The 57,318-nt window shown below is 71.2% G+C and carries 48 protein-coding genes, 3 pseudogenes and 1 riboswitch (1 of these 52 only partly in view); of the genes and pseudogenes, 34 read left to right on the top strand and 17 right to left on the bottom strand.

Going from position 1 to position 57,318, the window contains the following annotated elements; all coding sequences use genetic code 11:
• Positions 1-78, top strand: the 3' portion of a protein-coding gene (gene mqnC / locus ACFV6E_RS29380) for a cyclic dehypoxanthinyl futalosine synthase (protein ID WP_385160452.1). The gene continues 1,122 nt to the left of window position 1, outside the view; only the last 78 of its 1,200 coding nucleotides appear in the window; its start codon lies beyond the left edge, outside the window; its stop codon occupies positions 76-78.
• An 11-nt stretch (positions 79-89) separates the two neighbouring features.
• The gene (locus tag ACFV6E_RS29375; protein WP_385160454.1) at positions 90-542 is read left to right on the top strand and encodes a hypothetical protein; all 453 of its coding nucleotides are present in this window, start codon (positions 90-92) and stop codon (positions 540-542) included.
• A 127-nt stretch (positions 543-669) separates the two neighbouring features.
• On the opposite strand, the gene ACFV6E_RS29370 is transcribed toward ACFV6E_RS29375, so the two are convergent.
• Together ACFV6E_RS29370 and ACFV6E_RS29365 are read right to left on the bottom strand one after the other, a co-directional pair.
• Positions 670-2,220 carry an alpha/beta hydrolase domain-containing protein gene (locus ACFV6E_RS29370; RefSeq protein ID WP_385465672.1) on the bottom strand — a complete coding sequence of 517 codons (1,551 nt, stop codon included), beginning with the start codon at positions 2,218-2,220 and terminating at the stop codon, positions 670-672.
• Positions 2,221-2,386: 166 nt separating this feature from the next.
• The gene (locus tag ACFV6E_RS29365) at positions 2,387-3,418 is read right to left on the bottom strand and encodes a chitinase (RefSeq protein WP_385465669.1); all 1,032 of its coding nucleotides are present in this window, start codon (positions 3,416-3,418) and stop codon (positions 2,387-2,389) included.
• Positions 3,419-3,726: 308 nt separating this feature from the next.
• Here ACFV6E_RS29365 and ACFV6E_RS29360 point away from each other — a divergent pair, with 308 nt between their 5' ends.
• The 6 genes and pseudogenes from ACFV6E_RS29360 to ACFV6E_RS29335 all read left to right on the top strand — a co-directional run bounded on the left by ACFV6E_RS29360 (position 3,727) and on the right by ACFV6E_RS29335 (position 11,482).
• Positions 3,727-4,104 carry a hypothetical protein gene (locus ACFV6E_RS29360; protein WP_385160460.1) on the top strand — a complete coding sequence of 126 codons (378 nt, stop codon included), beginning with the start codon at positions 3,727-3,729 and terminating at the stop codon, positions 4,102-4,104.
• Between the two features lie 19 nt (positions 4,105-4,123).
• Positions 4,124-6,529, top strand: coding sequence for a glycosyltransferase (locus tag ACFV6E_RS29355; RefSeq protein WP_385465666.1), 2,406 nt, complete (start codon positions 4,124-4,126; stop codon positions 6,527-6,529).
• Positions 6,529-7,896, top strand: a complete 1,368-nt coding sequence (locus ACFV6E_RS29350; RefSeq protein WP_385465663.1) for an acyltransferase — start codon at positions 6,529-6,531, stop codon at positions 7,894-7,896. The genes ACFV6E_RS29355 and ACFV6E_RS29350 overlap by 1 nt, the downstream gene beginning before the upstream one ends.
• A gap of 120 nt (positions 7,897-8,016) precedes the next feature.
• Positions 8,017-8,712: a demethylmenaquinone methyltransferase gene (locus ACFV6E_RS29345; protein ID WP_385160466.1), complete on the top strand. Its 696-nt coding sequence runs from the start codon at positions 8,017-8,019 to the stop codon at positions 8,710-8,712.
• Between the two features lie 178 nt (positions 8,713-8,890).
• A pseudogene (locus tag ACFV6E_RS29340) lies at positions 8,891-8,959 on the top strand (zinc-ribbon domain-containing protein); the annotation flags it as partial.
• Between the two features lie 342 nt (positions 8,960-9,301).
• A complete protein-coding gene (locus ACFV6E_RS29335; protein WP_385465723.1) occupies positions 9,302-11,482 on the top strand; it encodes a hypothetical protein in 2,181 nt (726 codons plus the stop codon).
• 48 nt (positions 11,483-11,530) lie between these two features.
• On the opposite strand, the gene ACFV6E_RS29330 is transcribed toward ACFV6E_RS29335, so the two are convergent.
• Positions 11,531-11,947: a PASTA domain-containing protein gene (locus ACFV6E_RS29330; protein ID WP_385160468.1), complete on the bottom strand. Its 417-nt coding sequence runs from the start codon at positions 11,945-11,947 to the stop codon at positions 11,531-11,533.
• Positions 11,948-11,993: 46 nt separating this feature from the next.
• Complete coding sequence (locus tag ACFV6E_RS29325; protein WP_385160470.1) at positions 11,994-12,503, bottom strand: GNAT family N-acetyltransferase; 510 nt, start codon at positions 12,501-12,503, stop codon at positions 11,994-11,996.
• Between the two features lie 99 nt (positions 12,504-12,602).
• Between ACFV6E_RS29325 and ACFV6E_RS29320 the strand changes: the two genes are divergently transcribed.
• Positions 12,603-13,895: a geranylgeranyl reductase family protein gene (locus ACFV6E_RS29320; RefSeq protein ID WP_385160472.1), complete on the top strand. Its 1,293-nt coding sequence runs from the start codon at positions 12,603-12,605 to the stop codon at positions 13,893-13,895.
• A 91-nt stretch (positions 13,896-13,986) separates the two neighbouring features.
• On the opposite strand, the gene ACFV6E_RS29315 is transcribed toward ACFV6E_RS29320, so the two are convergent.
• Positions 13,987-14,823, bottom strand: a complete 837-nt coding sequence (locus tag ACFV6E_RS29315) for a C40 family peptidase (protein ID WP_385465660.1) — start codon at positions 14,821-14,823, stop codon at positions 13,987-13,989.
• Positions 14,824-15,536: 713 nt separating this feature from the next.
• Here ACFV6E_RS29315 and ACFV6E_RS29310 point away from each other — a divergent pair.
• The 14 genes from ACFV6E_RS29310 (at position 15,537) to nuoN (ending at position 31,784) form a co-directional block, all read left to right on the top strand.
• On the top strand, positions 15,537-15,896 hold the full coding sequence (locus tag ACFV6E_RS29310) for an NADH-quinone oxidoreductase subunit A (protein ID WP_306321116.1): 360 nt from the start codon (positions 15,537-15,539) through the stop codon (positions 15,894-15,896).
• 14 nt (positions 15,897-15,910) lie between these two features.
• Complete coding sequence (locus tag ACFV6E_RS29305; RefSeq protein ID WP_003998928.1) at positions 15,911-16,465, top strand: NADH-quinone oxidoreductase subunit B family protein; 555 nt, start codon at positions 15,911-15,913, stop codon at positions 16,463-16,465.
• A gap of 112 nt (positions 16,466-16,577) precedes the next feature.
• Complete coding sequence (locus ACFV6E_RS29300) at positions 16,578-17,324, top strand: NADH-quinone oxidoreductase subunit C (RefSeq protein ID WP_385160477.1); 747 nt, start codon at positions 16,578-16,580, stop codon at positions 17,322-17,324.
• A complete protein-coding gene (locus ACFV6E_RS29295; protein ID WP_385160479.1) occupies positions 17,321-18,655 on the top strand; it encodes an NADH-quinone oxidoreductase subunit D in 1,335 nt (444 codons plus the stop codon). The genes ACFV6E_RS29300 and ACFV6E_RS29295 overlap by 4 nt, the downstream gene beginning before the upstream one ends.
• Positions 18,652-19,539, top strand: a complete 888-nt coding sequence (nuoE, locus tag ACFV6E_RS29290; RefSeq protein WP_385160481.1) for an NADH-quinone oxidoreductase subunit NuoE — start codon at positions 18,652-18,654, stop codon at positions 19,537-19,539. The genes ACFV6E_RS29295 and nuoE overlap by 4 nt, the downstream gene beginning before the upstream one ends.
• The gene (gene nuoF / locus ACFV6E_RS29285; RefSeq protein ID WP_385160483.1) at positions 19,539-20,912 is read left to right on the top strand and encodes an NADH-quinone oxidoreductase subunit NuoF; all 1,374 of its coding nucleotides are present in this window, start codon (positions 19,539-19,541) and stop codon (positions 20,910-20,912) included. The genes nuoE and nuoF overlap by 1 nt, the downstream gene beginning before the upstream one ends.
• A complete protein-coding gene (locus tag ACFV6E_RS29280; protein WP_385465657.1) occupies positions 20,909-23,413 on the top strand; it encodes an NADH-quinone oxidoreductase subunit G in 2,505 nt (834 codons plus the stop codon). Before nuoF ends, ACFV6E_RS29280 begins: the two co-directional genes overlap by 4 nt.
• Positions 23,410-24,795: an NADH-quinone oxidoreductase subunit NuoH gene (nuoH, locus tag ACFV6E_RS29275; protein ID WP_385160487.1), complete on the top strand. Its 1,386-nt coding sequence runs from the start codon at positions 23,410-23,412 to the stop codon at positions 24,793-24,795. The genes ACFV6E_RS29280 and nuoH overlap by 4 nt, the downstream gene beginning before the upstream one ends.
• Positions 24,788-25,438 carry an NADH-quinone oxidoreductase subunit NuoI gene (gene nuoI / locus ACFV6E_RS29270; protein WP_385160489.1) on the top strand — a complete coding sequence of 217 codons (651 nt, stop codon included), beginning with the start codon at positions 24,788-24,790 and terminating at the stop codon, positions 25,436-25,438. The genes nuoH and nuoI overlap by 8 nt, the downstream gene beginning before the upstream one ends.
• Entirely contained in the window at positions 25,435-26,277 is an 843-nt protein-coding gene (locus ACFV6E_RS29265; protein ID WP_385160490.1) for an NADH-quinone oxidoreductase subunit J, read from the top strand. The genes nuoI and ACFV6E_RS29265 overlap by 4 nt, the downstream gene beginning before the upstream one ends.
• Positions 26,274-26,573 (top strand): NADH-quinone oxidoreductase subunit NuoK, encoded by a 300-nt coding sequence (gene nuoK / locus ACFV6E_RS29260; RefSeq protein WP_006133113.1) that lies wholly within the window; start codon positions 26,274-26,276, stop codon positions 26,571-26,573. The genes ACFV6E_RS29265 and nuoK overlap by 4 nt, the downstream gene beginning before the upstream one ends.
• Before the next feature lie 14 nt (positions 26,574-26,587).
• Entirely contained in the window at positions 26,588-28,561 is a 1,974-nt protein-coding gene (gene nuoL, locus ACFV6E_RS29255; protein ID WP_385160492.1) for an NADH-quinone oxidoreductase subunit L, read from the top strand.
• 5 nt (positions 28,562-28,566) lie between these two features.
• Positions 28,567-30,138, top strand: coding sequence for an NADH-quinone oxidoreductase subunit M (locus ACFV6E_RS29250; protein ID WP_385465654.1), 1,572 nt, complete (start codon positions 28,567-28,569; stop codon positions 30,136-30,138).
• A complete protein-coding gene (gene nuoN / locus ACFV6E_RS29245) occupies positions 30,135-31,784 on the top strand; it encodes an NADH-quinone oxidoreductase subunit NuoN (RefSeq protein WP_385465651.1) in 1,650 nt (549 codons plus the stop codon). The genes ACFV6E_RS29250 and nuoN overlap by 4 nt, the downstream gene beginning before the upstream one ends.
• 72 nt (positions 31,785-31,856) lie before the next feature.
• Here the strand turns inward: nuoN and ACFV6E_RS29240 are convergent, their stop codons facing one another.
• Positions 31,857-32,471, bottom strand: a complete 615-nt coding sequence (locus tag ACFV6E_RS29240; RefSeq protein ID WP_385465648.1) for a Uma2 family endonuclease — start codon at positions 32,469-32,471, stop codon at positions 31,857-31,859.
• A gap of 209 nt (positions 32,472-32,680) precedes the next feature.
• Here ACFV6E_RS29240 and recQ point away from each other — a divergent pair, with 209 nt between their 5' ends.
• Positions 32,681-34,714, top strand: coding sequence for a DNA helicase RecQ (gene recQ / locus ACFV6E_RS29235; protein WP_385465714.1), 2,034 nt, complete (start codon positions 32,681-32,683; stop codon positions 34,712-34,714).
• Between the two features lie 64 nt (positions 34,715-34,778).
• Here the strand turns inward: recQ and ACFV6E_RS29230 are convergent, their stop codons facing one another.
• The 3 genes and pseudogenes from ACFV6E_RS29230 to fahA form a co-directional block, all read right to left on the bottom strand.
• Positions 34,779-35,111, bottom strand: a complete 333-nt coding sequence (locus tag ACFV6E_RS29230; RefSeq protein ID WP_385465645.1) for a HEAT repeat domain-containing protein — start codon at positions 35,109-35,111, stop codon at positions 34,779-34,781.
• 60 nt (positions 35,112-35,171) lie between these two features.
• Positions 35,172-35,950: pseudogene (locus ACFV6E_RS29225) on the bottom strand (GntR family transcriptional regulator).
• Between the two features lie 234 nt (positions 35,951-36,184).
• Positions 36,185-37,456, bottom strand: a complete 1,272-nt coding sequence (gene fahA, locus ACFV6E_RS29220; RefSeq protein WP_385465642.1) for a fumarylacetoacetase — start codon at positions 37,454-37,456, stop codon at positions 36,185-36,187.
• A 430-nt stretch (positions 37,457-37,886) separates the two neighbouring features.
• On the opposite strand from fahA, the gene ACFV6E_RS29215 reads away from it, so the two are divergent.
• The 3 genes from ACFV6E_RS29215 to ACFV6E_RS29205 all read left to right on the top strand — a co-directional run bounded on the left by ACFV6E_RS29215 (position 37,887) and on the right by ACFV6E_RS29205 (position 41,905).
• Positions 37,887-39,143 (top strand): ATP-grasp domain-containing protein, encoded by a 1,257-nt coding sequence (locus ACFV6E_RS29215; RefSeq protein ID WP_385465711.1) that lies wholly within the window; start codon positions 37,887-37,889, stop codon positions 39,141-39,143.
• Positions 39,144-39,245: 102 nt separating this feature from the next.
• The gene (locus tag ACFV6E_RS29210) at positions 39,246-40,469 is read left to right on the top strand and encodes an FAD-dependent oxidoreductase (protein WP_385465639.1); all 1,224 of its coding nucleotides are present in this window, start codon (positions 39,246-39,248) and stop codon (positions 40,467-40,469) included.
• Positions 40,470-41,077: 608 nt separating this feature from the next.
• Complete coding sequence (locus ACFV6E_RS29205) at positions 41,078-41,905, top strand: HAD family hydrolase (RefSeq protein ID WP_385160506.1); 828 nt, start codon at positions 41,078-41,080, stop codon at positions 41,903-41,905.
• Between the two features lie 22 nt (positions 41,906-41,927).
• Here the strand turns inward: ACFV6E_RS29205 and ACFV6E_RS29200 are convergent, their stop codons facing one another.
• Positions 41,928-42,650 (bottom strand): transglycosylase SLT domain-containing protein, encoded by a 723-nt coding sequence (locus ACFV6E_RS29200; protein ID WP_385160508.1) that lies wholly within the window; start codon positions 42,648-42,650, stop codon positions 41,928-41,930.
• A gap of 4 nt (positions 42,651-42,654) precedes the next feature.
• A riboswitch (cyclic di-AMP (ydaO/yuaA leader) is annotated at positions 42,655-42,807 on the bottom strand.
• A gap of 765 nt (positions 42,808-43,572) precedes the next feature.
• Between ACFV6E_RS29200 and ACFV6E_RS29195 the strand changes: the two genes are divergently transcribed.
• Positions 43,573-44,583, top strand: coding sequence for a polyprenyl synthetase family protein (locus ACFV6E_RS29195; protein WP_385465636.1), 1,011 nt, complete (start codon positions 43,573-43,575; stop codon positions 44,581-44,583).
• A 177-nt stretch (positions 44,584-44,760) separates the two neighbouring features.
• Here ACFV6E_RS29195 and ACFV6E_RS29190 read toward each other — a convergent pair whose 3' ends face one another.
• Entirely contained in the window at positions 44,761-44,889 is a 129-nt protein-coding gene (locus ACFV6E_RS29190; protein ID WP_385160512.1) for a hypothetical protein, read from the bottom strand.
• Positions 44,890-44,955: 66 nt separating this feature from the next.
• Here ACFV6E_RS29190 and ACFV6E_RS29185 point away from each other — a divergent pair, with 66 nt between their 5' ends.
• The 4 genes from ACFV6E_RS29185 (at position 44,956) to ACFV6E_RS29170 (ending at position 49,248) form a co-directional block, all read left to right on the top strand.
• Positions 44,956-45,777: a CHRD domain-containing protein gene (locus ACFV6E_RS29185; RefSeq protein ID WP_385465632.1), complete on the top strand. Its 822-nt coding sequence runs from the start codon at positions 44,956-44,958 to the stop codon at positions 45,775-45,777.
• A gap of 222 nt (positions 45,778-45,999) precedes the next feature.
• Positions 46,000-47,280 carry an outer membrane lipoprotein carrier protein LolA gene (locus ACFV6E_RS29180; RefSeq protein ID WP_385160516.1) on the top strand — a complete coding sequence of 427 codons (1,281 nt, stop codon included), beginning with the start codon at positions 46,000-46,002 and terminating at the stop codon, positions 47,278-47,280.
• A 59-nt stretch (positions 47,281-47,339) separates the two neighbouring features.
• The gene (locus ACFV6E_RS29175; protein WP_385160518.1) at positions 47,340-48,305 is read left to right on the top strand and encodes an ATP-binding cassette domain-containing protein; all 966 of its coding nucleotides are present in this window, start codon (positions 47,340-47,342) and stop codon (positions 48,303-48,305) included.
• Complete coding sequence (locus ACFV6E_RS29170; RefSeq protein WP_385465629.1) at positions 48,292-49,248, top strand: ABC transporter permease; 957 nt, start codon at positions 48,292-48,294, stop codon at positions 49,246-49,248. Before ACFV6E_RS29175 ends, ACFV6E_RS29170 begins: the two co-directional genes overlap by 14 nt.
• Here ACFV6E_RS29170 and ACFV6E_RS29165 read toward each other — a convergent pair.
• Entirely contained in the window at positions 49,238-49,870 is a 633-nt protein-coding gene (locus ACFV6E_RS29165; protein WP_385465626.1) for a flavodoxin family protein, read from the bottom strand. The genes ACFV6E_RS29170 and ACFV6E_RS29165 overlap by 11 nt on opposite strands.
• A 203-nt stretch (positions 49,871-50,073) precedes the next feature.
• Positions 50,074-50,625: a DUF6668 family protein gene (locus tag ACFV6E_RS29160; protein ID WP_385160524.1), complete on the bottom strand. Its 552-nt coding sequence runs from the start codon at positions 50,623-50,625 to the stop codon at positions 50,074-50,076.
• Positions 50,626-51,027: 402 nt separating this feature from the next.
• Between ACFV6E_RS29160 and ACFV6E_RS29155 the strand changes: the two genes are divergently transcribed.
• Entirely contained in the window at positions 51,028-53,289 is a 2,262-nt protein-coding gene (locus ACFV6E_RS29155) for a hypothetical protein (RefSeq protein WP_385465623.1), read from the top strand.
• Positions 53,290-53,366: 77 nt separating this feature from the next.
• Here the strand turns inward: ACFV6E_RS29155 and ACFV6E_RS29150 are convergent, their stop codons facing one another.
• The 3 genes from ACFV6E_RS29150 to ACFV6E_RS29140 all read right to left on the bottom strand — a co-directional run bounded on the left by ACFV6E_RS29150 (position 53,367) and on the right by ACFV6E_RS29140 (position 56,531).
• Complete coding sequence (locus ACFV6E_RS29150) at positions 53,367-54,317, bottom strand: M28 family metallopeptidase (protein ID WP_385160528.1); 951 nt, start codon at positions 54,315-54,317, stop codon at positions 53,367-53,369.
• Positions 54,318-54,468: 151 nt separating this feature from the next.
• On the bottom strand, positions 54,469-55,479 hold the full coding sequence (gene rarD, locus ACFV6E_RS29145; RefSeq protein ID WP_385160530.1) for an EamA family transporter RarD: 1,011 nt from the start codon (positions 55,477-55,479) through the stop codon (positions 54,469-54,471).
• A gap of 194 nt (positions 55,480-55,673) precedes the next feature.
• Positions 55,674-56,531 carry an SDR family oxidoreductase gene (locus tag ACFV6E_RS29140; RefSeq protein WP_385465620.1) on the bottom strand — a complete coding sequence of 286 codons (858 nt, stop codon included), beginning with the start codon at positions 56,529-56,531 and terminating at the stop codon, positions 55,674-55,676.
• A gap of 157 nt (positions 56,532-56,688) precedes the next feature.
• Between ACFV6E_RS29140 and ACFV6E_RS29135 the strand changes: the two genes are divergently transcribed.
• Positions 56,689-57,054: a winged helix-turn-helix transcriptional regulator gene (locus tag ACFV6E_RS29135; RefSeq protein WP_385160552.1), complete on the top strand. Its 366-nt coding sequence runs from the start codon at positions 56,689-56,691 to the stop codon at positions 57,052-57,054.
• 136 nt (positions 57,055-57,190) lie between these two features.
• Here ACFV6E_RS29135 and ACFV6E_RS29130 read toward each other — a convergent pair.
• Positions 57,191-57,318: pseudogene (locus tag ACFV6E_RS29130) on the bottom strand (2-oxoacid:ferredoxin oxidoreductase subunit beta); the annotation flags it as partial.

Below are 57,318 nucleotides of genomic sequence, written 5' to 3'. Positions count from 1 at the left end.
GTCGTCTCGCACATCTCGTCGACGGCGATCGAGGGCGGCACGGCGCACCCCGAGCTGAAGCTGCTCGCCTCCAACTGACCGGCGCCGCAGTGCTCACCCTTCACACCGCCGACCGGCTGCGCACCACGTGGGACGCGGAACCGGTCGAGGGCGGCGCGGTCGCGGTAGAGGGCGGCAGAGTGGCCGCCGTCGGACGGCTGACGGACCTTCAGGAACGTTACCCGGGCGCCCGCGTGCGCCGCTGGCCCGGCGACCTCGGACCCGGACGCGTCCACGAGGGTCCGCTGCCGGACGCGCCGAGTCCGCGCGAGCGGGTCCACGAGGTGCTGAAGCGGGGCGCCACGGCGGTGCTGGCGGAGCACGCCGGTGCCCCCGGACTCCGGGCAGCCGCCGGGCGCAACGATGTCGCCGTACTGACCGGGCCGCGCCTGCCCGCGCCCGTCCTCGTAGCCGATGGCCGCGCGGACCTCGCCGTCTTCGAGGACGGCGGGGCCTGCGTGGCGACGGTGTGCGCGGGGCGGCTGGTGCATCGGCGCCGGTGAGCTCGGCTCCACCGGCGCCCGTGATAAAGCTGTGCTTTTTCGTCCGCGGGCCCGTCGTGGCTGGTCGCGCCCGCGCGGCGGAGCCGCACATGGATACAGCCCCGCGCCCCCACGGGGCGCGGGTGGGTCAGCCGCCGATGTCCGATTCCCGCGCCGAGCTGACGATCGACGTAGCGTCCTCCACCAGCAGGTAGCCAGCGTCGACAGACGCCTGCGCCGCCGCGCGGACCTTGCTCACGTAGTCCGCGTGCGTCGGGTACAGGCGGGCGAGGTCCGGTTCCGCGGTGGTCGGGAAGGACGGGTCGGACGGGTCGGCGGCGTCGTGGGTGTCCCAGGCGTCGGCGTCCCCGTTCCACGGGTCGCCGGCCCCGTACAGCCCGCAGAAGACGCCGCTGCCGGTGGTGTCGCGCGAGCCGGAGAGCGTACGGGTGGGCACCGTGACGTCGGGCAGCCGGACGCCGCCGACGGCGAGCCCGGTGGCCGGATCGCGCAGGGCCGTGGTGAGGACCGTACTGAGGGCAGGCGCGCTCGGCGGCCGGGAACCGCCCCGAGCCCAGCCGTCCAGGTGCCGCAGCGCCGCGTTCATCGCCCAGTGCCCGGGACCGTCGTTGAACGGGGCCGAACCGGCGGCGCAGTCGGGGGAGGGCGCGGCGGCCCCGGCCGACTTCCGCACCGTCGGGTTGCCGAGGTCGTAGGCCCACTGGTCGCCGTGCGCGGTCCCGGCCAGCTCCCAGTGCACGACGCTGTCCGTGTCCGGCTGCCGGGCGATCGCCGCGCCCGGCACGTCCGTCTCGGTGAGCACGACGAACGTCGGCTGCGCGAGATCGGTCCTGATCCGGGACGGGTTCGGCATCAGCAGGGTGTCGGCGAGCCTGCCGCTGATCGGCGCGCCGACCGCGCTGTTGCTGTGGACCATGAAGCCGTCGTAGACCTTCGCCACCGGCTGGACGGCGTTGACGTACGTGGTCATGAAGCCGGCCGACTGGGACTCGCCGTCGGCGAGCACCGTCTCGGCGTCGAGCCCGCCGAGCGGGTCGGGCCCGTCCGGGCTGCGCAGCGCCTGACCGGCCTGGGAGAAGATGTCGTACGCGAAGGCGTCACCGGGGTGGACCAGGCTGCCGTACCGCTCGGGGTCCCAGCCCTTGAGGCCCTGGATCTCGCCGAGTCCGCCGTTGACGCCGACGGCCTGCGCGGAGACGCCGACCCAGGCGTAGCCCCGGCGCAGCAGCTCGTCGCGCTGGAACCAGTAGTCAGGGGAGAGGTCGAGCTGGCCGCTGACGTTGAGCCACTCCACGACGACGGTGCCGTTGAAGTCGGCCGGGTCGGCGGGGCGGCGGACGAGCAGGCGGCTCTTGTAGGCGGCGGTGCCGGAGGCGCGGACGTCCCAGCGGCCGTCCGAGGTCCACAGCCCCGACTTGGCGTACGAGGTGGCGGTGCCGGAGAAGAAGTACTCGCTCTCGGTGTAGCCGAAGGAGCCGAGGTCCTCGGCCGCGGCGAGGAAGGGGAAGCCGTGGCTTCCGGCGGGCGGGACGGTGACCGCCGGACTGTCGGCGGCGGTGACCGCCGTGGTAGCGGCCGCCGGGACGGTGAGGGACGTGCCGAAGAGGACGCCGCAGAGCAGCGCCCCCAAGGCGGTGGCGGTGACGGACCGCCGGCGTAACCGGTCGGGTATGCGCACGGGTTGCCTCCGTGAAGCCGTGTCCGACCGTGTCAGAGGGGACGGCCGGGTGGGGGATGAGGTCGGTCGAGAACGCAGTCTCGACCGACCCCACCGGACTGCCATCGGCGAATCCACCGGCGCCCGGGAACCGGCGCGCCCCTCAGCCCGGGAACCGGCGCGCCCCTCAGCCCGAGAACGCCTCCGCGAACGCCCCGTCGCTCTGCTCCACACCGCTGCAATCCGTCGCCGCGTCGTCCGAGCCGGACGAGTCCGTGCACGCCTGGTCCCGGAACGTCGACCACATCGACACCCAGGCGATCTCCTTCTCCTCGGCGAACGTCCGCACCTGCGCCGCGTCGGAGAGCGTGAACGTCTCGCCGTCCACGTCGTTGACGCCGATCATCGAGGTGAGCGCCATGCCCCGCCAGGCGTTCGCGTCGGAGAGCCCGAAGACGTCCATGAGCTGGGTGTGCGCGGCCTTGGCCGAGGTGAGCGCGTAGTCGCCCATGTCGTCGGTGTAGGACTCGCCGTAGTTCATCGTCATGATGTTGACGGTGGAGACCTTCACGGCGTTGTCGTTGGCCGACTCCAGGAGCGCCAGGCTGTCGTCGTCCAGACCCGAGGGCATGACCGGGAGCGTGAACGAGACCGTCAGGTCGCTGCGCTCCTCCTGGAGCAGTGCGATCGCCTTCGAGCGCAGCGCGATCGAGTCCGAGTCGGTGAGCTGGTCGCCCTCGATGTCGAAGTCGGCCTGGGTGGCGCCCGCCGCGTCCAGCGCCTCGCCGTAGGCCTCCGCGAGGGCGGAGGCGCTGTCGCAGGTCGAGGCCAGCTCCTTGCCGGAGGCGCCGCCGAAGGAGACGCGCACGCTCGCGCCCGAGTCCGTGAGCGCCGAGATCCGGGACGTCACCGTCGAGTCGTCGATGTCGCTGGTCCCGTTCCACTTCGGCGTGCAGTCGCTGCCGTCGGAGATGACGAACGCGAGGTTGTACGTCGACGGTGACCCGCCCGAGTCCAGGTCGGTCGCGCCGGTGGCGCTGACGTACGGCTCGTAAGCCGTGGACGACGTCTGCGACTGCCCGCTCGACGCGCTCGCGGAGGGCGAACTCGTCGTGGAGGGTGCGGCGTCGGACGAACCGTCCCCGTCCGAGGAGCATCCGGCGCAGGCCAGGCCCACCAGGCAGACGAGCCCGGCGGCCGCCTTCAGGAAACTCCGCATTGCCTATGCACCCGCTCTCGTGATTTCTGTCTCAGGACGGAAACAGTAGTGAGTTTCCAGGAAAGAAAGGTGGCACATCCGCCCGTGATTCCGAAATACAGGGGATGCATAGATATCCCTGCACACCTGGCCCACAAATCGGTTATATCGGGCTTGTAGGTGGGATATATGGTGCATAACGGCAGGTCCTGAGTGGCGCATACGAACACCGATTCTCTCAGGGGAATGACAGGTTGGGTCAGATCTCATGGGCGCCTCACATGCGGTGCAGAGATTGAGCCACATAAAGGAGCCCTAATATCCGGGGAATGCAATCCGAGTCAGCCATCGAAAACCGCGCCACCGCGCGCGGCCGCCGCCGCAAACGCGGCAGCGGGCCCGCAGAGGGCCCCGTGTTCGTTGACAACTCCGGGCGCAGAGCACGTCTGCTGCGCAGGATCGGCATGCTCCTCGGCATCGCCTGTATCGGGTACGCGGCCGTGCTCGGCATGGCCTTCATGGGCTGGGGCACCTCGCTGACCCCGTCCTCGCTGCTCCCCTTCGGCGGCGACGCCGCCGCTCCGGGCAACATGCAGCCGCAGGGCGGCATCGCCCCCGGCGGCGCCCGCCCCTCCGGCCTGCCGACCGGGGCCGCGCCCTCCGCGACCCCGTCCGCGTCCGCCTCCGCGTCCGCCTCCGCCAACTGACCGGAACGCATCCACTCCTATGACTACGACGACCTCGCGCGGTCGCCGGCGCGCCCCCTCCAAGATGGAGCGGGCGCGCGGCCGGGCCGCGGCGCTCCAGCGCCCCCGCGTGATCCTCGCGCTGCTGCTCCTGCTGGGGCTCACCAGCGTGATGCTGCTCGACGGCTATCTGCGCTCGGAGATCGGTAACGACTCCCGGGTGCGCGACGGAGCCGCCTACGACAAGGTGCCCGAGAAGATCCTCGAGGGCGGCCCGCTGCTGACCTTCGACAACGGCACCGCGAAGACCGAGTCGGTGCCGGACAAGACGATCGTGCTGACCTTCGACGACGGTCCCACCCCCGAGTGGACCCCGAAGGTCCTGGAGGTGCTCGAGAAGAACGACGTCGACGCCACGTTCTTCATGGTCGGCTCGATGGTCTCCCGCTACCCGGGCACCGTGAAGAAGCTGGTCGAGCAGGGCAACGAGGTCGGCATCCACACCTTCACGCACGTCGACCTCTCGTACCAGGACACCGCGCGGCTGAAGCGTGAGCTGAGCCAGACCCAGCTCGCCCTGGCCGGTGCGGCGGGTGTCACCACCACGCTGTTCCGGGCCCCGTACTCCTCCGAGATCAACGCCGTCGACAACTACAGCTGGCCCGTCTACCAGGAGATCGGCGACCTCGGCTACACCTCCGTCTTCGTCGACACCGACAGTGACGACTGGAAGAAGCCGGGCGTCTCGAAGATCGTCAAGTGGGCCACGCCCGAGGACGACAAGGGCGCCGTCGTGCTCATGCACGACGCGGGCGGCGACCGCAGCCAGACGATCACGGCGCTCGACAAGTACATCAAGAAGATGAAGAAGAAGGGTTACACCTTCACCACGGTCAGCGGCGCCCAGGCCGCGCTGGCCAAGGCGCAGCAGCCGGGCGGCGACGACCAGGCGACCGGCGGGGCGACCGACCAGCCGACCGGCCAGGCCACGGACGCGGCCACCGACCAGCCCACCGACCAGCCCACGGGCGCGGCGGCCGGGCAGGCGGCGGGCGGCGCGAACGGGCAGGCGAACGGCGGGCAGCCGGGCGGCCAGGGCAACGGCCGGCAGCCCGGCCAGGGCGCGGCAGGCGGCGGCACGGTCAACGTCGAGCAGGCCGCCCACCGCGAGGCCACCGGCACCACCCTCTGGGAGGGCAGAGCCCTGGTGGCGGCGGTCGCGGTCGCCGAATGGGTGGTCCCCTCGCTGTCGTACTTCCTGGTCGTGGTCGGCGTCGCCGTCATGGGCCGGTTCGGGATGATGCTGATCCTCGCCCGCCGGCACTACAGACAGCGCAACAAGCGCCGGTTCAGCTGGGGCCCTACGGTCACCCAGCCGGTGAGCGTGATCGTGCCCGCGTACAACGAGAAGGAGTGCATCGCCAACACGATCAACTCCCTGACGCAGTCCACGCACCCCATCGAGATCATCGTCGTCGACGACGGCTCGACGGACGGCACCTCGGAGATCGTCGAGGCGATGGGCATCCCGAACGTCCGCGTCATCCGCCAGGAGAACGCGGGCAAGCCGGCCGCGCTCAACAACGGTGTGCGCAACGCCCGTTACGACATCGTCGTGATGATGGACGGCGACACCGTCTTCGAGCCGGACACCGTGCGGCAGCTCGTGCAGCCGTTCGCGGACCCGGAGGTCGGCGCGGTCGCGGGCAACGCCAAGGTCGGCAACCGCAACACGATCATCGGCGCCTGGCAGCACATCGAGTACGTGATGGGCTTCAACCTCGACCGCCGCATGTACGACCTGCTGCGCTGCATGCCGACGATCCCCGGCGCGATCGGCGCGTTCCGCCGCGAGGCGGTCCTTCAGGTCGGCGGCATGAGCGAGGACACCCTCGCCGAGGACACCGACATCACCATCGCCATGCACCGCGCGGGCTGGCGGGTCGTCTACCAGGAGCACGCCAAGGCGTGGACCGAGGCGCCCGGTTCGCTCAAACAGCTCTGGTCCCAGCGCTACCGCTGGTCGTACGGGACGATGCAGGCGCTGTGGAAGCACCGCAAGTCCCTCACGGACAAGGGGCCCTCGGGCCGCTTCGGCCGGGTCGGCATGCCGCTGGTGGTCATCTTCCAGATCATCACGCCCGTCTTCGCCCCGCTCATCGACGTGTTCACCATCTACTCGATGATCTTCGTCGACTTCTGGGCGTCCCTGGCGGCGTGGATCGCGGTCCTCGTCATCCAGCTCATCTGCGCCGCGTACGCCTTCCGGCTCGACCGGGAGAAGTACCGGTACCTGCTGATGCTGCCGCTCCAGCAGCTCGCCTACCGGCAGATGATGTACCTCGTGCTGATCCACTCCTGCGTCACCGCCCTCACCGGCGGCCGGCTGCGCTGGCAGAAGCTCAAGCGCACGGGCGAGGTCGGCACCCCGGCCGGAGCGAGCTGATGAGCTGGGGCCCGGAGCAACAACAGGGTCACGGATACGGCTACGGGCAGGGGCAGAGCCACGGCTACGGGCAGGGGCACGGCTACGGACAGCCGCAGCCCTACGCCCAGCCGCAGGCCCAGCCGTACGGCCAGCCGCAGCCGTACCCGCAGCAGTACGGCCAGGGCTATGTCCAGCCGTACGAGGAGCCCTGGCAGTACGCCCCGGAGGAAGCGGAACCGGGACCGGAACCGGCGGACGTCGAGACCACGGCCCGGATGGACCCCGTACGGGCCGCGCCGGTCTCGCCCGTCCCGCCGGCCCCGCCGGAGGAACCCGCACCCAAGCCGAAGGGCGGCGGGCGCGACCGGTACTTCGACGCGCTGCGCGCCGTCGCGCTGGTCCGCGTCGTGACGTACCACACCTTCGGCTGGGCCTGGGCGGGCATGGTCTTCCCGTCCATGGGCGTGATGTTCGCGCTCGCCGGCACGCTGATGGCCAAGTCGCTGGAGCGGCCCGCGCTGAAGGTGATCAAGAGCCGGATCCGGCGGCTGCTGCCGCCGTTCTGGTTCTGGGGGATCTTCGTCGTGATCGCGATGCTGATCCACGACTGGATGCCGGGCTGGCAGATCGTCTACTGGGTGGTTCCGCTCGGCGACCCGCCGGGCAACGCCTGGGGCGAACAGGCCTGGGAGATCCTCTGGTACCTGCGTACGTACCTGTGGTTCGTGCTGCTCTCCCCGGTGCTGCTCAAGGTGTTCCGCAAGGCGCCGATTCCGGTGCTGCTGCTGTCGCTGGTGCCGATCCTGGTCTTCCAGTACGCGTGGCAGCCGCCGGACGACCGGTTCGGCAGCGCGCTGACGGACCTGGCCATCTTCCTGTTCTGCTGGCTGGTCGGCTTCGCGCACCGCGAGGGCGTCCTCCAGCGGCTGCGCCCGGCCGTCGTCGTCCTGCTGTCGCTCGCGGCGCTGGCCTACGGCGGCTGGTACGCCCTGGCGCACCAGGCCGAGTTCGGCACGTACGACCTGGACGACGTCCCCGTGGCGCAGACCTTCTGGTCGGCCGGGTTCGTGACGCTGCTGATGTACTTCAAGGCGTACTACGAGGTCGACTTCGCCTGGCTGGCCCGCTTCAAGAAGCTCGACCGGATTGTGACGATCTTCAACGGGCGGGCGGTGACGATCTACCTCTGGCACGAGATCGCGCTGATCCTCGCGGTGCCGGTGGTCGACCAGTTCTGGAAGGTGCCCGCGTTCGAGAAGTACCTGCCGCTGGAGAGCCAGTGGTTCATGTTCGGCATCGGCTGGATCCTGATCTGGATCGCGATCCCGCTCTTCGGCTGGGTCGAGGACGTCGCGGCCAGGAAGCGGCCGAGGCTGCTGCCCTGAGGGTCCCGTCTCCATGGGGCCCCGGCACGGGCCCGGCACGGGTTCCGGCAGGGGGGAGACGGACCGGCGTACGGGCCGGGCGCTGGAGAGTCGCCCGGCCCGTACTGCCACAATGGACACGTGACCCGCGCATCCCTGAACAAGCAGCCGCACGAAGTCGCCTCGATGTTCGACGACGTCGCGGAACGCTACGACCTGACGAACGACGTGCTGTCGCTCGGCCAGGACCGGCTGTGGCGCAGGGAGGTCGCGAAGGCGGTCGACGCCCGGCCCGCGCAGAAGGTCCTCGACCTCGCCGCCGGGACCGCCACCTCCTCGCTGCCCTTCGCCCGCACCGGCGCGTACGTCGTCCCCTGCGACTTCTCCCTCGGGATGCTCAGGGTCGGCAAGAGGAACCACCCCTGGCTGCCGCTGACGGCGGGCGACGCCACGAAGCTCCCGTTCAAGGACGACACCTTCGACGCGGTGACGATCTCCTTCGGGCTGCGCAACGTGCAGGACACGGACGCGGCGCTGCGCGAGCTGTACCGGGTGACCCGGCCCGGCGGGCGCGTGGTGATCTGCGAGTTCTCGCACCCGACGTGGACGCCGTTCCGCACCGTCTACACCGAGTACCTGATGCGCGCCCTGCCGCCGGTGGCCCGCGCGGTGTCGTCCAACCCCGACGCGTACGTCTACCTCGCCGAGTCCATCCGCGCGTGGCCCGACCAGCCGGGGCTGGCCGAGCGCCTGGGCAAGGCGGGCTGGTCGAAGGTCGCCTGGCGGAACCTGACCGGCGGGATCGTCGCCCTGCACCGGGGCTACAAGCAGGTCTGAACCGGGCCCTGGCGGCTCCGTACCCGGGACAACACGCGGGGGCGAATCGGGCGTTGACCCGGTTCGTCCGCACAAAAGGGCGTGTTGAAGGGAACCGGTCAATGGGAAACTCATGTCCGTTGATTACGCCTGACCACTCACGGCCACGGCGCGAGTTCCCCGATGACGGAGCGTTTCCATGGCGTCGTACTGCCCGCACTGCGGGGCCGCGGTCCCGGACGAGGCCCGCTTCTGCATGAAGTGCGGCCGCGAGCGCCCGACGCCGCCCGCCGACGCGCCTCCGACACCGGCGGCACCCGCCGCGCCGCCCGCACCGCCGGCCACCGCATCCGCGCCTCCGGGTGCCGCACCCGTGACCCCGGCTTCCGTGCCCGCGCCTCCGGGTGCCGCACCCGTGACCCCAACTTCCGTGCCCGCGCCTCCGGCTGCCGCACCTGCAACCCCGGCTTCCGTGCCCGAGCCCCCTTCCGTCGCTCCGTCCGTCGCGCCCGCACCCCCGTCCGTCGCACCCGCCGCCGCGGCTCCGGCCGTGGCTCCGACTGTGGTGGCTCCGGGGAGTCCGCCGCCGCTCGGGCCGCCGCCTCCACCGGTGTACGCGCCCGGGCCCGCCGCGCCCTCCCCGCTCGGCGCGTTCCTCGGGCGGACCTTCCGCGGCGACTGGGCCGGGGCGGCCCGCGCCGCGCTGTGGCCCGTCGGCCTGCTGCTGATCTCGGCCGTGGCGCTGGCCATCCCCTCGTACGGGCAGGACGACGACGTCGTCATCGGGTTCGGCGACCGGATGCAGATCGCGCTCGCCGTGCTGCTCCAGGCGCTCGGCGGCGGGTTCGAGGCGAAGACGGCCACCGGTTCGCGGTACGCGGACGGGGGTTGGTCGGACTTCGGCACCGAACTCGGCGGCGTCGGACAGCTCTCGCTGATCCCGCTGACGGTCACCGCGCTGTGGATCGTCGCGCTGATCGTCGGCGCGCGGCTGATGCGCACCCGCATCGCCGCGCGCGGCCCGCAGAGCCCGACCGCCGGACTCGAAGCGGCCGTCCGCGTCGCCCTCCTGGTGACCGGCGCCGTCCTGCTGACCGGCCTGTTCGCCCGGCCCACCGTCGCCGGGGCGGTCAAGGTCTCCTCGTCGCCGGTACTGGCCGCGCTCGGCGCGCTGCTGCTGGGCCTGGCGGTGGCGGGCGGCGTGCTGCACCGCGACGACCTGGCGCAGTGGCTCGCCGCGCGCCCGGCCGCCCGCGCGGTCGTCCGGGCGACCGGCACCGCCCTGCGCGCCCTCACCGTCGTCCTCGCGCTGTGCTCGGTCGTCGCGTTCGTGTGCGTGGTGCGGTGGGACAACGCCGTCCACGGGTCCGACTACGAGGGCTCGGACGGATCGCTGCTGCTCGTCACCCTGTTCCTGCTGCCCAACCTGGCGGTGATGGCCCTGGGACTGTCCTGGGGCGCGCCCGTCGAGGCGGAGGGCACGGGCAGTTCACCGTTCGGCGGCGGGTACGAGCGCGAGGCCTTCGGGCTCGGTGAACTCGGCGACGTGGTCAACGACTGGGCCGTCGTGGGCGCGCTGGCGCTCGGTCTGGTCAGCGCGCTCGTCGTCGGCGTCATGGCCGCGCGCCGCTCGGCGGACCGGCGCGAGCAGATGACGGCGGCGGGCGTCTTCTTCGTACTCTTCCTGCTGCTGGCCGGGATCGGCGGCTTCAGCGCGGAGGCGGGCGGCGGCACGTCGGACGGCTCCGGCTACGGATCGGACTACGGATCGGACTACGGGTCCGGCTTCGACGGCGGTTACGGCTCCGACTACGGCTCCTCCGGGCTCGGTTCGGGCGGCGACTTCGGCTGGTGGGGGACGAGCGACGGTGTCGCCGGGTCGGTCCAGGTCGGGCTGAGCCTCACGGAGGCGCTGCTCTTCGGCCTGCTGTGGGTCTTCGCCGCGGCCTTCCTCGCGCCGTACCTCATGCGGATGGCGGGGGCCCGGACGCATCTCGTCGCGCCGCCGGTACCGCCGGCGCCGGCGGGCGCGCCCACGGGGCACCTGCCGTTCCGGACCCAGGTTTCGGATCAGACCCGGACGCAGGCTCTGCCCGAGGTTCCGTCGGTCCCGCCCGTCCCCGGGTCCCGCCGCCGCACGCTGGTCTGGGTGGTCACCATCCTCGTCGCGTTCCTGGTCGGGGGCGGGGCCGCGGCCGGGGTGATCGTGTGGCAGGACCACCGCTCCGGGGGCGGTTCGGACAAGGGCGCGGGCCAGCCGCGGTCGGCGCCCACCGCGGACCGGGAGTCCGGATCGAGCAGCCCCGACGCGGAGCCCGGCGACGACATCACCGCCGCCGCCGAGGTCCCCGGCGGCTACCACCGGCTGAACGACCCGCTGGGCTTCTCCTTCGCCGTCCCCGAGGTCTGGACGCGCGAGAACGTCGAGGACGGCACGCAGGTGACGTACGCGGGTCCGACCGGCATGGAGCACATCAAGGTCGGCGTCATCGCGGACGCGGGCTACACCTCGTACGAGAACTTCCTGGCGCTGGAGGAGACCGCCGCGAAGAAGGACGACGACTACCGGCGGGTCGAGCTGGAGGAGAACACCTTCCAGGGGCACGCGGGCGCCGTCTGGGAGTACACGTACACCGACGAGTCGGGCCGGACCGTGCACGCCGCGGACCAGAGTTACGTGGCCGACGACGGGACCGAGTACGCGATCATGATCGTCGGCCGGGACGACATCTGGGAGAGCGGTGTCGCGGACACCTTCCGCGTGGCCCTTGAGACCTGGCAGACCGAGTGAGCGCGCGCGGAGTCCGGGGCCGGGCCCCGGCCCCGGACTTCCAGCGTGTCAGCCGCCCATCCCGGCGCCGCCGACCGGGTCCCCGCTCACCCGGACGCCTTCCGGGAGCGGCCCGTCGGGGCTTGTCCACCTGAGGATGTCGGACGGATCGGCCGGTTCGTCGAGTTCGCGGCGCAGCCCGCCCGGCGGCGGACCGGGCCGGCGCGGCTCCCGCACCCCGGCACCGCCGCCGCCCTCGCCCTCGCCGAGGTCGAACCAGACGGTGACCGCGGCGCCGCGCGGCACCTCGACACCCGGCGGCGGGTACTGGCGCACGACGTAGTCGACGGTGGCGAAGCGGAAGTCGGGCCGGTCCGGCGCGACGAGCAGCAGACCTCTCGCCGCGGCGTTCTCGCGCGCGTCCACGGCCATCAGACCGACGAGCTTCGGAACTCGGACTTCGGGTGTTTCGGGCGTTATGTGCACGGAGCTCACCCCCAGCGGTACCCGCAGGGTAAGCCCCGGCCGGGGTTCAGGCCAGTGACAGTCGGTAGCAGTGTCCCTCGCGCTTGCCCACGGGCGTGGTGAACCGTTCCGCGAGGTCCATGCCGAGCCGCCGTGTCACCGCGATGGAGCGTTCATTGCGCGCGTCGACCATGGCGACGACGCTCCGTACACCCGCCGCGCGCAGCCGCTCCAGGGTCGTGGCCGCGGCGGCGCTGACATACCCGCGGCCCCAGTGCTCGCGGCCGAGCCGCCAGCCGATCTCGATCTCGCCCTTCGGACCCCACTCGTACGGCCAGGGCTGGGCGCCGGTGAAGCCGAGCACCTCGCCCGCGGACCCGGTCATCGTCCAGAAGCAGAAACCGCGCTCGGCGTCGTGCCGGCGCTGGCGGGCCGTCAGCTCCTCGTACACCGACAGTTCGGCCGCCTTGCCCCCGTGGAACTCCATCACCTCCGGGTCGGCGAAGATGCGGTGCCAGGCGAATGCGTCCTCGTCGGTGGGGACGCGCAGCTTCACTGCGGGGAGCGGTCGGTTCACTGGGGCAGCCCTTCAGCCGGGTGATCTGTGCCGCTGCATAGACTGCCCATGTCCTGTGCCCGTCAGCACGCAATTTCCGAACCTTGGGGAGATCCCGCCGTGACCGAGCCCCAACCCCTCTCCGAAAACACCGCGGACGTCATCGTCGTGGGTGCCGGGCCAGCCGGTTCCACCACCGCGTACTACCTGGCGAAGGCCGGGCTCGACGTGCTGCTCCTGGAGAAGACCGCCTTCCCGCGGGAGAAGGTGTGCGGCGACGGTCTGACCCCGCGCGCCACCAAGCAGCTCGTCTCCATGGGCATCGACATCTCGGAAGAGGCCGGCTGGCTGCGGAACAAGGGCCTGCGCATCATCGGCGGCGGCGTCCGGCTCCAGCTCGACTGGCCGGATCTCGCCTCGTACCCGGACTACGGACTGGTGCGCAAGCGCGACGACTTCGACGAGCAGCTGGCCCGCCAGGCGCAGAAGGCGGGCGCCCGGCTGTACGAGCGCTGCAACGTCGGCGCCCCGATCACCGACGAGCGCACCGGCCGTATCACCGGCGTCCACGCCAAGCTCGGCGAGGACAAGCGCGAGGTCACCTTCCACGCGCCGCTGGTCGTCGCGGCCGACGGCAACTCGACCCGGCTCTCGCTGGCGATGGGGCTGCACCGCCGTGAGGACCGCCCGATGGGCGTCGCGGTGCGCACGTACTTCACCTCCCCGCGCCACGAGGACGACTACCTGGAGTCCTGGCTGGAGCTGTGGGACCGCCGCGGCCCCGGCGAGGACCGGCTGCTGCCGGGCTACGGCTGGATCTTCGGCATGGGCGACGGCACGTCCAATGTCGGTCTCGGCGTGCTGAACACCTCCGACTCCTTCAAGGAGCTGGACTGGCGCGAGGTCCTGAAGGCGTGGTGCGCGTCCATGCCGGAGGACTGGGGCTACACCCCCGAGAACATGACGGGCCCGATCCGCGGCGCGGCCCTGCCGATGGCCTTCAACCGCCAGCCGCACTACACCAAGGGCCTGCTGCTCGTCGGCGACGCCGGCGGCCTGGTGAACCCGTTCAACGGCGAGGGCATCGCCTACGCCATGGAGTCGGGCCAGATCGCCGCGGACGTCATCGTCCAGGCGCACGCGCGGGCCACCCCCGGCCAGCGCGAACTGGCCCTCCAGCGCTACCCGCGCGTCCTGAAGGACACCTACGGCGGCTACTACACCCTCGGCCGCGCCTTCGTGAAGCTGATCGGCAACCCGAAGGTCATGAAGATCGCCGCCCAGCGCGGTCTGACCCACCCGCTGCTGATGAAGTTCACGCTCAAGATGCTCGCGAACCTCACGGACCCGACGGGCGGCGACGCGATGGACCGCATCATCAACGGCCTGTCGAAGGTGGCGCCGAAGGCGTAGGGCGGTCCGGCGGCCCGTTCACGGACTTCCGCGCCACGGCTGAGGGGCGTCTCCCGCGGGAGACGCCCCTCAGCCGTTCTCGACCCGTCGGTCAGAGCACCCGCACCGCTCCGGTGGCCGGGTAGCCCGAAAGGTCCTGAATGACCACGCCCTTGGAGGGGTTGGCGGCGTCCAGGTACTGACCGTCCCCGATGTACACACCCACGTGGTACGCCGAGCCCGCCGCACCCCAGTACAGGATGTCCCCGACCTGGATGTTCGACAGGGAGACCGGCGTACCGGCCGTCGACTGGGCCTCCGAGACGCGCGGCAGGTCCACGCCGGCCTGCCGGAAGGCGGCCTGCACGAGGCCCGAGCAGTCCCACGAGTTCGGGCCGGTGCCGCCCATCACGTAGGCGTCGCCGACCTGGGCCTTGAGGAAGGCGATGACGGTGGCGACGCTGCCGCTGGCGGGCGCCGAGACGTCCGCGGAGGCGGAGGCGGTGGTGGCCAGGGTGGTGCGCTCGGTCGAGCGCGAGGCGGCCTTGGCGGCGGCGGCCTTCCGCTCGGCCTCCGCCTTCTTCTTCGCCTCGGCCTTCTTCTCGGCGTCGGCCAGGTCGGCCTTGGCCTGCTTGGCGGCCTTGGCCGCGGCCGCGTCGCGCTCCGCCTGCAGTTCGTAGTTGGCCGCCGCCTGCTGCGTGGCGTCCGCCGACTGGGCGACCTGGGTGGCCAGGTCCGCCGTCAGCGTCGGCAGCTCCAGGGTCTGCGTCACGGGCTCGGCCGCGCTCGCCGAACCGGCCGCCCCGGCCACGGCCAGGGTGCTGAGAACGCCACCGGCAACTCCGGCGCGCATCGCGAGCGTCGAGGACGCGTTGCGGCGGGGTTTCCGGTGGCTGCGTATGTGAGCGGTGTGGGACATGGGTACAACCGGTACCAGGGGCTCCCTCATACCTTCAAGAAACGTGTGGTCCGCCACAGTTGTTCAACAGGAGCCCGAAACTCGCGCGCATCGCCGTCTTCTGACGCCGTAACGGGCATTGCGGACGAAGTTGATCACACCTGTGATCATGGGCTTTCTGTATTACGTCCGAATTGCCCCGCGCTTACCACTGGTTGCAGCCGGTGGCCAAGCCCGGTTTTCCCGGGATGGGTGCCGATGTGGCGCAGGTCACGGAACGGTCACCGCGGGAAGGGCGTCCCGCGCGGGGTCCGACGGGTCGCCGGCGCTCGTGAACGCGCGCACGTGTCCGCATCCGTCCGTATCGCTCCCCCGGGGTGTGAACGGGTGCCTCTATCAAGCGATCCGGTCCAGCGCCAATTTGCTAGTAGCGGCGGCCTCTTGATAATGCAACACCGCCCCGACCAGCGGTGACGCGCGAGAATGTCACCTCTTGGTGATCAGTCGGCTGCTTCGCGTACGAAGATCACCGCTCATCCGACTTCATGATCCTTCGCCGGGTGGTGGAGATCACAAAGTAGTTCGGGACCCCCGTGTCGCAGATCACAGACCGGCAGGCATAAGATGCGGGGCAGTTGGGCTTGTGACCTGCTTCACATGTACGCGATCTTCGTCGGGACGCACGGGGTCTGCGGGACGAGTGGGCTGGGAGTTCGCCCGACGCAACCGCCAGCAGTCAGTGCCGACTGAGAGGAGCGAGGAGCGTGAACGCGTATGCGCCGATCCTCGTACTGGGAGCCCTCGGGGCAGGCTTTGCGATCTTCTCCGTGGTGATGGCCACGCTTGTCGGTCCAAAGCGATACAACCGGGCCAAGCTCGAGGCCTACGAGTGCGGTATCGAGCCGACGCCCACGCCGGCCGGCGGCGGCCGTTTCCCCATCAAGTACTACCTGACGGCGATGCTCTTCATCGTCTTCGACATCGAGATCGTCTTCCTCTACCCCTGGGCCGTCACCTTCGACGCCCTGGGTGTTTTCGGGCTCGTGGAGATGCTGCTCTTCGTGCTCACCGTCTTCGTCGCGTACGCGTACGTATGGCGGCGCGGCGGCCTGGAATGGGACTGAGGGGCCTTTAGGACATGGGACTCGAAGAAAAGCTGCCGAGCGGATTCCTGCTGACCACCGTCGAGCAGGCCGCGGGCTGGGTGCGCAAGGCGTCCGTCTTCCCCGCCACGTTCGGACTCGCCTGCTGCGCCATCGAGATGATGACCACCGGCGCCGGGCGCTACGACCTGGCCCGCTTCGGCATGGAGGTCTTCCGCGGCTCACCGCGGCAGGCCGACCTCATGATCGTCGCCGGCCGGGTCAGCCAGAAGATGGCGCCCGTGCTGCGGCAGGTCTACGACCAGATGCCGAACCCCAAGTGGGTGATCTCCATGGGGGTTTGTGCGTCATCCGGCGGAATGTTCAACAATTACGCCATTGTGCAGGGTGTCGACCACATCGTCCCGGTCGACATCTATCTGCCCGGCTGTCCGCCCCGGCCCGAGATGCTGATGGACGCGATCCTCAAGCTCCACCAGAAGATCCAGACCTCCAAGCTCGGCGTGAACGCGGAGGAAGCGGCCCGCGAGGCGGAGGAAGCGGCGCTCAAGGCGCTCCCCACCATCGAGATGAAGGGCCTGCTGCGGTGAGCGACGCGACCATCGAGACGAAGGGGCCTGGTGCGGTGAGCGACGTGGCCTTCGAGACGAAGGGGCCTGGCGCGGTGAGCGGCGTGGCCTTCGAGACGAAGGGCCTGCTGCGGTGAGCGACGCGAACGGCGCCGGCGACGGCGCGAACCCCGAGCAGGATCTCAGCGCCTCCCGGCTCCCGGGGCAGCGCGGCGACCAGGGCGAGGAGATCCGCGTCCAGCGCGGCATGTTCGGTGCCGACAACGGCGGCGACACCTCCGGCTACGGCGGCCTTGTCCGCTCGATCCGGCTCCCCGGGGCGTCCGCCCGCCCCTACGGGGGCTGGTTCGACGAAGTGGCCGACGAACTCGAAGGCGCCCTGGAGGAGCAGGACCTCCTGCCGGAGAACGCCATCGAGAAGACGGTCGTGGACCGCGGCGAGCTGACCTTCCACATCGAGCGCGAGCACCTGCTCCGCGTCGCCCGCACCCTGCGCGACGACCCGGCGCTCCGCTTCGAGCTGTGCACCGGCGTCTCCGGAGTGCACTACCCGGGCGACAAGGGCCGCGAGCTGCACGCCGTCTACCACCTGCGCTCGCTCACCCACAACCGGCTGATCCGCCTCGAAGTCAGCGCCCCCGACGCGGACCCGCACATCCCGTCGCTGGTCTCCGTCTATCCGACGAACGACTGGCACGAGCGCGAGGCCTACGACTTCTTCGGGCTCGTCTTCGACGGCCACCCGGCGCTGACGCGGATCATGATGCCCGACGACTGGCAGGGCTTCCCGCAGCGCAAGGACTACCCCCTCGGCGGCATCGCCGTCGAATACAAGGGCGCCCAGATCCCGGCTCCGGACCAGCGGAGGTCGTACTCGTGAGCACACAGACCCCTTCTTCCGCCTCGGGAACCCGCGAGACCACCGAGGGCACCGTCTACACGGTCACCGGCGGTGACTGGGACGAGGTCGTCCAGACCGCGGCCAAGGCCGACGACGAGCGGATCGTCGTCAACATGGGCCCCCAGCACCCGTCCACCCACGGAGTGCTCCGGCTCATCCTGGAGATCGAGGGCGAGACCGTCACCGAGGCCCGCTGCGGCATCGGCTATCTGCACACCGGCATCGAGAAGAACCTCGAGTTCCGCACGTGGACGCAGGGCACCACGTTCGTGACGCGCATGGACTACCTGACGCCGTTCTTCAACGAGACGGCGTACTGCCTGGCCGTCGAGAAGCTCCTCGGCATCGAGGACCACGTCCCCGACCGCGCCTCGGTCATCCGGGTGCTCCTGATGGAGCTGAACCGGATCTCCTCCCACCTGGTGTGCATCGCCACCGGCGGCATGGAGCTCGGCGCCACCACGATCATGATCTACGGCTTCCGTGATCGTGAACTCGTTCTCGACATCTACGAGCTCATCACCGGCCTGCGCATGAACCACGCGTACGTCCGGCCGGGCGGACTCGCCCAGGACCTGCCGCCCGGCGCGGTGGACCAGATCCGCGAGTTCGTGAAGAAGATGAAGAAGAACCTCCCCGAGTACGACAAGCTCGCCACCGGGAACCCCATCTTCAAGGCGCGCATGCAGGACGTCGGCTATCTGGACCTGGCCGGCTGCATGGCCCTCGGCGCCACCGGACCGATCCTGCGCTCCGCGGGCCTCCCGCACGACCTGCGCAAGGCCCAGCCGTACTGCGGCTACGAGACCTACGACTTCGAGGTGCCGACCGCCGACACCTGCGACTCCTACGGGCGGTTCCTGATCCGCCTGGAGGAGATGCGCCAGTCGCTGAGGATCATCGAGCAGTGCCTCGACCGGCTCGCCCCGGGACCGGTCATGGTCGCCGACAAGAAGATCGCCTGGCCCGCCCAGCTCGCGCTCGGCCCCGACGGTCTCGGCAACTCCCTGGACCACATCAAGAACATCATGGGCACCTCCATGGAGGCCCTGATCCACCACTTCAAACTGGTCACCGAGGGCTTCCGCGTCCCCCCGGGCCAGACGTACGCGGCGGTCGAGTCGCCCAAGGGAGAACTCGGCGTGCACGCCGTGTCCGACGGCGGCACCCGCCCCTACCGGGTCCACTTCCGGGACCCGTCCTTCACCAACCTTCAGGCCATGGCGGCGATGTGCGAGGGCGGCCAGGTCGCCGACGTCATCGTCGCCGTCGCGTCCATCGACCCCGTGATGGGAGGCGTCGACCGGTGACCACCACCCCCTCGGAACAGGGCGTCAGCCTGGGCATGCCCCAACTGCCGCCCCCGGCCTACCCGGACGACGTCCGCGCCCGGCTGGAGACGGACGCGCGCGACGTCATCGCCCGCTACCCCGACTCCCGCTCCGCCCTCCTGCCGTTGCTGCACCTCGTGCAGGCGGAGGAAGGCCACGTCACGCGCACCGGCATGCAGTTCTGCGCCGATGTGCTGGGCCTGACCACGGCCGAGGTCACCGCGGTCGCCACCTTCTACACCATGTACCGGCGCAAGCCCTCGGGCGACTACCAGGTGGGCGTCTGCACCAACACCCTCTGTGCGGTCATGGGCGGTGACGCGATCTTCGAGGCGCTCCAGGACCACCTGGGCGTCGGCAACGGGGAGACCACCGGCGACGGCAAGGTCACCCTGGAGCACATCGAGTGCAACGCGGCCTGCGACTACGCGCCCGTCGTGATGGTCAACTGGGAGTTCTTCGACAACCAGACCGTGGACTCCGCCAAGCGCCTCGTCGACGACCTGCGCTCCGGAGCCCCGGTCGAGCCCACCCGCGGCGCCCCCCTGTGCACGTACAAGGAGACCGCCCGGATCCTGGCCGGCTTCCCCGACGCGCGCGAGGGCGCCGTCGAGGCGAGCGGCAGCGCGGGCCCCGCCTCGCTGATCGGCCTGCGGCTGGCCAAGGGCGAGACCACCCCCGCGCGCGTGGTCCACCCGCGCGGTGCGGGCGGCGCCCAGGACGGGCCCCACGACGGGCGGCACGACGGACCGCCGCACGAGCCGTCGCCGTCCGAGCACCTCAGCTCGCACGACGCGCCGCAGGACACCGCGGCCTCCGACCCGGCCCACCCCGCGGGTCCCGCCGCCGAGGAGGGGGAGTGATGAGCGTGTCCACCCACCAGGGGAGCGCGTCCCAGCCGGGCGCCGGCGGGGAGAGCAGCGCCGAGAAACTGCTCGCACCCGTGCTGTCGGCCTTCTGGGACGAGGAGAAGTCCTGGACCCTGGACGTCTACCGCAGGCACGAGGGGTACGAGGGCCTGCGCAAGGCGCTCGCCATGTCCCCGGACGACCTGATCGCCTATGTGAAGGACTCCGGGCTGCGCGGCCGGGGCGGCGCCGGATTCCCCACCGGGATGAAATGGCAGTTCATTCCGCAGGGCGACGGAAAGCCTCACTATCTAGTTGTCAACGCCGACGAATCGGAGCCTGGAACCTGCAAGGACATTCCGCTCCTCTTCGCGAACCCGCACAGCCTCATCGAGGGCATCGTGATCGCCTGCTACGCGATCCGTTCTTCGCATGCGTTCATCTATCTGCGGGGTGAAGTCGTCCCCGTACTGCGGCGGTTGCACGAGGCCGTACGGGAGGCGTACGCGGCGGGCTATCTCGGCGAGAACATCCTGGGCAGCGGACTCGACCTGGAACTCACCGTGCACGCGGGCGCGGGCGCGTACATCTGCGGTGAGGAGACCGCGCTGCTCGACTCGCTCGAAGGCCGCCGTGGCCAGCCTCGACTGCGTCCCCCTTTCCCTGCCGTCGCGGGCCTCTATGCGTGTCCAACTGTTGTGAACAACGTCGAATCGATCGCATCAGTTCCCGCGATCCTGAACAGAGGCAAAGACTGGTTCAGGTCGATGGGCAGCGAGAAGTCACCGGGCTTCACGCTCTACTCGCTCAGCGGCCACGTCGCCAACCCCGGCCAGTACGAGGCGCCGCTCGGCATCACGCTGCGCCAGCTCCTGGACATGAGCGGCGGCATCAGGCCCGGCCACCGGCTGAAGTTCTGGACGCCGGGCGGCTCCTCGACGCCGATGTTCACCGACGAGCACCTCGACGTCCCGCTCGACTACGAGGGCGTCGGCGCCGCGGGCTCCATGCTCGGCACCAAGGCGCTCCAGTGCTTCGACGAGACGACCTGCGTGGTGCGGGCCGTCACCCGCTGGACGGAGTTCTACGCCCACGAGTCCTGCGGCAAGTGCACGCCGTGCCGCGAAGGCACCTACTGGCTGGTGCAGTTGCTGCGGGACATCGAGGCCGGCAAGGGCGTCATCTCAGACCTCGACAAGCTGAACGACATCGCCGACAACATCAACGGCAAGTCGTTCTGCGCCCTCGGCGACGGCGCCGCCTCGCCGATCTTCTCCTCGCTGAAGTACTTCCGCGAGGAGTACGAGCAGCACATCACGGGCCGCGGCTGCCCCTTTGACCCGGCCAAGTCGACGGCTTGGGCCGACCGCACGGAGGTGAACGCATGACGGTGACCACCAGCGCTCCCTCCGGGGGCGGCGAGGCGGCCGTACCGCCGGAAGACCTCGTCTCGCTGACGATCGACGGAGTGGAGATCAGCGTGCCCAAGGGCACCCTGGTCATCCGCGCCGCCGAACAGCTCGGCATCGAGATCCCCCGGTTCTGCGACCATCCGCTCCTCGCCCCGGCCGGCGCCTGCCGCCAGTGCATCGTCGAGGTCGAGGGCCAGCGCAAGCCGATGGCGTCCTGCACGATCACCTGTACGGACGGGATGGTCGTCAAGACTCAACTGACCTCGTCCGTCGCCGAGAAGGCCCAGCACGGTGTGATGGAGCTGCTGCTCATCAACCACCCGCTGGACTGCCCGGTCTGCGACAAGGGCGGCGAGTGCCCGCTACAGAACCAGGCGATGTCGCACGGCAACGCCGAGTCCCGCTTCGAGGGCAAGAAGCGGACCTACGAGAAGCCGGTCCCCATCTCCGCCCAGGTCCTGCTGGACCGCGAGCGGTGCGTGCTGTGCGCGCGGTGCACCCGCTTCTCCAACCAGATCGCGGGCGACCCCATGATCGAGCTGATCGAGCGGGGCGCGCTCCAGCAGGTCGGCACCGGCGAGGGCGACCCCTTCGAGTCGTACTTCTCCGGGAACACCATCCAGATCTGCCCCGTGGGAGCGCTCACGTCGGCGGCGTACCGATTCCGCTCGCGCCCCTTCGACCTCATCTCCTCGCCGTCCGTCTGCGAGCACTGCGCCGGCGGTTGCGCCACGCGCACCGACCACCGGCGCGGCAAGGTCATGCGGCGCCTCGCCGCGAACGACGCCGAGGTCAACGAGGAGTGGATCTGCGACAAGGGGCGGTTCGGCTTCCGCTACGCGCAGCGGCCCGACCGGCTCACCACCCCGCTCGTCCGCTCCGCGGAAGGTGTCCTGGAGCCGGCCTCCTGGCCGGAGGCGCTCGCCGCCGCAGCCGAAGGGCTGCTCGCGGCGCGCGGCAGAACCGGCGTGCTGACCGGCGGCCGGCTCACCGTGGAGGACGCCTACGCGTACAGCAAGTTCGCGCGCGTGGCTCTCGACACCAACGACATCGACTTCCGCGCGCGCGTGCACAGCGCCGAGGAGGCCGACTTCCTGGCGGCCCGGGTCGCCGGACACGGCCGGGACCTCGACGGTACGGGCGTCACGTACGCCGCCCTGGAGAAGGCGCCCGCGGTGCTCCTCGTCGGACTCGAGTCCGAGGAGGAGACGCCCGGCGTCTTCCTGCGGCTGCGCAAGGCGTGGCGCGGACACGGGCAGCGGACCTTCGCGCTCGCCACGCACGCCACCCGCGGCCTTCACAAGGCGGGCGGCACGCTGCTGCCGGCCGCGCCCGGTACCGAGACCGAGTGGCTGGACGCGCTCGCCGCCGGTGTCGGCCTGGAGGGCGAGGGCGCCGAGGCCGCCGCGGCGCTGCGCACCGAGGGCGCGGTCATCGCCGTCGGCGAGCGGATGGCCGCCGTCGCGGGCGGCCTGACCGCCGCCGTACGGGCCGCGTCCGCGACCGGCGCACAGCTCGTGTGGATCCCGCGCCGGGCCGGGGAGCGCGGCGCGATCGAGGCGGGCGCGCTGCCGTCGCTGCTGCCGGGCGGGCGTCCGGCCACCGACCCGCGCGCGCGGGAGGAGGTCGCGGCCGTCTGGGGCGTCGCCGAACTCCCGCACCGTTACGGCCGCGACACCGGCGAGATCGTCGACGCCGCGGCGAGCGGCGCACTCGACGCCCTGGTGGTGGCCGGTGTCGAGGTCGCCGACCTGCCGGACCCGGCACGCGCGCGTGCCGCCCTCGCCGCGGTGGGCTTCCTGGTCTCGCTCGAACAGCGGCCCAGCGAGGTCACCGAGCACGCGGACGTCGTCCTGCCGGTCGCGGCCGTCGCCGAGAAGGCGGGCACCTTCCTCAACTGGGAGGGCCGGGCCCGGCTGTTCGAGGCCGCGCTGAAGCCGGACCAGATGACCCGCCGGCTGTCCCCGACCGACGCCCGGGTGCTCCAGATGCTGGCCGACGCCATGGACGTACACCTCGGGCTGCCGGACCTGCGCACCGCCCGCGCCGAGCTGGACCGGCTCGGCGCCTGGGACGGACCGCGGGCCACCGAACCGCTGGAGACCGGGGGAGTGCCGCCGCGGCCCGCCGCCGGGGAGGCCGTTCTCGCGGGGCACCGGCTGCTGCTCGACCAGGGCCGCCTCCAGGAGGGCGACGAGGCGCTCGCCGGGACGCGGCACGCGGCCCGCGCGCGCGTGTCGGCCGCCACCGCCGCCGAGGCGGGCGTCAAGGAGGGCGACCTCCTCGCCGTCACAGGGCCCGCCGGCGTCGTCGAACTGCCGCTCCAGGTCACCGAGATGCCGGACCGCGTGGTCTGGCTCCCGCTGAACTCCACTGGCACAGGCGTCGCCTCCGACACCGGGGCGCTGCCCGGCGCACTCGTCCGCATCGGCCCGGCGGCCCTTCCCGCCGAGACCCCCGAGGAGGTGGAGGCATGAGCGCGGACCTCGCCGCCGAAGACCTCTCCATGTTCGGCACCGACCCCTGGTGGCTCGTCGTCGTCAAGGCGGTGTTCTGCTTCGCCTTCCTGATGGTCACCGTGCTCTTCTCCATCGTGTGGGAGCGCAAGGTCGTCGCTTGGATGCAGCTGCGCATCGGCCCCAACCGGCACGGCCCCTGGGGCATGCTCCAGTCGCTGGCCGACGGCATCAAGCTGATGCTCAAGGAAGACGTCATCGTCAAGCGGGCGGACAAGGTCGTCTACGTCCTCGCGCCGATCGTCGCCGCCATCCCGGCCTTCATGGCCATCGCGGTGATCCCCTTCGGACCGGCCGGCAACGAGATCTCGATCTTCGGCCACCGCACCGCGATGCAGCTCACCGACCTGCCGATCGCGATGCTCTACATCCTCGCGGTCGCCTCGGTGGGCATCTACGGCATCGTGCTCGCGGGCTGGTCCTCGGGGTCGACGTACCCGCTCCTCGGCGGGCTGCGCTCCTGCGCGCAGATGATCTCCTACGAGATCGCCATGGGCGCCGCGTTCGCCTCGGTGTTCCTCTACTCGGGGTCCATGTCGACCTCGGAGATCGTCGCCCAGCAGCAGGACCGCTGGTACATCCTGCTGCTGCCGGTCTCGTTCCTGATCTACATCGTGACCATGGTCGGCGAGACCAACCGCGCGCCGTTCGACATGCCGGAGTCCGAGGGCGACCTGGTCGGCGGCTTCAACACCGAGTACTCGTCCATCAAGTTCGCGATGTTCATGCTCGCCGAGTACGTGAACATGGTGACGGTCTCGGCCGTCACCACGACGCTCTTCCTGGGCGGCTGGCGGGCCCCGTGGCCGGTCAGCACCTTCTGGGAAGGCGCCAACCACGGCTGGTGGCCGATGCTCTGGTTCACGGTGAAGGTGCAACTGCTGCTGTTCTTCTTCATCTGGCTGCGCGGCACGCTCCCGCGCGTCCGCTACGACCAGCTCATGAAGCTCGGCTGGAAGGTCCTGATCCCGGTCTCCGTGGTCTGGCTGATGCTCGTCGCGACCGTGCGCGCCCTGCGCAACGAAGGCTACGACTTCGCCGACATCGCCCTCTACGCCGGCGGCGGCGTCCTCGTCCTGCTGCTGCTCTCGTTCGCCGCGGACATCTTCCGCGACCGCGGTGACGACGCCGACAAGGAGCGGGAGACGTCCGCCGGGTCCGCCGCCTTCGACCCGATGGCCGGTGGATTCCCCGTACCGCCGCTGCCCGGACAGGAGCTGCCGCCGGTGCCGCGGCGGCGCCCGCGCCGGGAGCGGGAGTTGATTGTCAGTGGTGGGTCCGATACTGCGAGTGACGGATCACTTGGCGGATCTCGTGACGGAAAGGAGGGGTCCGATGGCTGAGGAGCCGAAGGAGAGCGGGCAGACCAAGCCCGGCTTCCAGAACCCCGTGGCCGGCTTCGGCGTGACCTTCAAGGCCATGTTCAAGAAGCGGCTGACCGAGCAGTACCCGGAGCAGCCGAAGACCACCGCCCCGCGGTTTCACGGCCGGCACCAGCTCAACCGCCATCCGGACGGCCTGGAGAAGTGCGTCGGCTGCGAGCTGTGCGCCTGGGCCTGCCCCGCCGACGCGATCTACGTGGAGGGCGCGGACAACACCGACGAGGAGCGCTACTCGCCGGGCGAGCGGTACGGCCGCGTCTACCAGATCAACTACGCCCGCTGCATCCTGTGCGGGCTGTGCATCGAGGCGTGCCCCACGCGCGCGCTGACGATGACGAACGAGTTCGAGCTGGCGGACTCCAGCCGCGCCAACCTCATCTACACCAAGGAGCAGCTGCTCGCCGGTCTCGAGGACGGCATGGTCGACTCGCCGCACGCGATCTACCCGGGCACCGACGAGCAGGACTACTACCGCGGTCTGGTGACCGAGGCGGCGCCCGGCACGGAGCGCCAGGTGGCCCTGTCCAAGGGTGAGGTGCCACAGGAGGCCGCCTCCACCTTCGGCGACGACGAGCCGGCGTCGGAGAGGGTGATCGGCCGATGACCGCGCAGCTCGCCGCCGGCTCCGCCGCCACGCTGGCCGCCTACACGACCTCCACGGGCGAGGCGTTCCAGTTCTGGGTCCTCGGCACCGTCGCCGTGATCGGCGCCCTGTGCACCGTCTTCATGAGGAAGGCCGTGCACAGCGCGCTCTGTCTGGCCGGCACCATGATCATCCTCGCGGTGTTCTACCTCGCCAACGGGGCGTACTTCCTGGGCATCGTCCAGATCGTCGTCTACACGGGCGCGATCATGATGCTGTTCCTCTTCGTGGTGATGCTCGTCGGCGTCACCGCCGCGGACTCCCTGAAGGAGACCATCAAGGGCCAGCGCTGGCTGGCCCTGCTGTGCGGACTCGGCTTCGGCATCCTGCTGTTCGCGGGCATCGGCAACGCGTCCCTACAGGACTTCAACGGCCTGGCCAAGGCCAACGCGGACGGGAACGTGGAGGGCCTGGCCACCCTCATCTTCACGAAGTACGTGTTCGCCTTCGAGATCACCGGCGCCCTGCTCATCACGGCCACCGTCGGCGCCATGGTCCTCACCCACCGCGAGCGCACCGAGCGCGCGAAGACCCAGCGCGAGCTGTCCGAGCAGCGCGTGCGCGAGGGCAAGCATGTACCGCCGCTGCCCGCGCCCGGGGTCTACGCCCGGCACAACGCGGTGGACATCGCAGGCCTGCTGCCCGACGGCACGCCGTCCGAGCTGACCGTCAGCAAGACGCTGCGGGACCGCGGCCAGATCCGTGACGTGTCCACCGAGGCGCTGAACGACCTGCGGGCCCTGGAGCAGCGTGCCGAGGAGCGCCTGGAGCGCACGAAGACGGGGGAGGGCTCCAAGTGAACCCGGTCAACTACCTCTATCTCGCCGCCCTGCTGTTCACGATCGGCGCCACCGGCGTCCTGATCAGGCGGAACGCGATCGTGGTGTTCATGTGCGTCGAGCTGATGCTCAACGCCTGCAATCTCGCCTTCGTCGCCTTCTCCCGGCTGCACGGCAATCTCGACGGCCAGATCATCGCCTTCTTCACGATGGTCGTCGCCGCCGCGGAGGTCGTGGTCGGGCTGGCGATCATCGTGTCGCTGTTCCGTTCCCGCCACTCGGCCTCGGTCGACGACGCCAGCCTGATGAAGCTGTAAGGGGCCGCTGAATCGTGGAGAACTTGATTGCGCTGCTGGTAGCGGCGCCTCTGCTGGGAGCGGCCGTACTGCTGTGCGGCGGCCGGCGGCTCGATGCCGTCGGGCACTGGATCGGCACGGTCCTCGCGGCCGCCTCCTTCGTGATCGGCGCGGTCCTCTTCGCCGACATGCTGGGCAAGGACGCCGAACACCGCGAGATCGGCCAGCACCTGTTCAGCTGGATCCCGGTCGGGGGTTTCCAGGCCGACGTCTCCTTCCAGCTCGACCAGCTCTCGATGACGTTCGTGCTGCTGATCACCGGCGTCGGCTCGCTCATCCACGTGTACTCGATCGGGTACATGGAGCACGACGAGCGCCGCCGCCGCTTCTTCGGCTATCTGAACCTGTTCCTCGCGGCGATGCTGCTGCTCGTCCTCGCCGACAACTACCTCCTGCTGTACGTCGGCTGGGAGGGCGTCGGTCTCGCCTCATACCTGCTGATCGGCTTCTGGCAGCACAAGCCGAGCGCCGCGACCGCCGCGAAGAAGGCCTTCCTGGTCAACCGCGTCGGTGACATCGGCCTGTCGATCGCCATCATGCTGATGTTCACGACCTTCGGGACCTTCGCCTTCGGGCCGGTCCTCGACAGCGTGAGCCAGACCGGTGAGGGCAAGCTGACGGCCATCGGCCTGATGCTGCTGCTCGCCGCCTGCGGCAAGTCCGCCCAGGTGCCGCTCCAGTCCTGGCTCGGGGACGCGATGGAGGGTCCGACCCCGGTCTCGGCCCTCATCCACGCCGCGACCATGGTGACCGCGGGTGTGTACCTGATCGTCCGCTCCGGCGAGATCTTCAACAACGCGCCCGACGCGCAACTGGTCGTCACCGTGGTCGGAGCCGTCACACTCCTGTTCGGTGCGATCGTCGGTTGCGCGAAGGACGACATCAAGAAGGCGCTGGCCGGCTCGACCATGTCGCAGATCGGCTACATGGTGCTCGCCGCGGGCCTCGGCCCCATCGGCTACGTCTTCGCGATCATGCACCTGGTGACGCACGGCTTCTTCAAGGCCGGGCTGTTCCTCGGCGCCGGTTCCGTGATGCACGGCATGAACGACGAGGTCGACATGCGCAGGTACGGCGGCCTCAGGAAGTACATGCCGGTCACCTTCGTGACGTTCGGCCTCGGCTACCTCGCCATCATCGGCTTCCCGGGACTGTCCGGCTTCTTCTCCAAGGACAAGATCATCGAGGCGGCGTTCGCCAAGGGCGGCACCGAGGGCTGGATCCTCGGCGGCGCGGCCCTGCTCGGCGCGGCCATCACCGCGTACTACATGACGCGCGTGATGCTGATGACGTTCTTCGGCGAGGAGCGCTGGCGCAAGGCGGCGACCGCGTCCCCGGCGGAGCCGGACGTGGAGCCCGCCGCCGAGCACCGCGGCGAGACTGCGTCTGATCATGTCGCTGCCGCGACGGGCGAGCCGCACCCGCACGAGTCGCCCAAATCCATGACGATCCCGATGATCGTGCTGGCCTTCGGATCGGTCTTCGCCGGTGGCCTGTTCAGCATCGGCGACCGCTTCCTGCACTGGCTGGAGCCCGTCACCGGGCACTCGCACGGCGACTCCCCGGTCAGCGCCCTCACGGTCACGCTGGCCACCATGGTCGTCCTCGTCATCGGCGTCGCCGTGGCGTACGTCCAGTACGGGCGCCGGCCGGTCCCGGTCGTCGCCCCGCGCGGCTCGCTGCTCACCCGGGCGGCCCGCCGCGACCTGCTCCAGGACGACTTCAACCACGTGGTCCTGGTGCGCGGCGGCGAACACCTCACGCGCTCGCTGGTGTACGTCGACCACACCCTGGTCGACGGAGTCGTCAACGGCACGGCGGCCTCGGTCGGCGGGCTCTCCGGGCGGCTGCGCAGACTCCAGAACGGCTACGCGCGCTCGTACGCGGTCTCGATGTTCGGCGGTGCGGCGGTCCTCATCGCCGTGACCCTGCTGATGAGGGCGGTCTGATACCGATGTCCTTTCCTCTGCTGACAGCGACTGCGGCGCTCCCGGCCCTCGGTGCGGTCGCCACGGCCGCCGTGCCGGCCGCGCAGCGCGTCGCCGCCAAATGGCTGGCGCTGCTCGTCTCGCTGGCGACCCTCGTCCTGGCCGCGATCGTCCTGGTCCGCTTCGAACCGGGCGGCGACCGGTACCAGCTCACCGAATCCCACTCCTGGATCAAGGACTTCGGGGTGCGGTACGAGCTGGGCGTGGACGGCATCGGGGTGGCGCTCGTCGCGCTGACCGCGCTGCTGATCCCGTTCGTGATCCTCGCCGGCTGGCACGACGCCGACCCCCAGGAGACCGGCAGCAGGCGCTGGCGGCCGACCCAGGGCTTCTTCGCCCTGATCCTGGCCGTCGAGGCGATGGTGATCCTCTCCTTCGAGGCCACCGACGTCTTCCTCTTCTACATCTTCTTCGAAGCCATGCTCATCCCGATGTACTTCCTCATCGGCGGCTTCGGGGACCGTGCCCACGAGCACGGGGAGGAGACGGCGTCGACGCAGCGCTCGTACGCCGCGGTGAAGTTCCTCCTCTACAACCTGGTCGGCGGTCTGATCATGCTGGCCGCGGTGATCGGCCTCTACGTGGTCGCGGGGAACTTCTCGCTCCAGGAGATCGCCGAGGCCCGCGCGGGCGGCTCGCTGGACATGGCGACGAACACGGAGCGCTGGCTGTTCCTGGGCTTCTTCTTCGCCTTCGCGGTGAAGGCGCCGCTGTGGCCGCTGCACACCTGGCTGCCCAACGCCATGGGCGAGGCCACCGCACCGGTCGCCGTACTGATCACGGCCGTGGTCGACAAGGTCGGCACCTTCGCGATGCTCCGCTTCTGCCTCCAGCTCTTCCCGGAGGCGTCGAAGTGGGCGACGCCCGTCATCCTCGTACTGGCGCTGATCAGCATCATCTACGGGGCGCTGCTCGCGGTCGGGCAGCGCGACATCAAACGCCTGGTCGCGTACGCGTCGATCTCGCACTTCGGCTTCATCATCCTGGGCATCTTCGCGATGACCAGCCAGGGCCAGTCGGGCGCGACGCTCTACATGATCAACCACGGGATCTCGACGGCCGCCCTGATGCTGGTGGCGGGCTTCCTGATCTCGCGGCGCGGTTCGCGTCTGATCGCCGACTACGGAGGGGTGCAGAAGGTCGCCCCGGTGCTCGCCGGGACCTTCCTGATCGGCGGCCTGGCGACCCTGTCGCTCCCCGGACTCGCGCCCTTCGTGAGCGAGTTCCTGGTGCTGGTCGGCACGTTCTCGCGCTATCCGGCCGTCGGCATCATCGCCACCGTCGGCATCGTCCTCGCCGCGCTCTACACCCTCGTCCTCTACCAGCGGACGATGACGGGCCCGGTGAAGGCCGAGGTCGCGGAGATGCCCGACCTCAGAGTGCGTGAGCTGCTGGTCGTCGCGCCGCTGATCGCGTTGCTGATCTTCCTGGGCGTCTATCCGAAGCCGGTCACCGACATCGTCAACCCGGCGGTGCAGCAGACCATGTCCGACGTACACAAGAAGGACCCCAAGCCCGAGGTGGAGGCCGCCAAGTGAGCGCGAGCGCCGTCCACAGCCTGTGGACAACCGCGGCCGACCCGATCTCCAAGATCGACGCGCCGAAGATCGAATACGGGCAGTTGTCGCCCACGCTGATCGTCGTGGGAGCGGCGGTCGTCGGGGTGCTGATCGAGGCGTTCGTGCCTCGCAAGTCCCGGTACTACGCCCAGGTGTTCGTCTCCGCCGTCGCACTCGCCGCCGCCTTCGCCGCGGTCGTCGCGCTCGCGGCCGGCGGGTACGGCACGACCAAGGCGCACATCGCGGCCATGGGCGCCATCGCCGTCGACGGACCGGCCCTGTTCCTCCAGGGCACCATCCTGCTGGCCGGCCTGCTCGGCGTCTTCACCTTCGCCGAACGGCGGCTCGACCCCGAGGCGCACGGCAACCGGGTCGACTCCTTCGCCGCACAGGCCGCGTCCGTGCCCGGCAGCGACAGCGAGAAGGCCGCCGTCAAGGCCGGGTTCACCACCACCGAGGCGTTCCCGCTGCTGCTCTTCGCGGTCGCCGGCATGCTGGTCTTCCCCTCGGCCAACGACCTGCTGACGCTGTTCGTCGCCCTCGAGGTGTTCTCGCTCCCGCTGTACCTGCTGTGCGCCGTGGCCCGCCGCAAGCGGCTCATGTCGCAGGAGGCCGCGGTCAAGTACTTCCTCCTCGGCGCCTTCGCCTCCGCGTTCACCCTCTTCGGCATCGCCCTGCTGTACGGCTACGCGGGCTCGGTGTCGTACGCCACGGTCGCGCAGGTCGTCGACGGCACGGTGCAGAGCGTCGACCCGGCACTCGCGGGCACGATGGGGAACGACGCGCTGCTGCTGATCGGCGCCGCCATGGTCGTCATGGGGCTGCTGTTCAAGGTCGGCGCGGTGCCGTTCCACATGTGGACCCCGGACGTGTACCAGGGCGCGCCGACCCCGGTGACCGGTTTCATGGCGGCGGCGACGAAGGTGGCCGCGTTCGGCGCGCTGCTGCGTCTGCTGTACGTCGTCCTGCCCGGTCTGCGCTGGGACTGGCGGCCGGTCATGTGGGCCGTGGCGATCGTCACCATGCTGGGCGGCGCGATCGTCGCGATCACCCAGACCGACATCAAGCGGCTGCTCGCGTACTCGTCCATCGCGCACGCGGGCTTCATCCTCGCGGGCGTCATCGCGACGACACCGGACGGTGTCTCCTCCGTCCTGTTCTACCTGGGCGCGTATTCGTTCGTGACGATCGGCGCCTTCGCGGTCGTCACCCTGGTCAGGGACGCGGGCGGCGAGGCCACCCATCTGTCCAAGTGGGCCGGGCTCGGCCGCAGGTCCCCGCTGGTCGCGGCGGTCTTCGCGGTCTTCCTGCTCGCCTTCGCGGGCATCCCGCTGACCTCCGGGTTCGCGGGCAAGTTCGCCGTGTTCAAGGCGGCGGCGGAGGGCGGCGCGGGCACGCTCGTCGTGATCGGTGTGATCTCGTCGGCGATCGCCGCCTTCTTCTACATCCGTGTGATCGTGCTCATGTTCTTCAGCGAGCCCCGGCCCGAAGGCCCGACGGTCGCCGTGCCGTCCCCGCTGACCATGACGGCGATCGCGTTCGGAGTGGCGGTCACGCTGGTCCTCGGCGTGGCCCCGCAGTACTTCCTGGACCTGGCGAGCCAGGCGGGGGTCTTCGTGCGCTGACGCCACGCGCGCCCGCCTGCGTAAGGACGGCCCGGCCCCTTGGGAGGGGGGCCGGGCCGTCGGGTGTTCGGGCTACTGAGTGCGCTCGCGGCGTGCCCTGATGGCGGTGAGGTCGAGATCGACGGGGAACGGGGCGGCCACCTTCATGCGCTCCCGGAAGATCCCGACGCTGGTGTAGGCGCCGGTGGTCGGCTCCAGCTCGAAGGCGTGCACCACGGCGAGGCCCTTCTCGTTCTCGACGCGCCAGTAGTGAGGGATGCCCGCGCGGGCGTACTTGAGCGGCTTGGTCTGGCGGTCGCGGGAGACGGAGTCGGCGGAGACGACCTCGACGGCGAGGAGGACGGCTTCGGCGGGGAGACGGGTCTGGTCCCAGCTTTCGATCACATCGCCGCGGACGACGATCCCGTCCGGCTCGGGACGGTTCTGGCGGTCGATGTCGATGGTGAACCGGCAGAGCACCTCGAGATCTCCGGGAGCCGACACTTCGAGCCCCCGCCTGAAGACACAGACCGCACGTGAGTGGAAATGGCTCTGCGGGCACGCGAAGACCAGACTTCCGTCGATCAGCTCCGTGTGCGGCGGCAGATCCGGAAGCCGGTCGAGGTCGTCGGCGGTCCAGCCGCCCTCGGGCGGTCTGGGCCAGGCGGGCGCGGACGTCTCGGGCCGGCTGCTCACGGGTGTGTCCATGGAACGGAGTTTCGCCGGGCGTTTCGGATGGCGGGGCGCGAGGTCAGGGATCTCCCGCGTACGTGTGAACGAGTGCCGTGTCTTGACGCGGTGCCGCGGTCCCGTGCCGTTCCGAAGTGGGCGGCCTGTGGATAAGTCCGTGGGTGTCGGTGCGGGCCCCTATCGTGGACGCAGTGGTCGAGGAGGCCGGACGTACGGGGGACGGGACGATGAGCGGGACGGGTGTGATGACCGACATGGAGGCGCCGGCGGGACCGGCCGGAGCGGGCGGGACGCCGGACGGCGGTGACAGCGAGGCGCGCGCCACGCTGCACCGGATCTTCGGGTACGAGGCGTTCCGCGGGCAGCAGGAAGAGATCATCGAGCATGTGGTGACCGGCGGCGACGCCGTGGTCCTCATGCCGACCGGCGGCGGCAAGTCGCTCTGCTACCAGATCCCGGCCCTGGTCAGACCCGGTACGGGTGTGGTGATCTCCCCGCTGATCGCGCTGATGCAGGACCAGGTCGACGCCCTGCGGGCACTCGGCGTCCGCGCCGGGTTCATGAACTCCACGCAGGACTTCGACGAGCGCCGCGTGGTGGAGGCGGAGTTCCTCGCCGGTGAGCTGGACCTGCTCTATCTGGCGCCGGAGCGGCTGCGTCTTCAGGGCACGCTCGATCTGCTGTCGCGCGGGAAGATCTCGGTCTTCGCGATCGACGAGGCGCACTGTGTCTCCCAGTGGGGCCACGACTTCCGCCCCGACTACCTGGCCCTCTCCCTGCTGGGCGAGCACTGGCCCGACGTCCCGCGCCTCGCGCTGACGGCGACCGCCACGCACGCCACGCACGAGGAGATCACCCGGCGTCTGCACATGCCGGACGCCCGCCACTTCGTGGCCAGCTTCGACCGGCCCAACATCCAGTACCGCATCGTCCCCAAGGCCGACCCCAAGAAGCAGCTGCTGTCCTTCCTGCGCGAGGAGCACGCGGGCGACGCGGGCATCGTCTACTGCCTCTCGCGCAACTCGGTCGAGAAGACCGCCGAGTTCCTCTCGCGCAACGGCGTCGAGGCGGTGCCGTACCACGCGGGTCTCGACGCGGGCACCCGCGCGGCGCACCAGTCGCGGTTCCTCCGCGAGGAGGGCCTCGTCGTGGTGGCGACGATCGCCTTCGGGATGGGCATCGACAAGCCGGACGTCCGGTTCGTCGCCCACCTCGACCTGCCCAAGTCGGTCGAGGGGTACTACCAGGAGACGGGCCGTGCGGGCCGCGACGGAATGCCCTCGACGGCGTGGATGGCGTACGGGCTGCAGGACGTCGTCCAGCAGCGCAAGCTCATCCAGGGCGGTGAGGGCGACGAGGCGTTCCGCCGCCGGGCGGCCGCGCACCTGGACTCGATGCTCGCGCTGTGCGAGACGGCCCGGTGCCGGCGCTCCCAGCTCCTGGTCTACTTCGGCCAGGACCCGCAGCAGAGCGGCTGCGGCAACTGTGACACCTGTCTGACCCCGCCCGAGACCTGGGACGGCACGGTCGCCGCGCAGAAGCTGCTCTCCACGATCGTCCGGCTGAAGCGGGAGCGGGGGCAGAAGTTCGGAGCGGGGCAGATCGTCGACATCCTGCTCGGCCGGCGCACGGCCAAGGTGATCCAGTTCGACCACGACCAGCTCTCCGTGTTCGGCATCGGCGAGGATCTGCCCGAGTCCGAGTGGCGGGGCGTGGCACGGCAGCTGCTGGCCCAGGGCCTCCTAGCGGTCGAGGGGGAGTACGGGACGCTGGTGCTGACCGAGGCCAGCGGGTCGGTGCTGCGCGGCGACCTTCAGGTGCCGCTGCGCAAGGAGCCGCCCAAGCCGGTGTCGTCGCGGTCGGGGTCCGGTTCGGGCCGGGGCGAGCGCAAGGCGAAGGCCGCGGCGGCCGAGCTGCCCGCGGAGCTGGTGCCCGTCTTCGAGGCGCTGCGTTCCTGGCGCGCGGAACAGGCCAGGGAACAGGGCGTCCCGGCATACGTGATCTTCCACGACGCCACGCTCCGGGAGATCGCCACGCTCGCGCCGGCCTCGGTGGCCGAGCTGGGCACCATCAGCGGAGTGGGCGAGAAGAAGCTGACGACGTACGGGGAGGGAGTACTCGCGGTGCTCGCCTCGCTGAACGGGGCCTCCGGTGCGGCGGCCGACAGAGCACCCGGTGCCGGGTCCGGCGGGTCCGGTGCGGCACCGGACCCGGACTGGCCGGAGCTGGACGCCGAGCCGGAGCCGGAGGACTGGATATAGGGGACGCCCGGTCGAGCCGGAGGGCCGCCCCGCCGAGCTGGGCGGGCGGCCGGTCCGGCAGGGGTCACAGTGCGCGTGCGGCGTAAGCCCTGACGTCCGCGTCACTGTCCGACGTCGCCGTGGCGAGGGCCGCGAGGGCGTCCTCACGGGCTCCCGCGCGCAGATCCTCGCCGGTGCCCGCGCGTGCGTCCTCGCCGGTCCCGGCGTGGCGTACGAGTGACAGGACGGCGGCCTTGCGGACGTCGCCGTCCGGGTCGGCGAGGGCCTTGGCCAGCGCGGGTACCGCGGTCCCGGCGTCCGCGCCGGACAGGGCGGTGGCGCCGCCGGCCCGGACCTGCCAGGCGGTGGCGGCGCCGGCCCGGCTGCCAGGCCCGGCCGGCCTGCGCGGCGACGGCACGGGCGGCGAGATGGTCCGGGCAGCCGGTGTTCGAAAGCGCGCGCGTCGTGCGAGGCGCGGCTAGAGGGCGCGGCGCAGTCGGCCGCTCATGGTGATGCGGTCGCCGCGGAAGCGGATGAACTCCAGGTCCACGGGGCGGCCGTCCGCGAGGTGGGTGAGCCGTTCCAGCATCAGCACGGCCGAGCCGCGCGGTGCCTGGAGCACGGCCGCGGAGTGCGCGTCCGCGTTCACGGCCTCCAGGGTGATCTCGGCGTGCCCGAGCGGCCGGCCGGTGGCCGTCTCCAGCAGGCGGAAGACGTCCGTGTTCTCCAGGTCGGCGCCGAGCAGGGCGGTGCCGACGTCGAGCGGGATGTAGGTGAGGTCGAGGGAGAGGGGAGGCCGTCGAGGCGGCGCAGGCGTTCGATGTAGAGGACGTCGGCGCCGGGCGGTACGCGCAGGCGCTCGGCGACCGGGGCGGGGGCGGCCACCGGGCCGACGGTCCGTACCTCGTTGCTGACCTGGCCGTGTTCGCGAAGGGTCTCCGCGAGTCCCATCAGCCGGTCGGGACCGTGCGGGTACTTCTGGGCGACGACGACCGTGCCGACGCCGGGCACGCGGGCCACCAGGTCCTCGGCACGCAGCAGGTCGAGGGCCTGGCGGACGGTGTTGCGTAAGGCGCGGTAGTCGGCGCCGATGGCCGCCTCGTGGGGCAGGGTGCCGTCGGGGAAGCCGCCGGTCAGCACCTGGTGGCGGAGCAGATCGGCGAGCTGCCGAGCCCGGTCCGCACGCAGCCGGCGCCGGTGGGCGGCGACGGTGGTCGCGCCCGGACCGGCGTGCTCTCGGATGCGTTCGGCAGGCATGCGACGGACCCTGCCGACGGGGTGCGGGTTGTGGTGTTGCGGCAGTGTTGCGCCACTTGGGGTGGCCGCTGGCGTGGCGTTGACCTGGGGTTTTGGGAGAGGGGGCGGGAAGATCTGCCACTGCGGGGGCGAGGCGCGGGTGCGAGTGCCGGTGCCGGTGCGGAGTGGGGGTGGGGCGCGGGCTCGCGGGCCGGGGCGTGCGCTGCGAGTCGGAGCCCCGGCCCCGGAAGAGACTCAGGGGCCCGGCACGGTGCTCGGGGTGATCCTGCCGGTCACCTCGCCGAGGCCCACCCGGGTGCCGTCCGGGCCCGGTGCCCACGCCGCGAGGGTCACCTCGTCGCCGTCCTCCAGGAAGGTCCGCTTGCCGTCGGGGAGTTCGAGGGCGTCGCGGCCGTTCCAGGTGAGCTCCAGCAGCGAGCCGCGCTCGTGCCGTGCCGGGCCGCTCACGGTGCCCGAGGCGAAGAGGTCGCCGGTCCGCAGGGAGGCGCCGTTGACCGTCAGGTGCGCGAGTTGCTGGGCGGCCGTCCAGTACATGGTCGAGAAGGGTGGTTCGGAGACCACCTGGCCGTTGATCGCGATCGAGATGCGGAGGTCGTATCCGCCGGGCTCCTCCGGGGAGGCGGGGGCGGAGTCAGAGGCGGAGGGGGAAGGCGCGGCGGAGTCGTCCAGGTACGGCAGCAGAGGGTGCGTGCGCTCAGGGGGTGCCACGCGTGCGTCCTCCAGTGCGTCGAGCGGGGTGATCCACGCCGACACCGAGGTGGCGAAGGACTTGCCGAGGAAGGGGCCGAGGGGCACGTACTCCCATGCCTGGATGTCGCGGGCGGACCAGTCGTTGAGGAGGCAGAGGCCGAAGACGTGGTCGCGGAAGCCGGACAGCGGGACGGGGGTGCCCATGGGCGAGGGGGTGCCGACCACGAAGCCGACCTCCGCCTCGATGTCCAGACGCACCGACGGGCCGAAGACCGGGGTCTCGTCGCCGGGCGTCCTGCGCTGGCCCGACGGGCGGATCACCTCCGTGCCCGACACCACGACCGTGCCGGACCGGCCGTGGTAACCGATGGGCAGGTGCTTCCAGTTGGGGGTGAGTGAGTCCGCCGCGTCGGGGCGGAAGATCTGGCCGACGTTACGGGCGTGGTTCTCGGACGCGTAGAAGTCGACGTAGTCCGCGACCTCGAAGGGCAGGTGCAGGGTGACCTCGGAGAGGGGGTAGAGCAGCGGCTTCACTGTTTCCCGGTGCGCGGGGACCGTCACCCAGGCGGTGAGCGCGCGGCGCACGTCGGACCAGGCGGTGCGGCCGGCCGCGAGCAGGGGGTTCAGGGTCGGCCGGGCGAGGAGCGTCTCGTAGGGGGAGCCGAGGGTGCGGGCTGCCGCGCCCGCGTCGAGTACGTGGTCGCCCAGGCGGACGCCGATCGAGCGGTCGGTGCCTGCCGCCGGGCGGGAGAAGACGCCGTACGGGAGGTTGTGCGGGCCGAAGGGGTCGCCCTCGGGGACGTCGAAGGGGGGCATGGGGTGTGTGCCTCGCTTTCGTGTGCGCCAAGTGGTGGGGGCAGCATGTGGCTTGGGTGCGGCGCCTGTCCTGGGACACGTTACGTCGGAGTCCGGCTCGTACGGCAGTGTCTAAAGGGTTCTTAATGTCCGGAAAGGGGTTGTCGGAGGGGGTAGTTCCGGGCTTAGCGTCCTTTGGGGGACACGGACGGGGTGGGTCCGGTCTGTAGGGGGGACTCAAGGGGGACTCGTGGGGGGACCCGTGGCCAGGAGTGGCGGCAGCGTTCCGTTCGGCGTGCCGTTCGGAGTGGCGCGCGACGCGAGACGCGATGGCGCCCGCGATGGCGCTTGCGATGGCGTTCGTGACGTCGTCCGCGATGGTGTTCGTGACGTTGCTGGTGACGTCGCTCGTGACGTTGCCCGTGACGTCGCCCGTGACGGCGCGCACTGCGTGGCGCGCCGTGTGGCGCGCGATGTGCCGGGGCTCATCGTCAAGTTCGGTGACTATCCCCTGCACCACGGTGGGGTCGGTGCCATTCGCAGTCTGGGCCGGCTGGGCGTGCCGATGTACGCCATCACCGAGGACCGGTACACACCCGCCGCCGTCTCGCGCTACCTTCGCCGCGCCTTCGTCTGGCCGACCACCGGTACGGAGGCGCCCGAGCGGCTCGTCGAAGGGCTGCTGCGGATCGGCCGGCGCATCGGGTGCCCCACCGTGCTCGTACCGACGGATGAGGAGGCCGCCGTGCTGATCGCCGAGCATCAGGGGGTGCTCGGCGCGGACGGCCGGTTTCTGTTTCCGCGCGTCGCGGCCGGGTTGCCGCGTTGTCTGGCCAGTAAGCAGGGGTTGCACGAACTGTGTTCGGAACACGGCATCCCCAGCCCGGCGACGGTCTTTCCGCGCTCCTACGACGACATCGCGGCCTTCGCGGAGACGGCCCGTTTCCCGCTGGTGGCCAAGAACCGTGAGGCGTTCCTCCGCCGCAGCCGGCCGGCGGTGCACGGGACGACGCGCGTCGCGACGCGGGAGGGGCTGCTGCGGCTCGCCCGTGGCTGGGGGGAGCGGCCCGGGGTGATCCTCCAGGAGTACCTGCCGAGAGAGGAGGCGGAAGACTGGATCGTGCACGCGTACTTCGACGCCGAGTCGGCACCGCTCGCCATGTTCACGGGCGTCAAAATGCGGTCCTGGCCTCCGCACGCGGGCATGACGGCGAACGCGTACGTCGTGGACAATCCGGAACTCGCGGACCTTGCCGTGCGTTTCGTCAAGCAGATCGGGTTCAGTGGTGTCGTCGATCTCGATCTGCGGTTCGACCGGCGCGACGGGCAGTACAAGCTGCTCGACTTCAATCCGCGCATGGGGGCGCAGTTCCGGCTCTTCGAGAGTGAGTCGGGGGTCGATGTCGTCCGTGCGATGCATCTGGACCTGACCGGGCGCGCCGTTCCGGAGGGGGAACAGCGCGTCGGTCGCCGTTACGTCGTGGAGAACATCGACCTGCCCGCCCTGCTCGCCTACCGGCGCAGTGGTTACACGACCCCGCACGCTCCGGCCCGCGCCAGTGGTACGGAGCTGGCCTGGTTCGCGCGTGACGATCTGCGGCCGTTCTTCACGATGCTCGTGCGGCTTGTGCGGCCGGGGGTCAGGCATCTCTTTCAGCTGTGGCGGATGTGGCGGATCGGTCGACGGGCGGACCGGTCCACGGGGTGAGGGCACGGGTGAGGACACGGGGGCAACGGCTCGTAAGTGACGTCCGGGGAAGGGGCGTCCGGAAGTGACGTCCTGGGGAGGGCGTCCTGAGGAGGGGGCTTCGTGAAAGGACCCGTAGCAGTCATCGGTGCCGGGCCGTTCGGCCTGTCCACCGCAGCGCATCTGCGGGCGCGCGGCATTCCGGTGCGCGTCTTCGGCGAGACCATGGTGAGCTGGCGCGAGCACATGCCCGAGGGGATGCTGCTCAAGTCGACGCCCGCCGCGTCCAGCATCGACGCGCCGCAGCCGGGGCACACCCTCGTCGACTACTGCGACGCGGCGGGGTTACCCCGGCTCGTCGCCGACGAGGACATCATTCCGGTGGAGACGTTCATCGGGTACGGGGAGTGGTTCCAGCAGGAGCTCGTGCCCGGGGTGGAGCGGGTGCGGGTCGTCTCCGTGGATCGTGGGGGAGGGGACGGCAGCGGAGGCGGGGGCCAAGGGTTCGCGTTGAAGCTGGACTCCGGGGAGCTGTTCACCGCGCGGGCCGTCGTGGTCGCGACCGGGTTGTCCGGGCTCGACCATCTGCCCGCGGAGCTGCGGGGCGCCGCGGTCGACGGGCCCAGTCCGACGGGGCCCGTCTCGCACAGCTCCCAGCATCATGATCTGCGCCGGTTCGCCGGGCAGGAGCTCATCGTCGTTGGGGCGGGGCAGTCCGCCCTGGAGACCGCGGTGCTCGCGGCGGAGGCCGGGGCGCGGGTGCGGGTCGTTTCCCGGGGGCGGGGTGCGGTCGCCTTCGGCGCGCCGCCCTGGGAGCAGTCGCGGCTGCGGCCCGAGTCGCCCTTCGGGCGTGCGTGGTCGCTGTACGCGCTCAGTTACTACCCGCACCCGTACCGGTATCTGCCGCCGCAGACCCGGCACTTCCTGGTGCGCCGGATTCTCGGGCCGCTCGGGGCGTGGTGGCTGCGGGAGCGGTTCGAGGGGAGAGTCGGGGTGCGCGAGGTCGAGCGGATCGCCGGGGCGGGGGTCGTGGGGGGTCGTCCGGTGCTCGCCGTCCGTACGTACGGTGGCCGGGAGGAGGAGCTGTCCGCCGATCACGTCATCGCGGCGACCGGCTACCGGGTCGACATCGCGGCGATGGACTTCCTCGGGCACGAGTTGCGGACGCGGCTCGCGGTGAGCCGGGGGACGCCCAAACTCGGTGCCGGGTACCGGTCTTCCGTGCCGGGGCTGTACTTCACGGGGTTGCCGGCGGCGGCTTCTTACGGGCCTGTGATGCGGTTCGTGTGCGGTACCGAGTTCGCCTCGCGGCGGCTGGTGCGGCATCTGGTGCGGGTGCACGGCTGAGCCGGGCGTCTGACGGGCGCGTGCCCGTATGACGTGGGTCGGGGCTGCTGTGCCGGTGCTTCCGTCTGTCGCTTGTGGGTTGGGGCTGCTGTGCCGGTGCTTCCGCCTGTCGCTTGTGGGTCGGGGCTGCTGTGCCGGTGCTTCCGTCTGCCGCTTGTGGGTCGGGGCTGCTGTGCCGGTGCTTCCGTCTGTCGCTTGTGGGTCGGGGCTGCTGTGCCGGTGCTTCCGTCTGTCGCTTGTGGGTCGGGGCTGCTGTGCCGGTGCTTCCGCCTGTCGCTTGCGGGTCGGGGCTGCCGTGCCGGTGCTTCCGCCTGTCGCTTGCGAGGTCGCCCGGCCTCGTGAGAAAGGTGCCCTGTCGGTACGACCACGCAATCGACGGGCATTTGATGTACCGGCACGGCCCCTCCCGTGCGTACGCGACCGCGGGTGCTCGGTGGCCGGGGGCGTGCGTCCGGTTGTGTTCTACGTACCGGGTACGGCTGCCGATGCGGTACTTACGACACAACCGGCTTCCGCTGCGGGATGTGTCTCCTGTTGCTGTCGGGATACGGGACGTCGTCCGGTTCCCGCCGGGGCGTTGAGGTCCTTCGATCCGTATTCTTCGGATCATGGCCGCTCCCCTTGCATATTCACTCATCGCCACCGACCTGGACGGGACGCTGCTGCGCGGCGACGACACGCTCTCCGATCGGTCGCGGGCCGCGTTGGCGAGAGTGGCCGGGGCGGGTGCCCGGCATCTGGTGGTGACGGGCCGTCCGGCGCCGAGGGTGCGGCCGCTGCTCGAGGATCTCGGCTGCGAGGGGCTCGCGGTGTGCGGGCAGGGCGCGCAGTTGTACGACGCCGGCGCGCGCCGTCTGCTGTGGTCGGTGACCCTGGACCGGGAGCTTGCGGAGACCGCGCTCGGCAAGATCGAGGCGGAGGTCGGGCAGGTCTTCGCGGCCGTCGACCAGGACGGTGTGGACGGGCTCACGCTCATCGAGCCCGGTTATCTGATGCCGCATCCGACGCTGCCCGCGGTGCGGGTGCCGCGGCGTGACGATCTGTGGGCCGAGCCGATCAGCAAGGTGCTGCTGCGGCATCCCTCGCTGTCCGACGACGAGTTGGCCGCGGTGGCCCGGATGACGGTGGGTTCGCTGGCGACCGTCACCATGTCGGGGCCCGGCACCGTCGAACTCCAGCCATGTGGCGTGACCAAGGCGACCGGTCTCGCGCTGGCCGCCCGACACCTCGGTCTGTCGCCGTCCGCCACGATCGCCTTCGGTGACATGCCCAACGACATCCCGATGTTCGACTGGGCCGCCCACGGCGTCGCCATGGCCAATGCCCATCCCGAGCTCAGAGCCGTCGCCGACGAGATCACCCTGTCGAACGAGGAGGACGGCATCGCCGTCGTCCTGGAGCGGTTGTTCCCCGGCGGGCGCGACCCGTTGCAGTAGGCCGCGCCCGCCGGGGGGTCTGTCAGTAGGCGCCGAAGACGTTGTCGATGGAGCCGTACTTGGCGGCGGCGTAGTTGCAGGCCGCCGTGATGTTCGCGACCGGGTCGTACGGGTCCGTCGCCGTGCCTTCCACGTGGTACGCGTTGAAGGTGGGGTCGATGACCTGGAGCAGACCCTTGGACGGCGTGCCGGCGACGGCGTTGCTGTCCCAGTTGTTGATGGCCTGCGGGTTGCCCGACGACTCGCGGATGATGTTGCGGTAGATGCCGTCGTAGCTGCCCGGGATGCCCTTCTGGGCCATGATGTCCAGGGCTTCCCGGATCCAGCCGTCCAGGTTGTCCGTGTACGTCTTGGCGCCGGCCGTCGTGGTCGTCGTCGTGGAGGCCGTGGTCGCCTTGGTCGCGGCTTCCGTGGTCGTCTTGACGGTCTTCGTGCCCACCGTCAGTTCCAGGCCCGGCTTGATCGCCGACGGGTTGCTGCCGATGACCGCGCGGTTGGCCTCGTACAGGTCCTTCCAGCCGCCGCTGGTGTGCTCGCGGGCGATCTTGGACAGGGTGTCGCCCTCCGCCACCTTGTAGGTGACGAGCTGGACCTGCGGGGTGGTGGTCTTCGCCGGCTCCGCGGCCTGGGCCCCCGTCGCGCCCACGATCGGGAGTGCGATCGCGGCCGAGCCGGTGCCGGCGGCGATGATCCCGCGGGTCAGGAGGTTGAGTCTGGTGCGGCGGTGCTTGCCTCGTGCGGTCATGGCGCATTCCTCTCCGGCGCCTGCGAGGTGAGCTGTCGGGTTCGGACTGGAGATGTCCGGCCGCATTCGTGCGACTTGACCCCTAGCCGTCCCGGATGTCCGGGGCGGCGACTTACCTGGGTCCCCCGCTCCTGCCGTGGATGAGTGGTCGGGTCTCCGGGCGGCGGCAGGATTCGGCGGTCCGCTCGGATCGACGAGAACGTATGCGACTGCACATGCCCGAAACAAGACCCGATCTCCCCTCTCGGGGTTTTTGACCTTGACGAAGGAGGGGGTGATTCGCCCTATTCGACTGGAATGATTTGCTCAACTTGCCTTTTGTGAAAGGCGGGAACGCGGGGACGGGTTTAGGGGGCGACGCGTTGCCCGGGGTGACTCATTTCACGCGTTGATGGGTGAGTAATGCCGCAATGAGGGTAAGTCGGGCATTTTGGTTCGGGCGAAGAGTTTGCGGGGGGTGGAGTGAAACCGGATACGGCGTTAACTCGTCGTTCGGGTATGCGATTTGAGTCGGGGGGCGGGCGGCTCCGGTCCCGGTCGGGGTCGGGGCGCGCCGACGGGGTGGGGTGAGGGGGAGCGGGGGCGGAGCGGTGATGATCAAGGGGCAGCGAGTGGGCGGGGAGGGTGAGGGTTGTGCAGAAGGTGGCCAGGGGGGCGGGGATCCGTCCTGGTGAATCGGTGCATGTCGGGGCGAAGTCGCAGATCAAGGGCATACCGGTCGTGATCCACTACTGGCCGGACGGGACTGCGCCTTCCGGCCGGGGGGAAGTGGGGTACGGGGGCGGGTGGGCGCTCGCGGTGATCGAAACGTGACCGGATACGCTGACTTGAGTGATGGCAGCGACACATCGACAAACCGTGTCATCGACCGAATGATCGACCGAGTTCGCCATGTGATCGTCAGCAGACAGGAGAACCTCTCGTGACCGTCGTCGGGCCGTTCGGGCTGAGCGTGCGGGACCAGGCTCTCGAAGCCGATGTCCAGGCCGGATTGGCGGCTGTCGAGGAAGGTTTGCTCGAAGCCACCAAGAGCGGGGTCCCCTTCATCACCGAGGCCGCCCAGCACCTCGTGCGCGCGGGCGGCAAGCGGTTCCGGCCGCTGCTCGTGATGCTCGCGGCGCAGTTCGGCGACCCGTACGCGCCGGGTGTCGTGCCCTCGGCCGTGGTGGTCGAGCTGACCCATCTCGCCACGCTGTACCACGACGACGTGATGGACGAGGCGGACGTGCGGCGCGGGGTGCCCAGCGCCAATGCCCGCTGGGACAACTCGATCGCCGTCCTCACCGGCGACTTCCTCTTCGCCCGCGCCTCGCACATCCTGGCCGACCTCGGTCCTGAGGCCGTCCGGGTCCAGGCCGAGGCCTTCGAACGGCTGGTCACCGGGCAGATCCTGGAGACCGCGGGACCGCGTGACGAGCGCGACCCCATCGACCACTACCTCGACGTGCTCGGCGGCAAGACCGGCTCCCTCGTCGCCGTCGCCTGCCGGTTCGGCGCGATGATGTCCGGCGCCGACGAGACCGTCGTCGACGTGCTCACGCAGTACGGCGAGCGCCTCGGGGTCGCCTTCCAGCTCGTCGACGACGTGCTGGACATCGCCTCCGACTCGCACGAGTCCGGCAAGACGCCGGGGACCGACCTGCGCGAAGGCATCCCCACCATGCCGGTGCTGCGGCTGCGCGAGCGCGTGGAGCGGCTCGGGCTTCCCGAGGACATCGCGCTGAGCGAGCTGCTCGACTCCGACCTCGCCGACGACGCCCGGCACGCCGAGGCCCTCGCCCGGCTGCGGGTCCACCCCGCGCTGGAGCAGGCCCGCCGGGACGCCGTGCGCTACGCGGAGGAGGCCCGGGCCACCCTCGTACCGCTCCCGGAGTGCGACGCCAAGGCGGCGCTGGTGGATCTTTGCGACGCGGTGGTGCACCGGGCCGGCTGAGCCGGGGCTCGAGGGGCGCGCTGTGGTGCAGGTCACATGCCTGGACTGAGTCCAAGGTGAGATCCGTTCCGTATTGCCGTACAGAAGCTGACGCAGGGGGCGTCGGCCGGGATACGGGGAGAAATCGGAATGAAGCGATCCGAGGGTGTCGGTGATGTGAGGCGGCGCAGGAGGCTCTTACCGGTCGGCTTGACCGCTGTCGCCGCCGCCGGTGTCGTCGCCACCGCCGCCGTTCTTCCGGGCGCCGCCGGGGGTGGCGGTCAGCATGCCGCCCGGCACGCCGGGCATGCCGGGCACGAAGGGCACGAAGGGCAGTCGGGTGCGGTGCCCAGCCAGGCGGTCGAGGCGCGGAGTGAGAGCGGTAGTGGGAGCGTGCGCCGGGGCGTCATCTTCGCCGCCGCGCTCCGCGGGGCCAACGAGGTGCCCGTGGCGGGCGGGCCCGCCGTCGGCGACAAGGACGGCGCCGCCCTGGAGTTCGTCGAGGTGCGGGGTGACAAGGTGTCCGTCGCCGTGACCTGGCGCGGCACCGGCAAGCCCACCATGCTCCACATCCACCAGGGCGCCAGGGGCAGCAACGGCGGCGTCAAGGTGGACTTCACCGGGCTGCTCACCAGGGCCAAGGGGCACAGCGTCAGGGGCACCGTGAAGGTCGAGGACGCCGCGCTGCTGGGGAAACTGAAGAGCGACCCGGGTGCGTTCTACGCCAATCTGCACACCACGGAGTTTCCGGGCGGCGCCGTCCGCGGTCAGCTCCACGGCGTCACCACCGGTTTCGACTTCCGGCACGCCTTGGGCAACTTCCAGGCGTCCGTGGTCGAGGGCGAGCAGATCTACGAGTGCAAGCAGGCCGAGGGCGGCGGGTACGCCTTCGCCCAGCGGGACGTCAGCGCCGTGCTCGGCGGCCGTATCAGGCACTCCTTCGTGCGGCCCGACTCCGGTACGCCGCAATGGATCGCGCCCGACCGCAGCGCGGTCACCGGCGCGGTGATCACCAAGACCCCGAACGGTGACGGGAACATCCCGGAGCTGGACCTGAAGGCGACGCAGTCGGGCCGGCACCACGGGCTGCTGGCGGACACCGCGGAGATCCTGCGGCTCAACACCGTCGGCGGGGTCGCCCCGTCCGGGAGCTGTACGCCGGGCGCCGTCGTGGGCGTGCCCTACCGGGCCGACTACGTCTTCGTGCGGAACTGAGCCGGGACCGGGCGCCGGACCCCTAAGGGGCGGGGGAGGCGCCGTCCGCCGGTGTCATACCGGAGCAGTACGCGGAGTTGGGTCCCGGGTCTGACGCTTCACGCTGGCCGATTTGGTCAGATGGAAAGCACCACTCCTCATCAATTCGGGTGAGAATGGCGGCTGAGGAGTGGATGGCACAGTGACTGCACGCCGCCGCCGACGACGGAGGTAAGGGCACACATGGCACCGTACGAATCCGAGGACCCGTTGACCGACGAGGCCGACGACGTGCGCGCGGGCCGACGCAGGGCCGCACGGTACGTCGTCCCGGTCGCAGTGGTGGGCGTGGCGGCGGCGACCATCGGGCTGGTCCCGGCGCTCGCCGACTCCGGCGACCCCGATCTGCCGGAGATCACCGCGCAGCAACTCATCGAGAAGATCGCCGCGTCGGACACCCAGCGGCTGTCCGGCACGGTCAAGATCAGCACCGACCTCGGGCTGCCCAGCCTGGGCGGTCTGGAGAGCGGTCTCCTCCCGGGCTCGGCCGGCGGGAAGGGCGGTTCCTCCGCCGACCCGTCGACCAGGCTCACGGAGCTCGCCTCGGGCACGCACACGCTGCACGTCGCCGCCGACGGCCCCGACAAGGCCAAGGTCTCGCTGCTCGACAAGGCCGCCGAGTACAGCGTGATCCACAACGGCGGCGACGTCTGGGCTTACGACAGCGAGTCGAACGAGGTCTACCACGCGACCGCCCCCGAGACGGGGGCCGCGGGCAAGGACCAGAAGGGGAACGAGGCGGCGGACGTCCCCGCCACGCCCAAGGAGCTCGCCGAGGAAGCCCTGAAGGCGGCCGACGACACCACCTCGGTCACCGTCGACGGCACCGCCCAGGTCGCGGGCCGCGACGCCTACAAGCTGCTGATCGAGCCGAAGCAGTCCGGCTCCACGGTCGGCGCGATCACCGTCGCGGTGGACGCGAAGACCGGTACGCCGCTGAAGTTCACGCTCACCCCGTCCAGCGGCGGCGCGGCCGTCGTGGACGCGGGCTTCACTCAGGTCGACTTCGCCAAGCCGGCCGCCTCCACCTTCGACTTCACCCCGCCGAAGGGCGCGAAGGTGACCGAGGAGGAGGACGCGGCGGGCACCGGCGGCGGAGACAAGGCGCACAAGTGGTCCGACAAGTCCGGCAAGCCCGGAACCTCCGGCGCTTCCGGTGCCTCCGGTGAAGGGCTCGCCAAGGGGCTCGAAGGGGTGAAGACCACCGGCGAGGGCTGGACCACCATCGCCGAGTTCAACGTGGGCGGCCAGGGCCTGGCATCGGAGTCCTCAAAGTCCGCCGGAGGCAGCCAGCTCTCCGGGTTCCTCGGCTCCCTCGGCGACCAGGTGAGCGGCAAGTTCGGCTCGGGCACGGTCTTCTCGACCCGCCTGGTCAACGTGCTCATGACGGACGACGGCAAGGTGTACGCCGGCGCCGTCACCAAGGACGCGCTGGTCAAGGCGGCGGACTCGGCCGCGAAGTGACCCGTCCCGTACGGGCGGCACGCATGCGATAGCGCGAGGACGAGAGGACGAGGGAGCGCATGGAGGGACTGTCCGCCGCGGAATCCGCGCCGGGGGACACGGTGATCGCCACGCGCGCGCTCACCAAGCGGTACCGCGGTGGACAGCTCGCCGTCGACGGTCTCGACCTGACCGTCCCGGCGGGCAGCGTCTTCGGCTTCCTCGGGCCCAACGGCTCCGGCAAGACGACCACCATCCGCATGCTGATGGGGCTCATCGAGCCGACGTCCGGCACGGCGCGCGTACTGGGGCGGCCGATGCCCCGGGCCTCGCGCGCCGTGCTCCCGCACGTGGGCGCCCTCATCGAGGGGCCCGCGCTGTACGGGTTCCTCTCCGGGCGAGACAACCTCCTGCGGTACGACGCCGCCGACCCGGCCGCCGACCCGCGCACCCGGCGTACGCGCGTGGCGGCGGCCCTCGACCGGGTCGGGCTCACGGCCGCCGCGGGCAAGAAGGCCAAGGCGTACTCCCTCGGTATGAAGCAGCGGCTGGGGATCGCCGCCGCGCTGCTCCAGCCGCGCCGCCTGCTCGTCCTGGACGAGCCGACCAACGGTCTCGACCCGCAGGGCATGCGGGAGATCCGCGCCCTGGTCAGGGAGCTGGCCTCGGACGGCACCACCGTCTTCCTCTCCTCCCATCTGCTCGACGAGATCGAGCAGGTGTGCACGCACGCGGCCGTGATGGCGCAGGGGCGGCTGATCACGCAGGGCGCGGTGGGAGAACTGGCGGCCGGCGCGCGCGGGCGCCTGGTCGTGACCACCCCCGACCCCGGGGACGCCGCCCGCGTCCTGAAGGAGCAGGGTGTGACCGACCTCGTCGTGACGGAGACGGGCGTGACGGCCGAACCGCCGGACCGCGAACTCGCCGACCTCAACGCCGCGCTGGTCACGGCGGGGGTCCGGGTCCGCGGCTTCACGGTGGAACGGGCCTCCCTGGAGGACGCGTTCGTGGCGCTGACCGGGGAGGGCTTCGATGTCGCGGGCTGAGGACGTATCGACAGCCGCTCGTCCCGAGCCCCCGGCGGGGGGCGCGGGCGCCGCGTCGGCCGTGCGGACGGGCGCGGGCGCCGCGTCGGCCGTGCGGGCGCCGAGTCCGCTCTGGAGCCTCGGGCTGTTCCGCAGCGAGCTCGTCACCACCTTCCGGCGCTGGCGGACGCTCGCGCTGCTGGCCGTACTCGCCGCCGTGCCGGTGCTCATCGGTGTCGCCGTAAAAATCGAGACCAGTGACGGAGCGGGTGCGGACGGCGCGGGCGGACCGGGCCCGGCCTTCATCTCCCAGGTCACCAACAACGGGCTGTTCCTGGTGTTCACGGCGCTCGCCGCGACGCTGCCCTTCTTCCTGCCGATGGCGATCGGGGTCATCGGCGGCGACGCCATCGCGGGCGAGGCCAACGCGGGCACCCTGCGGTACCTGCTCGTCGCGCCCGCGGGCCGCACCCGGCTGCTGATCACCAAGTACGCGACCACGATGACGTTCTGCCTGGTGGCGACGCTGGTGGTGGCGGTCTCGGCGCTGGTGACGGGTGCGGTGCTGTTCCCGCTGGGCGAGCTGACGACGATCTCCGGGACCCGGATCACCTTCGCCGAGGGGCTCGGCCGGGCCTTCTTCATCGCGCTGCTCGTCGCCGCGTCGCTGATCGGCGTGGCGGCCCTCGGCCTCTTCGTCTCGACCCTGACCAACAGCGGTATCGCGGCGATGGCGACGACGGTCGGCCTGCTGATCACGGTGCAGATCCTCGACCAGATCCCGCAGCTCCACGCCCTTCAGCCGTACTTCTTCTCGCACTACTGGCTGTCCTTCGCCGACCTGATGCGCGAGCCCGTGTACTGGGACGACCTGATCCGGAACCTGGAGCTCCAGGCCCTCTACGCGGCCGTCTTCGGCTCCGCCGCGTGGGCCCGCTTCACGGCCAAGGACATCACGGCGTAGCGGCCGCCCTCGTGACCCCCGTGACCTGCGCGGCCTGCTCGGCGCTCTCGTAAGGGAAGCGGGCGAACGGCGGCTCCCCGGAGAAGAACGTCTTCGCCCGGGCCGGCGCCGCCGAGTCGCCCAGTACGTCCCCGGGCCTGCTGCCGTTGCCCAGCAGCACGCCGCCGAACCGCATGCCCATGTACGCGGCCGAGTTGTTCAGCGTGCCGACCAGCGGGGCGGCGACCTCCTCCTCCCGGTGCGCCAGGGCCGTCACGCCCCAGAGGGTCCGCCCGGCCATCGTCGCCTTGAAGCCGAGGCCGGGCGTGCGCAGCCAGCCCGACCAGTGGTCCAGGTAGCGCTTGGTCTGCGCGGAGACCGAGTACCAGTACAGCGGCGAGGCGATGACGATGTCGGTCGCCGCGAGCGTGGCGTCGAGCAGCAGGCCCGCGGGGCCCTCCGTGGGGCGTACGTGGTCACTGTCGTGCCGCAGGTCCGCGAACTCGGGCAGCGCCGGCTCGGCCAGGTTCAGCCACCGCTGCTCCACGTCGCCGGGCAACTGCTCGGCGGCCCGGCGGGCCAGCAGCTCCGTGTTGCCGCCGGTGCGGCTGCTGCCCAGGAGGAAGAGGAAGGAACGGGACACGGTGACCCTCCGAACGGTCGGCGCGCGATGGCCGGCGCGCGACGGCTTTATGCGCGTGCAGTATATGCACGCGCATCCAATCGTCGTCCAGGGGCCAGAGGCCAGGCGTCAGAGGCCAGGCGCCAGGGGGCAGGCGTCAGGGGCCCGGCGTCAGGCGTCAGGGGCCAGGGACCAGTGGGCAGCGGCCAGGCGTCAGGCTTCCGTCACCGGGAAACCTTTCTGCCGGTCGCCGGGTCCGCTCCCGCGCCGGTGAGCCGGGCCAGTGGGGCGCACTCGCGCGGCGGCTCCCCGGCCAGGTCGCCGAGGCGCCACGCGGGCACCCAGGGCACGTGGTAGACGTCGACCAGCGCCTCGATCGCCTTGACGCCCTGGGCGAGCGGCCGCGGCAGCCGTCCGGGCGCGTCCGCGACCAGGACGACCGCGTCCAGGTCGAGTTGCGGCGGTGCCTCGCCCCGCCGGAAGGTCTCCAGGGTGTGCGCGACCGAGTCGAGCCCGGCGGCGTGCGTACGGGCCACCAGCAGCACCGAGCCCGGCTCGCCCGCGTCGGGCCGCGGCCAGTTGCGGCCCGCGTCGTGGCCGCCGAAGACGGCGGCGAGCGTCGTGGCGCCCGCGCCGCCGTGCGTGGCGACCCAGGCGAACCGCCGCGGGGTGACGGCGCCCTGGGCCGGCGGTGACTGCTGCGGCCCCGCCCCGGCGACCGGGCCGCGGATCCACACCTCGGGCCCCTCGGCCCCCTGCCCTGCCATCCCCTGCATCGCCACACTCCTCGTCGTCGCCATCGATCTTCCCCGTGCCCCGACGGACCCGGTAACGGGGCGTCGGCCCCTTGGGACGAGCCTGTGACGCCCTGGTTACCCAGGAAACGGGGGAGAGCCGCGAGACTCAACCCACAGGCACGATCACCTGGGACGGTACGGTCACCGCTGCGGCAACCGCACGGTGCCCCTCCACCGCACCGCCGCGGTGAGAACGACGGAGGAACGGTTGATGCGTACGAGGTTCGAAACCGGCGCGCCGCCCCGCCGTGCCCTCGTCGCGGGGCGCCACGGCAGACCCGACACACACCCGCGAGCCTGTGTCTTCCGGGAACCGGCACGTCCGGGTACGGGCCCGTCGTCCTCCCCTTCCTCCGCTGACCGACCCGAGTGAGGGAATTGATGTCTCGATTCAGCCGCGAACACAAGCGGGAACTCAAGCGGGAGCAGCGGCAGTCGGCCTCGGCCGCCGCCGGTGCGGGGGCCGGGGCCGGGGCCGCGGTGGCCCCCATCGAGGTCCATGTGCCCGTGGCCGCCGTCGCCGCGAGCGGCGGGCGGGCCGCGGCGGGGCAGGGGCCGACGGTCGGCGGGATGCCGGTCGTCGCGGCTCCGGGCGAGGCGGTCCAGGACGCCGTCCTCAACTACCTCCACCGCATCGCCCTCGCCACCGGCCACCCCGTCCTCGCCCGGGTCCACGACGAGAACATCGGTTACGTCGTTCCCCTCCAGATGTACGTCGACGGGTCGACCGAGTACGCGGGCGAACCGGTCCGGGTGGGGGCGGGGGCGGGCCCGTCGGACAGGTCCTCCGGCGCGCGGGGGCCCGTACCCGCGGCCCGCCCGGAGGGTGCCGCGGTCGTCCCGCCCCGGCCGCCCGCGCCGCCCGCGAGTGACGTCCCGGCCGCGAGTGACGTCCCGGCCGGTGCCGGTGCCGGTGCCGGTGTAGGTGCCGGGGACGCCGTGCCGTCCGGGCCGCGGCGGGACAAGGCCACGCATGTCCTGCGCGCGCTGGAGGGTCCTGCGCCCGCCGCCGTCACACCGCCGACGTTCCCGCTGCGTGCCGTACCGGAGCCGGAGCCGAAGCGGGCGCGGCAGCCGGAACCGGCGGCGGGCGGCGACGCGGCCGCGAGGCCCGGACAGGGCTCCGCGCCGCGGCCGGGTCCGGGCGCCTCGACGTACGTTCTGCGGGCGGTACCGGAGTCCGCGGCGGGCGCCGTCGGGCCGGTGGCCGGCCGGTCCGGTCAGCCAGGTCAGCCCGGTCAGCCAGGTCTCCCGCTGACCACGCCGGGTGGCCCCGTACCGTCCCCGGACGCCGACACCGACGCCGACGACGAGGCCGCACCGGCGTCGGCAGCCGCGCCCGCGCCCGCGTCCGTTCAGGGCACGCCTCCGGGGACCGTCGTGCCGCCCACGGGGGAGTTCGGTCCCGCCACCGACATGGTGCCGCTGGCGGCGCTCGAACCCCTGCCCCGCCCCGAGACTCCGCAGGTTCCCCAGGTCCCGGTGGCCTGGGAGCCGCCGCGGCCGCCCGGGACGGGCTCGGCGTGGGTCCCGCCCCCGGCCGTCCAGGACCCGGCCCCCGAACCGGCGTCGGACCGCACTCCCGAGCCGACGACCGAGCCGGAGCCCAAGTCCGAGCCCGAGCCGGAGTCCAAGTCGGCGTCCGACCTCGCGCCTGAAGCGGTGTCCGGGGACGACGGCCGCTCGGCGTTCGAGCGGGAGTCCGAGCCGTACTCCGCCCCCGAGTGGAAGGTGCCGCCCTCGTCCGGGCTCATCCCGACGATCCAGACGGAGACGGACCCGGAACCGCAGCCCGCCCCGGAGTGGAAGGCCACCCCGATCTCCGGCGGCACCGACGTCTCCGAGGCCGACCCCGCACCGGAGGCCGCCCGCGAACCGAAGGCCGACCCGACCCGGCAGGCCGCTCCCGGTCCCGGTCCCGGTGCCCGTGCCGGCGTGGATGCCGGTCCCGCTCCGCTCCCCGAGCCCGCCCCGATCTCCGTACGGTCCGCGTCCGCGTCCGCCTCGAAGCCGCGGCCGGTTCTCGAACCGCTTCCGGAGTTCGAGGCCGAGCCGGACCCCAAGCCGACCCCGGCCCGCGGGTTCGACGCGGTGGCCGAGGCGGTGCTGGCGCCGGAGGGGGAGGCCGAGGACGCGGACGGGGCGGCGCCCTCGCCGTTCGCCGGGTCCGTCGCGCAGATCAACGAGGCGGTGAAGCAGGGCCGGATCGAGGAGGCCGCGGGGATGGCCGAGCAGGCCATAGCCGAGGCGTCCGCGACCTGGAACCCGGAACACCCCGAGGTGCTGAAGCTGCGCGAACTAACCGCATACATCGCCTACTTGGCCGGTGACGCGCTCAGGTCGTTCCATCTCTCCCTCGACCTCGCCCGGCTCCGCAGGCGCCAGTCCGACCAGGGTGCCGCGTACGGCAATGTGCAGAGCGCCGCCGCGGCCTGGCGCGCCGTTCGGGACCCGTTGCAGGGGCTCCAGCTCGGGCGCGACCTGATCGGCGTGTGGAGCGAGCTCGTGGCCGACGGCGGGCCCGCCGCCGACGACTCGGAGCAACTGGAGAGCGCCCGCAACCGGATGGGCCGCCTCACCGAGCGCGCCCGCGCCCTCTCGGGCAACCCGTACACCCGTAACCCGCGCCGCTCGGAGCGGTGACCGCGCGGGCCCGGGGCGGAACCGGACCGCCCCGGGCCGCCGTACGGTGTCCGGAGGCCCGAAGCGGCCGTGCGGTGTTACGCCGACAGCTCCCACACCGCGTACGCCAGGGCGTCACCGTGCCGGTCGAGTGCCGTGTCGTTGATGTTGGACGAGGTGTCGCAGGACGAGTGGTAGCAGGCGTCGAACGCCTTGCCCGCCGTGCCGCCCCACTTCGCCGCCTGGGCGGTCGTCTTGATGTAGTCGGCGCCGCTGAACAGGCCGCCGACGGGGATGCCCGCGCTCTTGAAGGGCGCGTGGTCCGAGCGGCCGTCGCCCTCGGTCTCGATCTCGGTGGAGACGCCGATCCCGGTGAAGTAGGCCTTGAAGGTCTTCTCGATGGTGGGGTCGTCGTCGTAGACGAAGTAGCCGGGGTTCGGCGAGCCGATCATGTCGAAGTTGAGGTAGCCGCTGATCCGGGAGCGGTCGGTGGTCGACAGGCCGTTGACGTAGGTGCGGGAGCCGATCATGCCGAGTTCCTCGGCGCCCCACCAGGCGAACCGGAGATGCTTGGTGGGCTGGTAGTTCGCGCGGGCCACGGCGAGGGCCGTCTCCAGGACCGCCGCCGAGCCGGAGCCGTTGTCGTTGATGCCGGGGCCCGCCGTCACACTGTCCAGGTGGGAGCCGGCCATGATCACCTGGCCGGTGTCGCCGCCGGGCCAGTCGGCGATCAGGTTGTAGCCGGTGCGCCCGCTGGACGTGAACTGCTGGACGGTCGTGGTGAACCCGGCCGCGTCCAGCTTGGCCTTGACGTAGTCGAGCGACGCCTTGTAGCCGGTGCGGCCGTGCGCGCGGTTGCCGCCGTTGGCGGTGGCGATGGACTGGAACTGGGCGAGGTGTGCCTTGACGTTCGCCACGGGGAGGTCGGGCGCGGCGGCCACTGCCGGTCTCGCGGCAGGGGCCGCCCCGGCTATGGACCCGCCGGCGAGCAGCGCGGCGACGGTGACGACCGCGGTGGCCGAGGCACGCCCGGGAACGGAGAGCTTCATGTGGGGGGGCTCCGAATTCCGTCGGGATCCCGGGCACGCTCCTGGGTCGTGCGAGGACGGTGGTCCGGGATTGACCCGGGGGTGGTCCGGGATTCCACAGTGAATGGGGTGCCTGGATGGTGAAGCCGGGACTGACGTGAGGTCAAGAGCGCTATTCGGTCACAGACGTTCGCAATGCGGAGTCGGCGGCGATCGCGGTCTTTTCGGCCGCGGTCGTCCTGTCCTCGGCGGTACCGCCGTATGCGGAGGCCCCCGCACCGAGCGCCCGCGCCGCGCGCCGCGCCGTCCGCAGTGCGTCGAAGGTGAGCAGCGACAGCGCGAGCCAGACCAGCGCGAACCCGGCCCAGCGCTCGGGCGGCATCGCCTCGTGGAAGTAGAAGATCCCGAGCAGGAACTGGAAGACCGGCGCCAGGTACTGGAGCAGCCCCAGCGTGGAGAGCGGTACGCGGATCGCGGCGGCGCCGAAGCAGACCAGCGGGATCGCGGTCACGATGCCCGTCGAGGCCAGCAGCGCCGCGTGGTCCGCGCCGTCGGCCGTGAACGTCGAGTCGCCGCGGGCGCTCAGCCACAGCAGATAGACCGCCGCGGGCACGAACTGCACCGCCGTCTCGGCGGCCAGCGACTCCAGGCCGCCGAGGTTGACCTTCTTCTTCGCCAGCCCGTACGTGCCGAAGGAGAAGGCGAGGCACAGCGAGATCCACGGCGGCCGGCCGTAGCCGATGGTCAGCACGATCACCGCCGCGAAGGCGACGCCCACCGCCGCCCACTGCGCGGGCCGCATCCGCTCCTTGAGGACCAGGACGCCCAGCGCGATGGTGACCAGCGGATTGATGAAGTAGCCGAGCGACGCCTCCACCACGTGGCCGCTGTTCACGGCCCAGATGTAGACGCCCCAGTTGACCGTGATCACCGCGGCGGCCACCGTGACCAGGGCCAGCTTGCGGGGCTGGCGCAGCAGCTCGCCCAGCCAGGCCCAGCGCCGCATGACCAGCAGGACGACGCCGACGACCGCCAGGGACCACACCATCCGGTGGGCCAGGATCTCGACCGCCCCGGCGGGCTTCAGCAGGGGCCAGAAGAGGGGCACGAGACCCCACATGCCGTACGCCGCGAAGCCGTTCAGCAGGCCTGTCCGCTGCTCGCCCTTCGACTGCCCGGTCACCGGCACCTCCCTGTCCTCAGGCTGCCCGCGTGCAGCCTTCCCGAAGGTAGCGCCGAGGGCCCCCGCGCGTCATGTCCGTATCGGCATACGGTCATGACGGACGGGGGCGTGCGGACACCCGGGCCGGATGCGGCGGCCGGGCGCGGTGGCCGGGCGAGGTGGCCGGGCGAGGTGGCCTGGCGCGGGGTCAGGTCTCAGCCCTTGAGCGCCGCCGCGATCGAGTCGCCGATCGGCGTGGTCGGGCGGCCGATGAGCCGGGCCAGCTCGCCGTCCGTACGGGCGAGGCGTCCGCGCGCGATGGCCGCGTCCACGTCCACCAGGATCGCGGCGAACTGCTCGGGCAGCCCGGCGCCGGTGAGGATGGACTGAAGCACCTCGGCGGGCACATTGTTGTACGCGATCTCCTTGCCGGTCCGCGCGCTCAGCTCGGCCGCGTACTCCGCGAAGCTCCAGGCCACGTCGCCGCTCAGCTCGTACACCCGGTTCTCGTGCCCCTCGCCGGTCAGTACGGCGACGGCCGCCGCGGCGTAGTCGGCGCGCGCGGCGGAGGCGACCCGGCCCTCGCCCGCGCTCGCCACGACCGCGCTGTGCTCCAGGACGGGGGCGAGGTTCTCGGTGTAGTTCTCGCTGTACCAGCCGTTGCGCAGGAAGGTGTACGGCAGCCCGGAGTCGAGGATCGCCTGCTCGGTGACCTTGTGCTCGGCGGCCAGCTCGAAGTCGGCCTCGGGCCCGCCCAGGATGCCGGTGTACGCGAGCAGTGCGACGCCCGCCTCCTTCGCGGCGTCGATCACGGCCCGGTGCTGGGCGGCGCGCTGTCCGACCTCGCTGCCGGAGATCAGCAGCACCTTGTCGCCCGCGGCGAAGGCGCCCTTCAGGGTCTCCGGAGCGCTGTAGTCCGCGACGCGCAGCTCGACGCCGCGCTCGGCGAGGGGCGCGGCCTTCTCCCGGTCGCGGACGACGGCCACGACCTCGGCGGCCGGGACCTGCTCCAGCAGTCCGTCGATGACGAGGCGGCCGAGGTGGCCGGTGGCTCCGGTGACGACGATGCTCATGGCTGATTTCTCCCTTGGCGGTAGCTTCGGCACTAACGCTAACGCGGGCACTAACTGCGGGAAAGTACCCACTTCAAAGTAAGGTACTGGCATGAAGGTGAGTGAAGAGATATCGCAGAAGCCGGTTCCGCCGGTTCCGCCGCTTTCCGGCAGCGCGATGTTCGGTGGCGACGGTGATCAGATGTGCCCCCACCGGCTGGTCCTGGAGCACGTGACCAGCCGGTGGGGCGTGCTCGTGCTGATCGCGCTCCTCGACCGCTCGCACCGGTTCAGCGAGCTGCGCCGCCGTATCGGCCGGGTCAGCGAGAAGATGCTCACGCAGACCCTCCAGACGCTGGAGCGCGACGGGCTGGTCCACCGCGACGCCAAGCCGGTGATCCCGCCCCGCGTCGACTACTCCCTCACCGGGCTCGGCCGCGAGGCCGCCGAGCAGGTGCGCGCCCTGGCCGGCTGGACCGAGCGGCGCATGGACCAGGTGGTGGCGGCCCGGGAGCGGTACGACACCGCGAAGCGGCAGGCATGAACCGGCAGGTCTGAAGCGACGACTGGCATGAACCGGCAGGTCTGAAGCGACGACTGGCCTGAGCCGGCAGGTCTGAAGCGACTGGCCTGGCGGCGGGTGCGCCCGCCGCCAGGCCATGCGCGTGGTCCGCGTCCCCTCAGCCGACGACGGTCCAGGTGTCCCCGCCCGCCAGCAGGGTGGCGAGGTCGCCCTTGCCGTTGTGTTCGATGGCGGTGTCGAGCTGGTCGGCCATCTGGGTGTCGTAGACGGGGCGGTCGGTGTCGC

It is taken from the genome of Streptomyces sp. NPDC059785 (assembly GCF_042732375.1).
In the GTDB taxonomy this organism is placed as follows: domain Bacteria; phylum Actinomycetota; class Actinomycetes; order Streptomycetales; family Streptomycetaceae; genus Streptomyces.
This window is presented reverse-complemented; position numbering and strand designations above follow the sequence as displayed.

Excerpts from the sequence above, each read along its gene's own strand:
- ACFV6E_RS29155 (WP_385465623.1), top strand. The coding sequence starts at position 51,028 with ATGTCTCGATTCAGCCGCGAACACAAGCGGGAACTCAAGCGGGAGCAG.
- ACFV6E_RS29365 (WP_385465669.1), bottom strand. The coding sequence starts at position 3,418 with ATGCGGAGTTTCCTGAAGGCGGCCGCCGGGCTCGTCTGCCTGGTGGGC.
- ACFV6E_RS29240 (WP_385465648.1), bottom strand. The coding sequence starts at position 32,471 with ATGGACACACCCGTGAGCAGCCGGCCCGAGACGTCCGCGCCCGCCTGG.
- ACFV6E_RS29180 (WP_385160516.1), top strand. The coding sequence starts at position 46,000 with ATGGCACCGTACGAATCCGAGGACCCGTTGACCGACGAGGCCGACGAC.
- fahA (WP_385465642.1), bottom strand. The coding sequence starts at position 37,456 with ATGCCCCCCTTCGACGTCCCCGAGGGCGACCCCTTCGGCCCGCACAAC.
- recQ (WP_385465714.1), top strand. The coding sequence starts at position 32,681 with ATGAGCGGGACGGGTGTGATGACCGACATGGAGGCGCCGGCGGGACCG.
- ACFV6E_RS29305 (WP_003998928.1), top strand. The coding sequence starts at position 15,911 with ATGGGACTCGAAGAAAAGCTGCCGAGCGGATTCCTGCTGACCACCGTC.
- ACFV6E_RS29350 (WP_385465663.1), top strand. The coding sequence starts at position 6,529 with ATGAGCTGGGGCCCGGAGCAACAACAGGGTCACGGATACGGCTACGGG.
- ACFV6E_RS29205 (WP_385160506.1), top strand. The coding sequence starts at position 41,078 with ATGGCCGCTCCCCTTGCATATTCACTCATCGCCACCGACCTGGACGGG.
- ACFV6E_RS29250 (WP_385465654.1), top strand. The coding sequence starts at position 28,567 with ATGTCCTTTCCTCTGCTGACAGCGACTGCGGCGCTCCCGGCCCTCGGT.
- ACFV6E_RS29160 (WP_385160524.1), bottom strand. The coding sequence starts at position 50,625 with ATGCAGGGGATGGCAGGGCAGGGGGCCGAGGGGCCCGAGGTGTGGATC.
- ACFV6E_RS29200 (WP_385160508.1), bottom strand. The coding sequence starts at position 42,650 with ATGACCGCACGAGGCAAGCACCGCCGCACCAGACTCAACCTCCTGACC.
- ACFV6E_RS29280 (WP_385465657.1), top strand. The coding sequence starts at position 20,909 with ATGACGGTGACCACCAGCGCTCCCTCCGGGGGCGGCGAGGCGGCCGTA.
- nuoF (WP_385160483.1), top strand. The coding sequence starts at position 19,539 with ATGAGCGTGTCCACCCACCAGGGGAGCGCGTCCCAGCCGGGCGCCGGC.
- ACFV6E_RS29140 (WP_385465620.1), bottom strand. The coding sequence starts at position 56,531 with ATGAGCATCGTCGTCACCGGAGCCACCGGCCACCTCGGCCGCCTCGTC.
- ACFV6E_RS29265 (WP_385160490.1), top strand. The coding sequence starts at position 25,435 with ATGACCGCGCAGCTCGCCGCCGGCTCCGCCGCCACGCTGGCCGCCTAC.
- nuoH (WP_385160487.1), top strand. The coding sequence starts at position 23,410 with ATGAGCGCGGACCTCGCCGCCGAAGACCTCTCCATGTTCGGCACCGAC.
- ACFV6E_RS29355 (WP_385465666.1), top strand. The coding sequence starts at position 4,124 with ATGACTACGACGACCTCGCGCGGTCGCCGGCGCGCCCCCTCCAAGATG.
- ACFV6E_RS29150 (WP_385160528.1), bottom strand. The coding sequence starts at position 54,317 with ATGAAGCTCTCCGTTCCCGGGCGTGCCTCGGCCACCGCGGTCGTCACC.
- nuoI (WP_385160489.1), top strand. The coding sequence starts at position 24,788 with ATGGCTGAGGAGCCGAAGGAGAGCGGGCAGACCAAGCCCGGCTTCCAG.
- ACFV6E_RS29135 (WP_385160552.1), top strand. The coding sequence starts at position 56,689 with ATGTTCGGTGGCGACGGTGATCAGATGTGCCCCCACCGGCTGGTCCTG.
- ACFV6E_RS29315 (WP_385465660.1), bottom strand. The coding sequence starts at position 14,823 with ATGAGGGAGCCCCTGGTACCGGTTGTACCCATGTCCCACACCGCTCAC.
- ACFV6E_RS29170 (WP_385465629.1), top strand. The coding sequence starts at position 48,292 with ATGTCGCGGGCTGAGGACGTATCGACAGCCGCTCGTCCCGAGCCCCCG.
- ACFV6E_RS29360 (WP_385160460.1), top strand. The coding sequence starts at position 3,727 with ATGCAATCCGAGTCAGCCATCGAAAACCGCGCCACCGCGCGCGGCCGC.
- ACFV6E_RS29175 (WP_385160518.1), top strand. The coding sequence starts at position 47,340 with ATGGAGGGACTGTCCGCCGCGGAATCCGCGCCGGGGGACACGGTGATC.